The sequence below is a fragment of the Novosphingobium terrae genome (assembly GCF_017163935.1).
Classification (GTDB): Bacteria; Pseudomonadota; Alphaproteobacteria; order Sphingomonadales; family Sphingomonadaceae; genus Novosphingobium; species Novosphingobium terrae.
In genome coordinates, this window is the sequence record NZ_JABVZR010000003.1 from 115,343 (window position 1) to 172,026 (window position 56,684).

The 56,684-nt window shown below is 62.3% G+C and carries 52 protein-coding genes and 4 pseudogenes (2 of these 56 running past the window's edge); 37 read left to right on the forward strand and 19 right to left on the reverse strand.

The window, feature by feature from the left end; all coding sequences use genetic code 11:
• From HGK27_RS30120 to HGK27_RS30150, 7 genes are all read left to right on the forward strand, one after another.
• Positions 1 to 325, forward strand: the final stretch of a protein-coding gene (locus HGK27_RS30120; RefSeq protein WP_206245650.1) for an efflux transporter outer membrane subunit. The gene continues 1,166 nt to the left of window position 1, outside the view; only the last 325 of its 1,491 coding nucleotides appear in the window; the start codon falls outside the window, past its left edge; its stop codon occupies positions 323 to 325.
• Positions 322 to 1,860 (forward strand): MFS transporter, encoded by a 1,539-nt coding sequence (locus tag HGK27_RS30125; protein WP_206245651.1) that lies wholly within the window; start codon positions 322 to 324, stop codon positions 1,858 to 1,860. Before HGK27_RS30120 ends, HGK27_RS30125 begins: the two co-directional genes overlap by 4 nt.
• Positions 1,861 to 1,870: 10 nt before the next feature.
• The gene (locus tag HGK27_RS30130; RefSeq protein ID WP_206245652.1) at positions 1,871 to 2,905 is read left to right on the forward strand and encodes an HlyD family secretion protein; all 1,035 of its coding nucleotides are present in this window, start codon (positions 1,871 to 1,873) and stop codon (positions 2,903 to 2,905) included.
• A gap of 423 nt (positions 2,906 to 3,328) precedes the next feature.
• Positions 3,329 to 4,114, forward strand: coding sequence for a diaminopimelate epimerase (gene dapF, locus HGK27_RS30135; RefSeq protein WP_206245815.1), 786 nt, complete (start codon positions 3,329 to 3,331; stop codon positions 4,112 to 4,114).
• Positions 4,111 to 4,824, forward strand: a complete 714-nt coding sequence (locus tag HGK27_RS30140; protein WP_206245653.1) for a class I SAM-dependent methyltransferase — start codon at positions 4,111 to 4,113, stop codon at positions 4,822 to 4,824. Before dapF (HGK27_RS30135) ends, HGK27_RS30140 begins: the two co-directional genes overlap by 4 nt.
• 117 nt (positions 4,825 to 4,941) lie before the next feature.
• Positions 4,942 to 5,931: a PhzF family phenazine biosynthesis protein gene (locus tag HGK27_RS30145; RefSeq protein ID WP_206245654.1), complete on the forward strand. Its 990-nt coding sequence runs from the start codon at positions 4,942 to 4,944 to the stop codon at positions 5,929 to 5,931.
• Positions 5,932 to 5,954: 23 nt separating this feature from the next.
• Positions 5,955 to 6,419: a YbaK/EbsC family protein gene (locus tag HGK27_RS30150; RefSeq protein ID WP_206245655.1), complete on the forward strand. Its 465-nt coding sequence runs from the start codon at positions 5,955 to 5,957 to the stop codon at positions 6,417 to 6,419.
• 269 nt (positions 6,420 to 6,688) lie between these two features.
• Here HGK27_RS30150 and HGK27_RS30155 read toward each other — a convergent pair whose 3' ends face one another.
• Positions 6,689 to 7,594: a LysR family transcriptional regulator gene (locus tag HGK27_RS30155; RefSeq protein WP_206245656.1), complete on the reverse strand. Its 906-nt coding sequence runs from the start codon at positions 7,592 to 7,594 to the stop codon at positions 6,689 to 6,691.
• A 97-nt stretch (positions 7,595 to 7,691) separates the two neighbouring features.
• Here HGK27_RS30155 and HGK27_RS30160 point away from each other — a divergent pair, with 97 nt between their 5' ends.
• The 7 genes from HGK27_RS30160 (at position 7,692) to HGK27_RS30190 (ending at position 14,516) form a co-directional block, all read left to right on the forward strand.
• Entirely contained in the window at positions 7,692 to 8,882 is a 1,191-nt protein-coding gene (locus tag HGK27_RS30160; RefSeq protein ID WP_206245657.1) for an MFS transporter, read from the forward strand.
• Positions 8,872 to 10,122, forward strand: coding sequence for an SGNH/GDSL hydrolase family protein (locus tag HGK27_RS30165; RefSeq protein WP_206245658.1), 1,251 nt, complete (start codon positions 8,872 to 8,874; stop codon positions 10,120 to 10,122). Before HGK27_RS30160 ends, HGK27_RS30165 begins: the two co-directional genes overlap by 11 nt.
• Positions 10,123 to 10,152: 30 nt before the next feature.
• Positions 10,153 to 11,187 carry an aldo/keto reductase gene (locus HGK27_RS30170; RefSeq protein ID WP_206245659.1) on the forward strand — a complete coding sequence of 345 codons (1,035 nt, stop codon included), beginning with the start codon at positions 10,153 to 10,155 and terminating at the stop codon, positions 11,185 to 11,187.
• Positions 11,188 to 11,228: 41 nt separating this feature from the next.
• Positions 11,229 to 11,921: an alpha/beta fold hydrolase gene (locus HGK27_RS30175; RefSeq protein ID WP_206245660.1), complete on the forward strand. Its 693-nt coding sequence runs from the start codon at positions 11,229 to 11,231 to the stop codon at positions 11,919 to 11,921.
• Between the two features lie 184 nt (positions 11,922 to 12,105).
• Positions 12,106 to 12,660: a CGNR zinc finger domain-containing protein gene (locus HGK27_RS30180; protein ID WP_206245661.1), complete on the forward strand. Its 555-nt coding sequence runs from the start codon at positions 12,106 to 12,108 to the stop codon at positions 12,658 to 12,660.
• Positions 12,657 to 13,586 carry a cyclase family protein gene (locus tag HGK27_RS30185; RefSeq protein ID WP_206245662.1) on the forward strand — a complete coding sequence of 310 codons (930 nt, stop codon included), beginning with the start codon at positions 12,657 to 12,659 and terminating at the stop codon, positions 13,584 to 13,586. Before HGK27_RS30180 ends, HGK27_RS30185 begins: the two co-directional genes overlap by 4 nt.
• 45 nt (positions 13,587 to 13,631) lie before the next feature.
• Positions 13,632 to 14,516: an NAD(P)-dependent oxidoreductase gene (locus HGK27_RS30190; RefSeq protein WP_206245663.1), complete on the forward strand. Its 885-nt coding sequence runs from the start codon at positions 13,632 to 13,634 to the stop codon at positions 14,514 to 14,516.
• Here HGK27_RS30190 and HGK27_RS30195 read toward each other — a convergent pair whose 3' ends face one another.
• From HGK27_RS30195 to HGK27_RS30205, 3 genes are read right to left on the reverse strand one after another with little or no spacing between them, the layout of a single operon-like run.
• Positions 14,517 to 15,350, reverse strand: a complete 834-nt coding sequence (locus HGK27_RS30195; protein ID WP_206245664.1) for an EamA family transporter — start codon at positions 15,348 to 15,350, stop codon at positions 14,517 to 14,519. It lies immediately after the preceding gene.
• A 6-nt stretch (positions 15,351 to 15,356) separates the two neighbouring features.
• Complete coding sequence (locus HGK27_RS31385) at positions 15,357 to 16,175, reverse strand: GNAT family N-acetyltransferase (RefSeq protein WP_322099073.1); 819 nt, start codon at positions 16,173 to 16,175, stop codon at positions 15,357 to 15,359.
• Entirely contained in the window at positions 16,172 to 16,924 is a 753-nt protein-coding gene (locus HGK27_RS30205; protein WP_206245665.1) for an NAD-dependent epimerase/dehydratase family protein, read from the reverse strand. Before HGK27_RS30205 ends, HGK27_RS31385 begins: the two co-directional genes overlap by 4 nt.
• 206 nt (positions 16,925 to 17,130) lie before the next feature.
• Here HGK27_RS30205 and HGK27_RS30210 point away from each other — a divergent pair, with 206 nt between their 5' ends.
• Together HGK27_RS30210 and HGK27_RS30215 are read left to right on the forward strand one after the other, a co-directional pair.
• On the forward strand, positions 17,131 to 17,571 hold the full coding sequence (locus HGK27_RS30210; RefSeq protein ID WP_206245666.1) for a GFA family protein: 441 nt from the start codon (positions 17,131 to 17,133) through the stop codon (positions 17,569 to 17,571).
• A gap of 37 nt (positions 17,572 to 17,608) precedes the next feature.
• Positions 17,609 to 18,046: an NUDIX hydrolase gene (locus HGK27_RS30215; protein WP_206245667.1), complete on the forward strand. Its 438-nt coding sequence runs from the start codon at positions 17,609 to 17,611 to the stop codon at positions 18,044 to 18,046.
• 299 nt (positions 18,047 to 18,345) lie between these two features.
• Here HGK27_RS30215 and HGK27_RS30220 read toward each other — a convergent pair.
• The 3 genes and pseudogenes from HGK27_RS30220 to HGK27_RS30230 form a co-directional block, all read right to left on the reverse strand.
• Positions 18,346 to 19,110: pseudogene (locus HGK27_RS30220) on the reverse strand (type IV secretory system conjugative DNA transfer family protein); the annotation flags it as partial.
• Positions 19,111 to 19,187: 77 nt separating this feature from the next.
• Positions 19,188 to 19,909, reverse strand: a pseudogene (locus HGK27_RS30225) (SDR family oxidoreductase).
• A gap of 92 nt (positions 19,910 to 20,001) precedes the next feature.
• On the reverse strand, positions 20,002 to 20,610 hold the full coding sequence (locus HGK27_RS30230; RefSeq protein WP_206245668.1) for a LysE family translocator: 609 nt from the start codon (positions 20,608 to 20,610) through the stop codon (positions 20,002 to 20,004).
• A 131-nt stretch (positions 20,611 to 20,741) separates the two neighbouring features.
• On the opposite strand from HGK27_RS30230, the gene gcvA reads away from it, so the two are divergent.
• Positions 20,742 to 21,620 (forward strand): transcriptional regulator GcvA, encoded by an 879-nt coding sequence (gene gcvA, locus HGK27_RS30235; protein ID WP_206245669.1) that lies wholly within the window; start codon positions 20,742 to 20,744, stop codon positions 21,618 to 21,620.
• Positions 21,621 to 21,654: 34 nt separating this feature from the next.
• Here the strand turns inward: gcvA and HGK27_RS30240 are convergent.
• Positions 21,655 to 22,094, reverse strand: a pseudogene (locus HGK27_RS30240) (DUF3363 domain-containing protein); the annotation flags it as partial.
• A gap of 152 nt (positions 22,095 to 22,246) precedes the next feature.
• Between HGK27_RS30240 and HGK27_RS31245 the strand changes: the two are divergent.
• A pseudogene (locus HGK27_RS31245) lies at positions 22,247 to 22,432 on the forward strand (IS3 family transposase); the annotation flags it as partial.
• 356 nt (positions 22,433 to 22,788) lie between these two features.
• Here HGK27_RS31245 and HGK27_RS30250 read toward each other — a convergent pair.
• Entirely contained in the window at positions 22,789 to 23,688 is a 900-nt protein-coding gene (locus tag HGK27_RS30250; RefSeq protein WP_206245671.1) for an AraC family transcriptional regulator, read from the reverse strand.
• A gap of 115 nt (positions 23,689 to 23,803) precedes the next feature.
• Between HGK27_RS30250 and HGK27_RS30255 the strand changes: the two genes are divergently transcribed.
• The 3 genes from HGK27_RS30255 (at position 23,804) to HGK27_RS30265 (ending at position 26,149) form a co-directional block, all read left to right on the forward strand.
• The gene (locus HGK27_RS30255) at positions 23,804 to 24,769 is read left to right on the forward strand and encodes an SDR family NAD(P)-dependent oxidoreductase (protein ID WP_206245672.1); all 966 of its coding nucleotides are present in this window, start codon (positions 23,804 to 23,806) and stop codon (positions 24,767 to 24,769) included.
• 301 nt (positions 24,770 to 25,070) lie between these two features.
• A complete protein-coding gene (locus HGK27_RS30260) occupies positions 25,071 to 25,529 on the forward strand; it encodes a GNAT family N-acetyltransferase (RefSeq protein ID WP_206245673.1) in 459 nt (152 codons plus the stop codon).
• Positions 25,526 to 26,149 (forward strand): FMN-dependent NADH-azoreductase, encoded by a 624-nt coding sequence (locus HGK27_RS30265; protein ID WP_206245674.1) that lies wholly within the window; start codon positions 25,526 to 25,528, stop codon positions 26,147 to 26,149. The genes HGK27_RS30260 and HGK27_RS30265 overlap by 4 nt, the downstream gene beginning before the upstream one ends.
• A 29-nt stretch (positions 26,150 to 26,178) precedes the next feature.
• Here HGK27_RS30265 and pdxR read toward each other — a convergent pair whose 3' ends face one another.
• Both pdxR and HGK27_RS30275 read right to left on the reverse strand, forming a co-directional pair.
• A complete protein-coding gene (pdxR, locus tag HGK27_RS30270) occupies positions 26,179 to 27,621 on the reverse strand; it encodes a MocR-like pyridoxine biosynthesis transcription factor PdxR (protein ID WP_241127920.1) in 1,443 nt (480 codons plus the stop codon).
• A 75-nt stretch (positions 27,622 to 27,696) separates the two neighbouring features.
• Entirely contained in the window at positions 27,697 to 28,356 is a 660-nt protein-coding gene (locus tag HGK27_RS30275) for a CGNR zinc finger domain-containing protein (RefSeq protein WP_206245675.1), read from the reverse strand.
• A 70-nt stretch (positions 28,357 to 28,426) separates the two neighbouring features.
• On the opposite strand from HGK27_RS30275, the gene HGK27_RS30280 reads away from it, so the two are divergent.
• The 5 genes from HGK27_RS30280 (at position 28,427) to HGK27_RS30300 (ending at position 31,615) form a co-directional block, all read left to right on the forward strand.
• On the forward strand, positions 28,427 to 28,783 hold the full coding sequence (locus HGK27_RS30280; RefSeq protein ID WP_206245676.1) for a hypothetical protein: 357 nt from the start codon (positions 28,427 to 28,429) through the stop codon (positions 28,781 to 28,783).
• Positions 28,777 to 29,577 carry a diaminopimelate epimerase gene (gene dapF / locus HGK27_RS30285; RefSeq protein WP_206245818.1) on the forward strand — a complete coding sequence of 267 codons (801 nt, stop codon included), beginning with the start codon at positions 28,777 to 28,779 and terminating at the stop codon, positions 29,575 to 29,577. Before HGK27_RS30280 ends, dapF (HGK27_RS30285) begins: the two co-directional genes overlap by 7 nt.
• A 73-nt stretch (positions 29,578 to 29,650) precedes the next feature.
• Positions 29,651 to 30,271: a hypothetical protein gene (locus HGK27_RS30290; protein ID WP_241127923.1), complete on the forward strand. Its 621-nt coding sequence runs from the start codon at positions 29,651 to 29,653 to the stop codon at positions 30,269 to 30,271.
• 91 nt (positions 30,272 to 30,362) lie between these two features.
• On the forward strand, positions 30,363 to 31,370 hold the full coding sequence (locus tag HGK27_RS30295) for a hypothetical protein (protein ID WP_241127925.1): 1,008 nt from the start codon (positions 30,363 to 30,365) through the stop codon (positions 31,368 to 31,370).
• A gap of 65 nt (positions 31,371 to 31,435) precedes the next feature.
• Positions 31,436 to 31,615 (forward strand): type 2 periplasmic-binding domain-containing protein, encoded by a 180-nt coding sequence (locus HGK27_RS30300; RefSeq protein WP_206245677.1) that lies wholly within the window; start codon positions 31,436 to 31,438, stop codon positions 31,613 to 31,615.
• 22 nt (positions 31,616 to 31,637) lie between these two features.
• Here the strand turns inward: HGK27_RS30300 and HGK27_RS30305 are convergent, their stop codons facing one another.
• Together HGK27_RS30305 and HGK27_RS30310 are read right to left on the reverse strand one after the other, a co-directional pair.
• Positions 31,638 to 32,813 carry an MFS transporter gene (locus tag HGK27_RS30305; RefSeq protein ID WP_241127928.1) on the reverse strand — a complete coding sequence of 392 codons (1,176 nt, stop codon included), beginning with the start codon at positions 32,811 to 32,813 and terminating at the stop codon, positions 31,638 to 31,640.
• A gap of 26 nt (positions 32,814 to 32,839) precedes the next feature.
• Positions 32,840 to 33,694 (reverse strand): DMT family transporter, encoded by an 855-nt coding sequence (locus HGK27_RS30310; protein WP_241127984.1) that lies wholly within the window; start codon positions 33,692 to 33,694, stop codon positions 32,840 to 32,842.
• A 27-nt stretch (positions 33,695 to 33,721) separates the two neighbouring features.
• On the opposite strand from HGK27_RS30310, the gene ftrA reads away from it, so the two are divergent.
• Positions 33,722 to 34,843: a transcriptional regulator FtrA gene (gene ftrA, locus HGK27_RS30315; protein WP_322099074.1), complete on the forward strand. Its 1,122-nt coding sequence runs from the start codon at positions 33,722 to 33,724 to the stop codon at positions 34,841 to 34,843.
• A gap of 155 nt (positions 34,844 to 34,998) precedes the next feature.
• Entirely contained in the window at positions 34,999 to 35,640 is a 642-nt protein-coding gene (locus HGK27_RS30320; protein WP_241127930.1) for a MarR family winged helix-turn-helix transcriptional regulator, read from the forward strand.
• A 35-nt stretch (positions 35,641 to 35,675) separates the two neighbouring features.
• Here the strand turns inward: HGK27_RS30320 and HGK27_RS30325 are convergent, their stop codons facing one another.
• Positions 35,676 to 37,946, reverse strand: a complete 2,271-nt coding sequence (locus HGK27_RS30325; RefSeq protein ID WP_206245679.1) for a TonB-dependent receptor — start codon at positions 37,944 to 37,946, stop codon at positions 35,676 to 35,678.
• Positions 37,947 to 38,223: 277 nt separating this feature from the next.
• On the opposite strand from HGK27_RS30325, the gene HGK27_RS30330 reads away from it, so the two are divergent.
• From HGK27_RS30330 to HGK27_RS30365, 8 genes are read left to right on the forward strand one after another with little or no spacing between them, the layout of a single operon-like run.
• Entirely contained in the window at positions 38,224 to 38,676 is a 453-nt protein-coding gene (locus HGK27_RS30330) for a VOC family protein (RefSeq protein WP_206245680.1), read from the forward strand.
• A gap of 49 nt (positions 38,677 to 38,725) precedes the next feature.
• Positions 38,726 to 40,288 carry a 4-hydroxyphenylacetate 3-hydroxylase family protein gene (locus HGK27_RS30335; RefSeq protein WP_241127932.1) on the forward strand — a complete coding sequence of 521 codons (1,563 nt, stop codon included), beginning with the start codon at positions 38,726 to 38,728 and terminating at the stop codon, positions 40,286 to 40,288.
• Positions 40,269 to 40,802 carry a flavin reductase family protein gene (locus HGK27_RS30340; protein WP_206245681.1) on the forward strand — a complete coding sequence of 178 codons (534 nt, stop codon included), beginning with the start codon at positions 40,269 to 40,271 and terminating at the stop codon, positions 40,800 to 40,802. Before HGK27_RS30335 ends, HGK27_RS30340 begins: the two co-directional genes overlap by 20 nt.
• A 9-nt stretch (positions 40,803 to 40,811) precedes the next feature.
• Positions 40,812 to 41,699 carry an FAD synthetase family protein gene (locus tag HGK27_RS30345; protein ID WP_206245682.1) on the forward strand — a complete coding sequence of 296 codons (888 nt, stop codon included), beginning with the start codon at positions 40,812 to 40,814 and terminating at the stop codon, positions 41,697 to 41,699.
• Positions 41,696 to 42,361 carry a flavin reductase family protein gene (locus HGK27_RS30350; protein WP_241127935.1) on the forward strand — a complete coding sequence of 222 codons (666 nt, stop codon included), beginning with the start codon at positions 41,696 to 41,698 and terminating at the stop codon, positions 42,359 to 42,361. The genes HGK27_RS30345 and HGK27_RS30350 overlap by 4 nt, the downstream gene beginning before the upstream one ends.
• Before the next feature lie 41 nt (positions 42,362 to 42,402).
• Positions 42,403 to 43,848, forward strand: coding sequence for an NAD-dependent succinate-semialdehyde dehydrogenase (locus tag HGK27_RS30355; RefSeq protein ID WP_206245683.1), 1,446 nt, complete (start codon positions 42,403 to 42,405; stop codon positions 43,846 to 43,848).
• On the forward strand, positions 43,845 to 44,651 hold the full coding sequence (gene hpaH / locus HGK27_RS30360) for a 2-oxo-hept-4-ene-1,7-dioate hydratase (protein ID WP_206245684.1): 807 nt from the start codon (positions 43,845 to 43,847) through the stop codon (positions 44,649 to 44,651). The genes HGK27_RS30355 and hpaH overlap by 4 nt, the downstream gene beginning before the upstream one ends.
• On the forward strand, positions 44,651 to 45,454 hold the full coding sequence (locus HGK27_RS30365; RefSeq protein WP_206245685.1) for an HpcH/HpaI aldolase family protein: 804 nt from the start codon (positions 44,651 to 44,653) through the stop codon (positions 45,452 to 45,454). Before hpaH ends, HGK27_RS30365 begins: the two co-directional genes overlap by 1 nt.
• 25 nt (positions 45,455 to 45,479) lie before the next feature.
• Here HGK27_RS30365 and HGK27_RS30370 read toward each other — a convergent pair whose 3' ends face one another.
• On the reverse strand, positions 45,480 to 46,388 hold the full coding sequence (locus tag HGK27_RS30370; RefSeq protein ID WP_206245686.1) for a LysR family transcriptional regulator: 909 nt from the start codon (positions 46,386 to 46,388) through the stop codon (positions 45,480 to 45,482).
• A gap of 122 nt (positions 46,389 to 46,510) precedes the next feature.
• On the opposite strand from HGK27_RS30370, the gene HGK27_RS30375 reads away from it, so the two are divergent.
• A complete protein-coding gene (locus HGK27_RS30375; protein ID WP_407674721.1) occupies positions 46,511 to 47,938 on the forward strand; it encodes an MFS transporter in 1,428 nt (475 codons plus the stop codon).
• A 427-nt stretch (positions 47,939 to 48,365) separates the two neighbouring features.
• Here HGK27_RS30375 and HGK27_RS30380 read toward each other — a convergent pair whose 3' ends face one another.
• The 4 genes from HGK27_RS30380 to HGK27_RS30395 form a co-directional block, all read right to left on the reverse strand.
• Positions 48,366 to 49,199 carry an EamA family transporter gene (locus tag HGK27_RS30380; protein ID WP_206245687.1) on the reverse strand — a complete coding sequence of 278 codons (834 nt, stop codon included), beginning with the start codon at positions 49,197 to 49,199 and terminating at the stop codon, positions 48,366 to 48,368.
• A 75-nt stretch (positions 49,200 to 49,274) separates the two neighbouring features.
• Positions 49,275 to 50,777, reverse strand: a complete 1,503-nt coding sequence (locus tag HGK27_RS30385) for an MFS transporter (RefSeq protein ID WP_206245688.1) — start codon at positions 50,775 to 50,777, stop codon at positions 49,275 to 49,277.
• 905 nt (positions 50,778 to 51,682) lie between these two features.
• Complete coding sequence (gene mobF, locus HGK27_RS30390) at positions 51,683 to 54,784, reverse strand: MobF family relaxase (RefSeq protein ID WP_206245689.1); 3,102 nt, start codon at positions 54,782 to 54,784, stop codon at positions 51,683 to 51,685.
• 3 nt (positions 54,785 to 54,787) lie between these two features.
• Positions 54,788 to 56,684 carry the 3' portion of a type IV secretion system DNA-binding domain-containing protein gene (locus HGK27_RS30395; RefSeq protein ID WP_206245827.1) on the reverse strand. The gene runs 518 nt beyond the window's last position, so only the last 1,897 of its 2,415 coding nucleotides appear in the window; its start codon lies off the right edge, out of view; it ends in the stop codon at positions 54,788 to 54,790.

Here is a 56,684-nt window from a genome sequence, read left to right on the forward strand (position 1 = left end):
GTCAGAGCAGAAAATTGCCGCCTTGCGCTATCGTGAAACAGTGCTGCGCGCTTGGCACGAGATCGACGATGCGCTGGAGATACTCCGCACAGCCGACGCCAGATTGACCGCAACCACTGAAGGCGTGGCGCAAAGCCGCGCTGCCGCCCATGTCTCCGAACGCCGCTATGGCGCGGGCGCAACTGGCTATGTTGATGTTCTTGTCGCCGAAAGGGCGCGACTCGACCGGGAGGCGGAATGGATTGACGCCCGCGCCGAACGCGCCATTGCGATCACGGCGCTGTACAAGGCTCTGGGTGGCGGCTGGGCGCCTCCATCGGCATGACGGCGGCGGCATCTGTCGCCGGCGCGGCACGCGCTGCCGATGCGGGGCAAGCCGTTGCTGTGGCGCCAGTCTGGGACCTCCGTCTGGCGACAGGCCTTGCCGGCATTCTGATTGCCGCGATGATGTCGGGCCTCAACGACCGGGTGACCGGTGTGACCTTGACCGATGTCGCGGGAGCAAGAGGTCTCGCAGGCGACGATGCCCATTTGCTCGGCACCATCTACGCCGCCACCCAGCTTGGTGCCATGCCGATCGCATCATGGTTTGCCGCCACCTTTTCGCTGCGCCGCTTTCTGCTGGCGATCACGCTGGTCTTTCTGACCTCTGCCCTGCTGCTGCCGCTGGCCCCGAACTTCGGCTGGTTGCTGGCGCTGCGCGCCGTTCAGGGGGTGGCGGGCGGGGCAATGGTCCCGCTGCTGATGGGAGCAGCACTGCGCTTTCTTCCACCCGCGATCAAGCTGCAGGGGTTGGGCTTCTACTCGCTGACCGCCACCTTCTCGCCCAATCTGGCCCTGTGGTTCGCCGCAAGCTGGATGGATGGCTGGAACGACTGGCGACTGACCTATTGGCAGGTGATCCCGGTCGGGCTGATCGTGCTGGCCATGGTGGGCTGGGGCCTGCCGCAGGACCCGGTGAAGCCTGAAAGGCTGCGCGAGATCGATGGGCTGGGTCTGGCGAGCGGCCCGCTCGGCCTGATGCTGCTGGCCTTCGTGGCCGAAGAGGGCGAAAGGCTCGACTGGTTCCATTCACCCCTCATCCTCGGCGCTTTGCTCGCCAGTGCCGCGTTGATCGGAATCTTCATCCTCAGCGAATGGCATCACCCCCAGCCCTTCATGAAGCTTCAGATGTTGTCGCGCCGCAATTTCTGGCTGGGCCTGCCGCTTTTCATCGGCATCCTCATGGTGGTGGTCGCCAGTTCGCTGCTGCCCGCCGCCCATCTGGCCGAAGTCCAGCATTTCCGCCCGCTGCAGATCGCACCCATCGGCCTGATCATCAGCCTGCCGCAAATCCTGCTGGCGCCGCTCGTGTCCGCCCTGCTGTATCATCGCTGGGTCGATGCGCGCCATGTGATTGCCATGGGTCTGGCGCTGATCGCCACATCATGCTGGCTGGGCGCGCAGGTCACCGATGGCTGGATGGTTCGTGAGTTCTGGCTGGCCCAGGCCTGCCAGATGATCGGCCAACCGCTGGCCCTCGTGCCCTTTCTTTATGTCTCGGTCAGCACGCTGCTCTCACCGGCCGAGGGCGCGCTTTATGCTGGCCTCATCAACACGCTCAAGACGCTGGCCAGCGTGATCGGCGCGGCGCTTGTCGAGCGGCTGCTGGTCACCGGCACGGCGGCCCATCTCAGCATCCTTGCCGATCGCGCCGGGAGACTGGCTCAGCACGAGATTCCTGCGCTGTCCGAAACACAGGCCATCACCGGTGCCATCGCCGATGCCTATGGGCTCGCAGCCTGCCTCGCCGCGCTGCTGATCATCCCCACCCTTTCGCTCAAGCATGTTCCACCGCCGCCCCCGGCGAAGAAAGTCTAGGACAAAGATCATGCCCATGCCCCTTCCCGCCAAGATCGCCATCGGCGCTCTCGCCGCCGTTGCCCTGATGGGCGCCACCTGGTCGGCTGCCCATGATGAGGGCAGCGCAACCGCCCAGACCACCGATGACGCCTATGTGCTGGCTGATTCAAGCACAGTGGCCCCCCGCATCTCGGGCCAGATCGCCCGCGTGCTGGTGACCGACAATCAGACGGTCCGCCAAGGAGACCTGCTGGCCACGCTTGACGACCGCGATTACAAGGTCGCTCTGGCCTCAGCGCAAGCCGAACTGCATGCCGCGCAGGCCAGAGCCGAGAGCCTGCAGCGGCAGTTGGTCCGTCAGGATGATGTGATCGAACAGGCCCGCGCCGCCACCCAGGCCGATGCTGCGGCCGTCATGCTCTCGCAAGCCAATGCCGGGCGCTATCGCGACCTTGCCCGCGACGGATCGGCCAGCCGTCAGGAACAGCAGGAGGCCGACAGCCGCCTCGCCTCCGATCAGGCCGCCAGCCGGCGCGATCAGGCAGGCCATGGCGCCGCCCGCGCCCAGATGCCGGTGCTGCGCGCGCAATGGGAGGAGGCGCAGGCCGTCATCGCCCGGGCACAGGCCGCCGTCGATACGGCAGCCCTCAACCTCTCCTATACGCAGATCCATGCGCCGGTGGATGGGATCGTTGGCCAGCGCACGCTGCGGGTTGGCAATTATGTCCAGTCCGGCACGCCCCTGCTGGCCGTGGTGCCCGTGCGGCTGGCCTATGTCGAGGCGCGCTATCGGGAAACGCAATTGGTCCGCATGCATCCGGGCCAGCGCGTGACCTTCCGCCTCGATGCCGCACCCGATGTGACCTTTACCGGGCATGTTGAAAGCATTGCTCCAGCTTCAGGCGCCTCTTTTGCCGTGATCGCGCCCGAGAATGCCACGGGCAATTTCACCAAGATCACCCAGCGCCTTCCCGTGCGCATCGCGATCGACCCGGCGCAACCCGGGCTCGATCGCCTGCGGGTCGGCATGTCGGTCGTGCCGACCGTGTTGACAGACAGTTGAAGGACCTTTCGCCTGTCTGCATGCATAGAACTGCCTTTCGGGAAAGGAGCCAGACCCTTGCCAAGATCATCACCCTCCATTCTGCGCCGCTGGTCCTCACGCATCAGGACTGCGGATCGCGAAGCCTATGTCCACTATATCGCGCAGACCGGCATTCGGGATTACGCCGCAACGCACGGCAATCTGGGCTGTGAAATGCTGGCGCGCGATCTGGGCGATGGATCGACCGAGGTCACGACCCTGAGCTGGTGGCCCTCCATGGACGCGATCCGCGCCTTTGCCGGCGCGGAGGTAGCCAAAGCGCGCTATTATCCCGAGGATGAGCATTTCCTGCTCGAACGCCCTGATGAGGTGGAGCATCATCACATCGTCGCGCGGGCGGCTGGTGGTGATGGCGGCGGTCGCCCGCTCGCCTTTGAGAAGATGCATGCCAATGGCGATGATTTCGTGCTGATCGACCTGCGCGGCAGCGACATGGCGATCAATCCGGAGCTTGTCCGGCTGATGGGCGATCGCCAGCGCGGGATCGGCTTCAACCAGCTCGCCACGCTTGCCGATTGCACCGATGCAACGGCAAGTTTGTCCTTCTGGAACGCGGATGGCTCACCGCTGGACGCCTGCGGCAGTGCGACGCGGGGTGCCGCGCTGAAGCTGATGGAGGAAATCGGCTCAGATGTTGTGACCGTCAGAACCGCGCGCGGATTGCTGGCCTGTTCGCGGGACGGAGATGGCCTGATTGCCGTCGATATGGGCAAGCCCTCGCTCGACTGGGCCGATGTGCCGATGGCCAAAGCCATGGACACGCTGATCCTGCCGCTCGATGGCGCGCCTGCTGCCTGCAGCATGGGCAATCCGCATTGCACTTTCTTCGTCGAGGACGCCGAGGCGGTCGCTCTCGATATCTTCGGCGCGGCCATCGAGAACCACCCGTTGTTCCCGCAAGGGGTGAATGTGCATGTGGTACAGGTCATCGATCCTGCCCATATCCGTCTGCGGATCTGGGAGCGCGGCGCGGGCCTATCCCCCGGTTCGGGGTCCTGCGCCTGCGCGGCGGTCGTCAATGGCATTCGGCGCGGCTTGCTCGGCCCCCGCGTTGCGGTGCAATGCGATGGCGGCATGCTCCATGTCGCATGGCGTGGCGAAGGCGTGCTGCTGACCGGCCCGGTGGAGCGCAGCCATAGCGGCGTCTGCGCCGGGAGCCGGTCATGACTCAGCCATCAACCCCCGCGCAGAAATTCGACCCGCTTCGGGCCGGAGAATACCAGACACAGAGCAGGATCGCCCTTGCCGGATACGATGCCTGCCATGATCTGGCGGCCTGCATGATAGCGGCCTCGCTTGGCAATCCCGCGCAAGCGCATATGCTCATTGTGGGCGCAGGCGGGGGCGGTCAGGAAATCGTCGCGGCAAACCGGCTGGGGCCGGATTGGCACTTCACCGCCGTGGACCCGTCTCCGCCAATGATGGACCTTGCCGTGGAGCAATTGACTCAGGCGGGACTGGCGGCGCGAACCCATTTCCATCTCGGCTATGTCGATGACCTGCCGGAGGGGCAGCAGTTTGACGCCGCAACGCTGATCGGTGTTCTTCATCACCAGCCCGGAGACGAGGCCAAACGACGGTTGCTGGCCTCGATTGCCGATCGTCTGGCGCCCGGCGCACCGCTGATCGTGGCGGGAAATCGCCTGGCCTATGCCGAGCATCCGCTGTTGCTTTCGGCATGGGGCGAACGCTGGCGGATGCATGGTGCCACCGCCGAAGAGGTTCACGCCAAGCTGGGCAAGATTTTGGAAGGCGCCGACCCTCCCGCTTCGGAAGAGAAAGTGGCCCAACTGCTCAGGGATGCCGGCTTCGGCCAACCGACATGGTTCTTCTCCAGCCTTTTCTGGGGAGCGTGCCTTGCCAGACGTCAGGGTTAGATCGGATAGGCGAGAGAGCAGCACCATCATGTCATGCACCGATGGGGGCGAATGCCCCATGTTACGGCAACCGCGCTGGCGCCAGCTTCCACCTCACAAAACAGAGGGACGATACATATGCTGGCACAAAGGCGGGGCATTCTGGCTGCATCAGGCGCGGTCATTGGCGCCATGGCTGTAGGAACCGGCGCAAGCCCGGCCCCTGTCACAGGGCGGCCCTATGAGGTCTATGATGTGTTCACCGACAGGCCGCTCAGTGGCAATCCAGTAGCGGTGTTCACCGCTCCCGAGGGGCTGTCGCCGGATATGATGATGGCGATGACGCGTGAGATCAACTATTCGGAATGCACCTTTATATTCCCGGCGACCCTGCCCGGATGTGATATCCAGATCCGCTTTTTCGCGATGAACAGCGGTGCGGAAATCCCCATTGCGGGCCACCCCACCATCGGGACAGTGTTCTCTCTGGCAGAGCGCGGGCTGATCCCTGCCGGGCGTCCCTCGATCACGCTGCAACTGGGGGTCGGCCCCACCCGCGTCGATCTGGAGTGGCAAGGCGGGCGCCTGCGCTTTGCCTGGATGCAGCAGCAGAAACCCGGGCTGGATGCTTCCATCAGCGATCGGGCTGCGGCTGCCGCTGCCATGGGACTGACGATGGGTGATTTGGCCGATGCGCCAATCCAGCAAGTGTCCTGCGGGGCGGCCTTTCTGATGTTCCCGGTCAAAACCCGCGCCGCTGTGGACAGGGCCCAGCTCGATCGCGCCGCGATGGGTCGGCTGATCGACGCGGCAGGGCTGATCCGACGCGGGGTGATGATCTTCTCGCAACAGCCGGGCGGCGATGACGCCACCGTCTACAGCCGCATGCTGGGCTTCGGCGTGACCGAGGATGCCGCGACGGGCAATGCCAGCGGTCCGCTGGCAGCCTATCTCGTCACCCATGGGCTGGTGCCGCCCGGGCAGGCCGGGCACATGATCAGCCGTCAGGGTGTGCATATGCAGCGGCCCAGCCGCGTGCATATGGCGACGCGAAGGAATGGCGACAGCCTGTCGGTCATGATCGGCGGCAGCGCTGTCAAATCCGCTGAGGGACGAATGTTCGTCTGAGCTTGTAGAAAGAGAGGCAGAGTATGGACATGATCGCAAGGGTACGTGAAGCGCTGCTGGCCGCTGGTCACCCGGACAGCATCGCACAGTTCCCCGCTGGCACGCATAGCGCCGCTGACGCCGCAGCGGCGGTGGGCTGCTCGGTTGCGCAGATCGCCAAATCCATCGTCTTTCGCGCTGATGATGCCATCGTGTTGGTGGTCGCCTCGGGCGCTAACCGGATCGACCGGGGCAAGGTGGGGGCGGTGCTCGGCCTCAAGGTGAAGAACGCCGATCCCGTCTGGGTCGAGGAGAGGACCGGTTTTGCCGTGGGCGGCGTCTCCCCCATCGGCCATCCGTGCCCCGTCACCGTCGTGATGGACCGCGATCTGTTGCAGCACGATATGGTCTGGGCGGCGGCCGGATCGCCCACGCATACGTTCAGCACCACGGCGCCTCAACTGATCGCGCTGACATCAGGACTGGTGGCGGATGTCCGGCAGGACTGAACCGTTAGAGCCCAACCCTAGGATCGTTGGATGAGGACTAGAGCAGATCTCGATTGGGATGAATCGCACGGAGATCCTTTGAGCGATGTTCTGAACCTTGTGCCCTTCTGGCAAACTCACCCGGTGCCACGAGCCCGCCGGGTTCGAGGGAAGCCCGAAAGTCCAGCCTCAGGCGGTCCCACCTTGGGAGCAGTGCAATTGAAAGCGGAACGCGGTGGGCACGCGCAAGTATTGGTCGCCGTTGGACTCAAAGTGCGGATTCAGGTGTTTTATTCCACCCTTCCACGTTCGGCCAGAAAATCCAATACAGCGCGCACGCGCGAAGGAAGCGGGCCGCCCTGCCCTACATGGATCGCGTGGAACTCTTCACGATCGCCCGGGTTCAGATGATCGAGCACAGGAACCAGACGGCCTGCGGCGATATCGTCGCGGATCATGAAACCGGCAAGACGGGCAATGCCGGCCCCGCCGAGGGCGAGCTGGCGCAAGGCTTCGCCGTCACTCGCCTGAACCGGTCCGACAACAGGAACGACAACCGTCTGGCTATCCCTCTTCATCGGCCAGCCATCGACGGTACGTGAGTAGCTGAAGCCGATGCGAGCGTGATCATCAAGATCTTCGATCGTCCTGGGTTGGCCGGACCGGGCGAGATAGGCCGGCGCCGCCACGATCCTCATCGTCGTCGCGCCGAGCCTGCGCGCAATCAGACTGGAACTCTTGAGCGGCCCGGCGCGCACGGCCACGTCGATCCGCTCCGTCAGCAGGTCGACGACCGTGTCGGTTTGGATTAGGTCCAGCGTCACGCCTGGGTAGCGCTGCAGGAACTCCGGGAGGATGGGCGCGAGGATATGGGTGCCGTAGGACGCACTCGTGTTGAGGCGGATGCGGCCGATCGGCTGCTCGCCGGCACCCGCGCTGCGTTCTGCATCGGCGATATCGGCCAGAATGCGCTTCGTGCGCTCGTAGAAGGCGCAGCCTTCCGGCGTAAGTTGGAACGCCCGCGTTGAGCGGTTGACCAACCTCGTACCAAGGCGGGACTCCAGCCGGGCGACAAGCTTGCTGACCGCTGAAGGCGTCATGCGGCAGACGCGGGCAGCCGCGGAGAAGCCTCGGTGCTCCACGACAGAGGCGAACACCTCCATCTCCCCAGTGCGGTTGATATCAGATCGCGCCATTGGTCGTTCAATTCACAAATGATGTTACTTGCGGCATACTATATCACTCGAGAGAGGTGGTCTATCTCCATCAAGCTTGCAAACAGTGAGACAGATCATGCCGTTGGCGCTCTATGCCTTGACGGCCGGAGCCTTCGGCATCGGCGTCACCGAATTCGTCATCATGGGGTTGCTGCTCCAGGTCAGTGCCGACCTGCATGTGAGTATCGCGGCCGCGGGATTGCTGATCTCCGGCTATGCTCTGGGCGTCGTCGTCGGCGCGCCTGTGCTGACCGTGTTGACCGCGAAGTGGCCGCGAAAGACCATCCTGCTAGCGTTGATGGCAATCTTCATCGCCGGCAACGCGGCCTGTGCGCTGGCACCGACCTATGGTTTCCTGATGGCAGCCCGCGTGCTGACCGCGCTGGCGCACGGCACTTTTTTTGGCGTCGGCTCGGTGGTGGCTACCGGCCTCGTTGCTGATGACCGCAAAGCTTCGGCTATCGCCGTGATGTTCACCGGTTTGACCGTCGCCAACATCCTCGGCGTGCCGCTCAGAACCTGGATCGGTCAACATCTCGGCTGGCGCGCGACCTTCGTCGCTGTGACGCTGACCGGCCTTGCCGCCTTCGCGGTCATTGCAGCCCTGGTTCCCCGGGACGGCGCGGCGCCAGAGGCGAGCGACTGGCGGGCGGATCTGGCAGCCATCCTCCGTGTGCCTGTTCTGCTTGGTTTGCTGACCACCGTCCTCGGCTATGCCGGTGTCTTTGCGGTGTTCACCTACATCGCGCCGATGCTGACCCGGATCAGTGGGTTTCAGGAGCCGGCGGTCGCGCCGATCCTGCTGGTGTCCGGCGGGGGGCTCGTCGTGGGTAATCTGCTGGGTGGCCGGCTCGCCGATCGCGGCCTGCTCGCCACCGTGTTCGGGACGCTGGCCGTGCTGGCGCTGGTGCTGGCGGCCATGACGCCGGGCCTCCCTTCGCCGGCGGCGGCGGTCGTGCTGACGGGCATGCTGGGCGCCGCCGGCTTCGCGACTGTAGCGCCGCTTCAGATGTGGGTGCTATCACGAGTGCAAGGCACGAGCCGGAGCCTCGCGTCCTCCTTCAACATCGCAGCATTCAATCTGGGCAACGCGATCGGCGCCTGGGCGGGCGGCATGGTCATCGACCACGGTCCCGGACTGACCTTCGTTCCGATTGTTGCCGCAGCCTTTCCTTTGGCGGCGATCGGCGCCGCGGCGCTGGCGGCGGGATTGAACCGCAGCCGCCGTACCAACCCGATCACGGAGCTCAATTCCCATGTCCGTTAAGATGCCCCGGCGATTGTCCGCTCTCCTTGCCGTGACAGCGGCCTTCCTTTGCCCGGCTGTGGCACTGGCACAGAACCCGAGTTGGGTCGGGACCTGGATGGCAAGCCCGCAACCGGTCTGGAATGCGAACTTCGCCTTCCCGACCAAGATTCCTGCCAGTGTTAAGGACAAAACCTTCCGCCAGATCGTCCGGATCGGCCTCGGCGGTTCACAAGTTCGCCTCGTGTTTTCCAACACCTATGGCGATGCGCCGTTCCGGATCGGCGCGGCGAGTGTCGCGCTGACGGGTTCCGGCAGCGCTTCCGTCGAAGGCGTGCTGCATGCCGTCACGTTCGGCGGACAGACAGCAGCCGTCATTGCCCCCGGTACGCAACTAATCAGCGATCCGATCGCGATGCCGGTCGCCGATCAGGCGCGCCTTGCTGTCTCCGCCTGGCTTCCGGACGAAACGCCGCTCAGAACCTTCCACTGGGATGGTCGCCAGAGCGCCTGGTTCGCTGATGGCGATCTCACCCAATCATCGACCTTTCCGACGAACGAGCGGACCGACGCCCGCATCCTGCTGAGCGAGGTTTTGGTCGACGCTGCCAATACTGGAGCGGTGGTTGTGATCGGAGATTCAATCACCGATGGAAATGGCGCGACGGTCGACGCCGATACCCGCTGGCCCGACTTCCTCAGCCGGCGCATTGCGCCCCACCACGTCGCGATCCTCAATGCCGGCATTTCCGGCGCCCGTCTGCTCGAAGACAAAATGGGCGTGAACGCCCTCGCCCGCCTCGATCGTGACGTGTTCGCCCAGCCCGATGTGAAGGCGATCATTCTGCTGATCGGCATCAACGACATCGCCTGGCCCGGCACCGCTTTTGCGCGCAAGCAGGACCGGCCAACCGCCGACGCGATGATCGCCGGATACCGTCAGATCATCGAGCAGGCCCACACGCGTCATATCCGGGTGATCGGGTCGACATTGACACCCTTCGCAGGCGCGCTCTCCGGCACGCCGCTCGGCGACTATTTCAGCCCGGAGAAGGACCTGCTTCGCCAGGAGATCAACCGCTGGATTCGCACGAGCGGCGCATTCGACGCGGTGGTCGATTTCGACAAACTGCTGCGCGATCCGGCCCACCCCGAGCGGATCGCGCCCGCCTTCGATTCCGGCGATCATCTTCACCCCGGCGACAAGGGCAATGCAGCGATGGCGGACGCCATCGACCCGCGCACGCTGCTGGGTCGCTGAACACCTCCTCCCCGTCCTAAGGATCATGACATGAACTATCGCTTCCTCGGCCGTTCCGGCCTCAAGGTTCCGGTGCTGAGCTTTGGCACGGGCACGTTCGGCGGCACTGGGCCGCTGTTCGGCGCCTGGGGCAATACCGGGGCGACCGAGGCGCGCCGCCTCGTCGATATCTGCCTCGAAGCCGGCGTCAATCTGTTCGATACCGCCGATGTCTATTCCAACGGGGCGTCGGAGGAAGTGCTTGGCACGGCCCTCAAGGGACGGCGCTCCGATGCCTTGATCTCGACCAAGACGAGCCTGCCGATGGGTGACGGCCCGAACGACGCGGGCTCATCGCGTTTCCGACTGATCGGCGCCGTCGAAGCCGCCTTGAAGCGACTGGGCACCGACTATATCGATCTTCTGCAACTCCACGCCTTTGACGCGATGACCCCGATGGAGGAGGTGCTCTCGACGCTCGACACGCTCGTCCGTGACGGCAAGGTCCGATATGTCGGGGTTTCCAACTTCTCGGGCTGGCAGGTCATGAAGGCGCTGGCCATCGCGGACCGCTATGGCTGGCCGCGCTATGTCGCCAACCAGGTCTATTATTCGCTGGTCGGTCGCGATTACGAATGGGATCTGATGCCACTCGGCGCGGACCAGGGGTTGGGCGCAATGGTCTGGAGTCCGCTTGGCTGGGGGCGTCTGACCGGCAAGATCCGCCGCGGCGCGGCGCTTCCTGAGGCGAGCAGGCTTCACGACACTGCTAGCTACGGCCCACCGGTTGAGGATGAGCATCTGTTCAGAGTGATTGAAGCCCTGGAGGCGGTCGCGGCGGACGTCGGCAAGACTGTGCCGCAGGTGGCGCTCAACTGGCTGACCCAGCGCCCCACCGTCTCTTCCGTCATCATCGGTGCGCGCGACGAAGACCAGCTTCGCCAGAATCTTGGCGCCGTCGGCTGGACGCTGTCGGCGGAACAGATCGCCCAGCTTGACAAGGCCAGTGCTGTCACCGCACCCTACCCGCACTTCCCCTATCAGCGGCAGGAGGGCTTCGCGCGGATCAACCCGCCGCTTGCCTGATAAGCGCCGCCGCTACGCGAGCCAGAGGCATCCCGCGCCACATGGGCAGACAGGTAAAGCTGCTTCTCATTCCCGGCTTTATGCTGGACGCCGATCTTTGGACCGACCTGCGGCCGGAGCTGGATGCGATGGGAGAGGTCATCGATGTCGACACCACGCGCGACACATCGATTGCGGCGATCGCCCAGCGAGCACTTATCGCGACGGACGGGCCGGTCGTCGTCGTCGGCTTCTCGATGGGCGGCTATGTCGCCCGCGAGATCGCCTATCAGGCGCCTGAGCGTGTGAAGGGGCTTTTGCTTGTTGCCACCTCGGCGGCGGCCGATGCCCCCCACCTCTTGAAATCGCGACGCTCCGTGGGCGGTCAGGTGGCACCCTTTCGTCGCCTCAGTCAGCGCGCGATCGAGAAGTCCCTGTCGCCGCTCTGTCGCACAGATGCGATGATCGAGCGCGTCCAGCGCATGAGCGAAAGGCTAGGTCCCGAGGTCTTTGCTCGTCAATCCAGTATCCAAAGGGCTGGCGATGTAATGCGCCTTCGCCAAATCACCTGCCCCACCGCCATCATCTCAGCCGGCGCCGACGAACTGCGCAGCCTTGCGGAGAGCGAAGCACTACGGGACAGCATTTCCGGCTCGGTACTCATCGTGGTCGAGGGATCGGGCCATCTCCTTCCCTTGGAACAGCCCGCCGCCGTGATCACAGCCTTATCCGCCCTGATGACGCGTCTTCGGTGAGAGCTAACAGGTGCAATCGCAACGACACGGTACGCCCGGCAACCTGGGCCTGAATATTCACCTCGGCGAAACCGCAGGAAGCGGTCGTGCCCCAAACCGAGGGTGCGCTGGGACACTGTCCCCGCTTGAGCTCTCCTAATCCAATGATGTTGACGTAACCATATATTCAAGTTACATTTTGGTCATGTTTGAATTTTCCGCTGGCTCTCGTGCACTTTGCCTTGTCGACACCGTGGGAAACCGTGGTGGAGCTGACATCGAGCGCTTGGCGACGCCGCAGGATTTCACGAGCTGGCTGCGCCAAGCATCCTTACTCGATTCCGAAGGCAGAGACGTCCTTGAAGCCGATCTGATCGATGCCCGCGCGCTTCGGGACGCGCTCTATCGGGCCGCTCTCGCGATCGTGAATGGCGAAAAGCCGGCGCCGGCCGATATCGGTGGGATCAATGTTTTGGCGCAGGGAACTCCACCCCGTCCACAATGGGTGAATGGCGAAGTCGTTCACGTCGCCGAAGATGGCGTGCGTGCGGCCATTGCACTGCTCGCCGGTGATGCGGTCGGAACGCTCGCCGACGCGCAGATCGGCCGCGTTCGCCTTTGCCCGGAATGCCGGATGATGTTCGTGGACAAATCACCGGCCGGGAGGCGTCGCTGGTGCTCGTCGGCCAGCGGCTGCGGCAACCGCGCGAAGGTCCGTGAACACCGCGCCAGAAAATCCCAGGAAGGAAGCGCCAGATGAGTACAGAACATCGCGTCCAGTTCGACTTCGAGATCGAGTTCGCCAATGGCGGCACGCTTCAGGGGCAGGAATTCCGCCTCGACATTGCGCATGACGACATCACGGACGACGCTCTCGGCGCCTACCTCATCGCCGACCTGCGTTTGCTGATGGTCAGCCGCGTCGCTATTCTCAACAAGCGCATCATCCATGAAAGGCACAAAAGGGCGCATAAGGCGCCGGCCGTAGCGAATACCGAAACGCAGCGGATCGATCTCAGCCATGTGATCGAAGCAGGCATGATCACCTACAAGGGCCTGCCGGCACCGCTGATCTGCGACCATCTCTCACGCGATGCGTCGCGGCAGAGCTATGATCCCGGCACCGAGTTCCAGATCGATCGGATCGAGATGGTCGGTAACACCGGCACGTATCTCGATACGCCCTTCCATCGCTACGCCGACGGCTATGATCTATCGGCACTGAACCTCGAGACGGTCTCTGGCTGCCCGGGGGTGATGATCAACGTGACCGGGGCAACAGACCGCGCGATCGACTGGACCATGCTTGCCGCTATCGATGTGCGCGACAAGGCGGTCCTCGTCCATACGGGATGGGACGCACATTGGCGCACGGATCAATATTTCGAGAATCATGTCTACCTGACCGAACGGGCGGCGATCCATCTGCGCGACAGCGGCGCGCGGCTCGTCGGGATCGACTCATTCAACATTGACGATACGTCCGGTGGGACGCGGCCCGTCCATTCGGTCCTGCTCGCGGCTGGCATCCCGATCGTCGAGCACCTGACCAATCTCCAGTCGCTGCCTACGGAAGGCTTCCGCTTCTGGGCGGTGCCGCCCAAGTTCAAGAAAGTCGGCACTTTCCCGGTTCGTGCGCACGCGATCATCGATGGGCGTGAGGCCCGATCCAACCAGAGTGCCTAGTTCCGCCCGCGCCGCCTTTGCAGCGCGTAAGCCGAGGAGGTTTTGATGGCTGTCGCGTTTCTGGGTCTTGGCCATATGGGTGCACCGATGGCGGCCAATCTTCTGAAAACACAGCCGGATCTTACGGTGTGGAATCGGTCGCTGCCGGCGCTTGAACGTCTGGGCGAGTTCGGCGCAACGATCGCGCCCACAGCCAGGGATGCCATCCGGGGCGTTGCCACCGTGCTGCTCATGCTCGCCAACGAGGCGGCGATCGATGATGTGCTGGAACGCGGATCCCCGGCGTTCACTGACAATGTTCGCGGGCGCCTTATTGTCCATATGGGGACGACGTCGACTGACTTTTCGCGGGAACTGGCTGCCGCAGTCGAAGCGGCGGGCGGTCGCTACGTCGAGGCCCCAGTCTCGGGGTCGCGAGTGCCTGCCGAGCAGGGCACCCTGGTCGCCATGATTGCCGGCCGGGGGGCCGACGTCGCCACGGTGCGCGACCTGGTCCAGCCGATGTGCAGCAAGACCTTTGCCTGCGGCCGCGTGCCCGGTGGCCTGGGCATGAAGCTGGCCGTCAACCTCTTCCTGATCACCATGGTCACCGGGTTGATGGAAGCCGCGCACTTCGCCGGCGCCGCGGGGCTCGATATCGCGCTGTTCCGCGCCGTGATCGATGCCGGCCCCATGTCCAGCGACGTGTCACGCGTGAAGCTCGACAAGCTGGTAAACGGCGACTTTGCGCCCCAAGCCAGCCTCGCTGACGTTCTGATGAACAGTCGACTGGTCGCCGGTGCTGCCCGTTCCTCGGCGGTTGCCACGCCTTTGCTCGACCAGGCGAACGCGCTCTATGCAAAGGCCGACGAAATGGGATTGGGCGGCATCGATATGATCGGGGTGCTTCGCGCGCTGGAGGAGCTCACGCGCAACCAGCCGGCGGGGTGATCAACCGGCGCGGAGCAGAGCGGCGCCGGCGGCAATGAGCACCGCCGCGATGACGCGCCCGGGCCCGACCGGCTCCTTAAGAAAAGCAACCGATATCAGGACGCCGAACAGGATCGCTGTTTCCCGCAACGCCGCTACGATGGCGACGGGAACCAGCGTCATGGCCCACAGCGCGAGACCATAGGATGCGGCGGTGCTTGCACCGCCGAGAATGCCCAGGCGCCAGTTCCGCCCTAGACAGGCGCGGAACGCCTGGCCGCGCCGGATGATCGCCCAGCTTGTCAGCGGAATGCCGGTCAGCAGGAAGATCCACAAGGTGTAGGCCGCTGCGGATCCCGATTGCCGCACGCCAGCGCCATCGACCATCGTGTAGCCGGCAATGACAACCGCATTGAGCAACGCGAGGCCCGCACCCTTGTCCAGCGAGCGGAGCGGGTTTCCTGCCACACCGAGGATACCGGCACAGATGACGGCGACGCCGCACCAGGCTTGGCAGCGCAATGGTTCGTCCAGGATGGTCGTACTTGCGATCGCGACCAGCAAGGGCGCGGCGCCCCGCATCAGCGGGTAGGTGCGGCTCATCTCCGCGACCCGATATGTCCACGCGACCAGCCCATAATAGCTGATGGACAGGACCGCCGATCCGGCCAGGAAGGGCCAGCTTGGGCGTGCGGGCACCGGCAGGAACGGCAGGCCGACCACGGCGATTGCTGCCGCAGCCCCTGTAACCAGGGCGGTCATCAGCCCCCTGTCCGTCCCGCCCCGGATGATCGCGTTCCAGGTCGCGTGCAGAGCCGCTGCGACCAGGATGACAGGGAAGACGGCAGCGATCACGCGCAGTCAGGCAAGATCGAGGTGAAGAAAACGGCTGAAGCCGCCGTCTGTATAGTTCGAGAAAGCTGGCCCCTCCCTAAATCCCCGACTCCGATAGAGCGCGACGGCCGGGTCGAACGACGGCAGGCTTCCTGTTTCGAGGCTTAGCCGCCGAACGTCGCGAGCCTTGGCCACAGCAATGATCGTGTCGAGGATGGTCTGGGCCGCTCCCTGGCGGAGGAAGTCCGGGTGGGTGCGCATCGACTTCACCTCGGCGGTACCGTCAGGCAGCGTTTTGAGCGCGCCGACGGCAGCGACGCGCGGGCCGGCCCACGCCGTCCAAACCGTCACTTCAGGAATCGTAAGCCCGGTCAGATCAAGCGCGTGAACATTGTCCGGCGGGGAATCCGCCCGCATGCCTGCCAGGTGCAGCGCCAGCAGGGCGCGGGTCTCCTCACCGCTCAGATCATCTTCGCGAACTTCAAAAGCCGGGCCTTCTTCCGCTTTGAAGGGGGAAAGGGATCGCTGCCAGTCATAGGCACGGTCCACCGTCGCCACGATAACCTGATACCAGTCATACCAGACCGCCCGCCCCTGCTCGCGGATGCGCGAATGATCGGGATCGTCCCTCCACGCGAGCGCATCGGCATGGTTGCGCCACCAGCTGACGGTGATTCCCACGCCGGCAACATCACGTGATGAGACTATCCCCAGATAGCCGTCTCGCGCTGCCGTGGCTTTTGCCATGGCCTCGGCCGCGGCGGCATACCCCTCGGCATCTGCCTGTGTACGACCCGAGACGAAGATCACGGCGACCGCGCCGGGAGGAGGCGAACGATCCCTCATGCGGTGGGCGCCACCTGCTGTGCGGCCATACGGAAGTCCGGGTTCCAGCCGAGTGCCGAAATCGCCTTGTCGATGCGGACCTCGCCGCCCGGATTGGCGACGTTGTAGATGCCCGGCGCTCCGTGATCGATCGCGAGAAAAGCGGCGTAGGCTGCGGCGTCGACATGCAGCGGCGACGCGCCATCGGGCGTCTCGCTCCAGGTGCCGGGGCCGAAGAGCTGGCCGTAGCGCAGCACTACGCCTTCGATCCCCGGCGTCTCGAGCACTGCACGCTCAAGCGGGACGATCCCTTCGCGGATCGTCGTGCCCCGCGCGCCTTCCGCATCGACCTCCAGCAGGTCTTCCTCCGCATAGGGTGGCGAGCCCGGCGCATAGGCCCAGGCGATGCTCTGCGCGATAATCCGCTGGGCGCCGGCTGCCACTGCTGCCCGCACCAGGTTGGGCGTGCCTTCGCGGCGCAGCCGGGCATTGGCCCGCCGGGCCGCTTCCGGATCCGCAGCCATGTCGCCGGAAAGGTCGGTAAGCTGGTGGATGACCACCGTGGGCGCAGCACCTGCCACCGCGCGCGCCAGGGCTTCGGCATCGAACACGTCGACGATCACCGGCCGGACGCCCGCCGCCTCAAGGTCGGCCGCACGCTGCGCCGAGCGCGTTGTGCCGAAGACTGTATGCCCTTGCTGCAGCAACAATGGAACCAACCGCTGCCCGATAACGCCGGCGGCACCCGCCAGGAAGATAGTATGAGGCATTGCGCCCTCCTTGATGATCTGCGCATGAGGTGCAGCGCAACGCAGCGCCTGGGAAGCACCAAGACCGTCGGTTTTGCCTGTACCATCGTCGTGGTACCCGCCGCCCTCAAGCCAATGGTACAGTCGAAATCACAATTCTTGCGGCTGGCCGTCGGACGCCAAACCGCTACTCCTGTAATCTTGTATTGTCGCAGGGGAATGCGCCTATGACGGAAGCAGTCAACACCATCCTCGGCGGATGCCATTGCGGATCTGTGCGGTTCGAAGCCACGTTGAGCGACGGCTTAAACACGATCCGTCGCTGCACCTGCTCCTATTGTCGAATGCGCGGCGCAGTCGCCGTCTCGGCCGAACTGGGCGGCATCCGCCTGCTCCGGGGCGAAGACACGCTCACCAGTTACCGCTTCAACACCCAAACGGCGCAGCATTTTTTCTGCTCGCGCTGCGGGATCTACACCCACCATCAGCGCCGATCCAATCCGAACCAGTACGGCGTCAACGTCGCCTGTCTCGATGGGGTGAGCCCCTTTGACTTCGAGGAAGTGCCGGTCTTCGACGGCGTCCGTCACTCCCGCGATAATGGCGGGGTTATCCTGCGCACCGGTACCCTGCGCTACATCCCGATCGACCAGGGCGATCCGGCGTAAGTCTGTCGGACTATGAGAAGATGACGTACATTCAGACATGATCACCCCATCTCCCGTTCGCAGACCCGTGCCGGCCACGATTGCCGCCGTGATCCGGGATGGATCCGTCCTGCTGGTCCGTCGCGCCAATCCGCCGGACGTCGGCTTGTGGGGCTTTCCCGGTGGCAAGATCGAGTTTGGTGAGACGATCGCGCAAGCCGCCGTTCGCGAACTGTTCGAGGAAACCGGCATCCAGGCCGAGGCAGGCCAGGTCTTCAACTGCGTCGACGTCCTCGATAGAGCCGAGGATGGGACGATCCTTCACCATTATGTCCTGATCGCAGTGTTGTGCCGCTGGATCGCCGGATCGCCGGTGGCGGGCGACGATGCGCTGGAAGCCGCCTGGCACCCGCTGGCGGATCTGCGCGACACCGCGCTCGCAATGAGTTTCGGCGTTGCCGATATCGCGTTTCAGGCTGCGGCGCTGGGGGCCTAGGGGCGTGGAAAGCTGCCCCGACTGCGATGGCAGGCGGGCCGAGAACAACGAAGATGGGCACTATTCCTACGCCATAGCTACCTGATTCTACGCTACAGTTCTCCCATGTTTCCGAGCTGGCCACCATCCAGCCGAAAACGCAGACATCATGATGTGGCGCTGGGGCGATGCAGCCGATTTTTGTCCTGTCGGAGGTATCCCGCGAGAATATTTCAGCTGGACGCGAGGCAGGCAATGCGTTCCGCGATGCCGCCTATTTCGGGCGCCAGGGTCGCGCGAACCTCGTCGCAAAGTTCGAGTTCAAGACGATCGTTGGGATCGACCAGAATGTTGGCAATGTTCTGGACATCGCACACCTCCCATTCGCCGCGCCGCACTTCCAGCAGCGGGTTATAGGAGGCCGAGTTCGGATTGGTCGGGTCGAACAACAGCACGCGACCGTCCAGCGAGCGAAAACCGGCGGTGAGCTGCCAGTTCTCGCCCTTGATGTCATGCGCGATGGCGCGGCCCGGCCAAGTGAGCAACGAGGGGATCACGAGAGCGACACCCTTGCCGCTTCTTGTCGGCGCGAAACACAGCACATGCTCCGGCCCGTCGTGGCGCAGATAGGCCCGCTCCAGCTTGCCGAGCACCACGCCATCCGACCCGAGCAGGCCGGCGGCCTTCACCTCGTCAGGCTGTGCCCAGCGGGCAGAACCGTAAGTTTCGACGGTCTTCGCCTCACGCGCCCGCCACACCGACATGGCGATGGCGGCAGCGGCCGAGAGAAAACCGCCCGATGTCGCGATAGAGGCGCCGTGGACGAAGATCGATGGCGCATAGGCTTCGTAGAAATACTACCACCAGAAAAAGGCTGGCGGATAATAGACCCGCATCACGAGTAGTCGGAACCAGGGCATTCCTAGCTGCGACTCAAACCCGAGCTGCCAGCCCGCCCATTCCGTGGCGCCCCAGGTCGTGAACAGCACGATCAGCGAGACGACGATGATCGGACCCCAGAGGATTTTTGCGGGAACACTTACTCTTCTCCTTTCGGAAAGAGCTCGGCACCGAAATTCAGAAATGGCAAGTCTTTCAGAGAGAGGCTCTCATTCAGGCGTACCGTAGCGTATAAATACAGGCGATAGCGTAAGACCAGATTTCAGCGACCAACAAGACTACCGCCGCCATCGACGGCGAGAACCTGACCTGTAATGAAGCTGGCGTCAGATGACAGAAGAAAACATATGGCGGCTGCCACCTCAGCCGGAGTTCCAAGACGGTGCATTGGGATGGTCGATAGCACGCGCTTTTCCGCGTCGCTGTCGGCGGGCCGGGTTTTTCGGAACAACTCGGTCTCAATCGGGCAGGGGGCAACGCCGTTCGCCGTGATGCCATACTCGGCAAGCTCCAGCGCCCGGGTGCGTGTGCAACCGACCAACTCTCTCTTCGTCCCCGAATAGGCCGTGCGGTCAAGCGCCCCGTAAATGGCGCGGCTACAAACATTGACGATACGGCCGTAACGTCGGGCCTTCACTACTCCGGCGAGGGCCTGCGTGCCCTGAACAGCCGTGCGGAAGTTCAAATCAAGCACGTTCTGCAGCCTCGTCATTTCGATCTCGCCGAGAGGCTGTGGAGAAGCGACGCCGACGTTATTCACGAATCCGTCGATCTCGAAGTCTGCTGCGATACGCGCCAGGGTCGTCTCAGTTTGGTCGAGGTCGGCAAGGTCGCAGGCCAAGAACGTGCCGGGAAAGTTATCTCCGAAAGAACTGCGGGCAATGCCGACCACACGATGACCTTTGGCGGATAGTTATCGGATACAGCACGGCCGATACCCTTGCTTGCGCCCGTCACGAGGATTGTCGATCTTGGAGTGGACATTACTCGCGTGCTGTCGGATTGAGAAGTGGTCAAATCATCATCCTGTAAGGGAATATCGTCCGCCAGCTACCGCTGAAACCTCCAGTCAAACGTCAGGTCAGAGCAACATAGGCAGCGACCGCTAACATACATGTACCGAACGCCCATCCCTGGACACGCATCGCCCCTTCAGACCGGAATCTACCGAGAATCACCTTCCCCGCGTAGATCCAAGGAAAATGACAGACCACGCAGACGATCATAAAGGCGATCGTGAGTTGAACAACCTGACCCGACAACGATGCCGCTGGGTCGAGGAATTGCGAAAGCATGACCAAGATCATCGAATGGATTTTGGGATTCAGAGCGACGGAGAAAAATCCGTCGCGACAGCTCAATTGCGCCGGAGGCGTATCACCTTCAGCATTGGGCTTGGCCGAGGTATGAAAGAATCCCCAGGCGAGATAGAGCAAGTAGACCGTGCCAGCCCACTTCAGGATTCGATCGAACTCCGGATGGTCATGAAGCGCGCGCCCGAGGCCGAGACCGTAGATGAGACAGAGCAAGAGGTTGCCAACCTCGAAGCCAGCCCAGAACGGAACTGAGCCCCACACCCCGGATCGTCCTCCCGTGGTGGCAAGAAGAGTGTTGCCGGGGCCTGGGCTGATGACCATTGGAACAGCATAGCCCAGAAAAAGCCCCCATATTTGCCATGAGATCATCGTACGAAATCCTCCGAAGCAGGCCGATACCGGAGCCGCCGGGATCGCTTCCTTCCTCTAAAAGAACGCGACTTTCGCATTTCCGCAAAACGACTTATCTTCACGGCTTCGATAAGCTGGAGTAATCGAGAATGCGCCGCCTACCTCCGCTTGGCGCCATCCGCGCCTTCGAGGCCGGCGCACGGCACCTGAATTTCACCGCCGCCGCCACTGAGCTGTGCGTGACGCAGGCCGCCATCAGCCACCAGGTCCGTCTGCTGGAGGAATGGCTAGGCACGCGGCTGTTCGAGCGCAAAGGCCACGCCCTATGCCTGACAGCAAAAGGGGCCGCTTACCTGCCGGAGCTGACAGAAGCGCTCGATCGCATGTCGGCGGCAACGATGCGTTTGCGGGAGCGGGAGGATGGCCCGTTGCGTATCACCGCGCTGCCGTCCTTTGCGTCATGCTGGCTTGTGCCTAGGCTTGGAAGATTTCGTGCGCTCCACCCCGAAATCGACCTCCGTCTCACCAGTTCGGCCGAGTTGTGGGACTTCAGCAAGGATAGCTTTGACCTTGGTATCCGTTCCGGGCTTGGGCGATGGCCCGGACTGAAGGCGGACCTGATCGCGCGCGAGACGTTGAGCCCGGTCTGCGCGCCGGTAGTTGCGGCTGGTCCGCCCACACTTCTGGTGCCGTCCGACCTTCTGAACCTCAAGCTGCTGCAAGATACGCCGAGAGATGCATGGTCGCGCTGGTTTGAGCACGCGGGCATCAATGGAGCGCGCATTCGTTCGCCCCTCCTTTTCAACGACGCCGGGCTGGTGCTACAAGCGGCTCTCGACGGCCAAGGGGTGGCCCTTGGCCGACTGGTGCTTGCGAGGCAGGCTCTGAGCAGCGGCAACTTGGTCCAACCTTTTGCGATCGAACTTCCGAATGACTATAGCTACTGGCTGGTCTACACGCGTGCCGCGTTGGAGCGCCCGGACATCGCGGCGTTCCGCGCTTGGCTGCGATCCGAGGTGTCGGCGTAGCAAGTGATGCCGTAAGGCCCGCGCCATTCGGGTGCTAGAGACCCAACCCACGCTTGCGACCAAAGCTCCAATCGATGCCGCCGTCGTCCCTCGCGACGCCGAAGACGTGCTGCCCGAGCTGTTTTCGAGCGAGGGAGTCCAGTGCAAGAACTGGAAGCCGAGGCCGTCGTCGATCATGGCGAAACGACCGGAACTGAGCGCGAAGCGCCGCCTATATTCCCGCGCGACATATTCACCGGCAGCGGAGTGAGCAAAGGGGTGGTTCGTCTCGGCGGAGAGCTTAGCGCCCAAGGCTTCGATGTCGCGGCGGCGCAGCGTGTCGATCAGGTTGCGGCTGTGGAGCACGCTACGGCCCTGCCGTCCGGCAAAGCCTTTTTCGATCAGGCGCTCGGCGCGGCGCTTCATCGCGTAGCGCACTTCAACTCCGAAGCCCGTTTCTCTTAGCACGACGGGTTCGCGCGCGGGTGTTCGTCGGCGGCGGCATTGCGACGGTTGGCGCCGCCGTTTCGGCCGGGTTGGCGGTCGCCGCGCTCGGCCGCCGAATCGCCCCGCTGGGCACCGTAGACGTGGGACCGCGACTCAGCTTGACGTCGCTGCCTTCGCGCGACGTGATGATTTATTCGGCGGCGATCGTCGATCTGCCGACCTACGGCTATCGTCGCGTTCATGCGCTGCTCCGCCGTCAGGCCGAGCGCGATGGGCGACCGCCGCCGAACGCCAAGCGGGTCTACCGGGTCATGAAGCTTCACGGCCTGCTGCTGCAGCGGCACAGCGGGCGTGGCGCAGAACGTCGGCATGACGGCAGGGTTGCGCACGGCACCCCGCTCACGCGTCTTTTTTCCACGGTTCGTACGAGCTGTAGCGACCCGGTGTGGTAGAGTTTACCGACATATGCGGCGACGCCCTGAAACAGCAGACGTCGCGGAATCGATGATCGTGACGGCCTGGAACACTGCCATTGTTGGGGGCGGACTTATCGGTGGCATTCTGTTCGACACCCTGGGAGCGGCCTCTTCCCATGGTGTTCGCAGCCCTGCTGACCGCCACATCGGTGACCGCGCGATTAGCGCGCGAACACTGCTTGCCGGTCAACGCACGGCGGAAGCCATGCTGATCTGTCGGGGATTCATGAAACGGAGAGAGGTCGAATATTGGTGCCGACGGAGTGTTACTGCCGCTGATATTGCCTCGGCGAGCAGGCCATCGTTCGTTTGAAAGCCATGCTGAAAGCGCTTTCGGACTCATAACCAACGGAAAAAGCGATGGAGGCGACATTCTCGCGGGAATTGCGCAGCCGCTCGCCCGCAATCAGCATCCGCCAACGCTTGAGATATTCCATCGCCGTCATGCCGACACGCAGTTTGAACTTCTGAGCGAAGGTCGTGCGCGACATGCCGGAGAGATGCCCCAATTCTTCCAAAGTCCAGCGACGAGCGGGGTCAGCGTGCATGGCGCGCACGGCGGCGCCGATCTGGCGATCGGACAAAGCGAAGAACCAACCGACGCCGCCATTGTTCGAAGCCAGGTAACGCCTCAGCGCTTGCACCAGCATGATGTGCGCGAGATGCTCGGCGACGAGAGCGCCGCCCAATTCTCCCTCGCGCAACTCCTGGGCAAACTGATCCAGTGCCCAGCGAAAAACCGAGGCTTGGGTGGACGATTCCCGCACATGGACGATCGGAGGCAAGGCTCCGAACAGGATAGCCGCGTGGTCGCCCGCAAACGCGAACCGGCCGCCCACGAGAAAGAAGTCACCACCGCCATTGCATGTCGCGACCCCATGTTGGGCTGCGACGTAAATCGGACCAGAATCGACCGGATCGAGCGACGGGTCGGTAGTGAGCACGAAGGGGCGGCCGCGTGTCAGGAGAAAACAATCTCCTTGCTCAAGCCGTTGCGCCTCGGGATAGCCTTCGACAGACACCCAGCAGGCGCCCCGCATCACCGCGTTGAACTTGATTCCCTCGTGCGCAGGGAAAGCGAGGGACCAGTCTCCGCCGGCATCGAGGCCGGCGGAGACGGTGCTGCGCGGTTGCAGCAGCGAGAGCACGGCGGAAAGAGGATCCAAAATGAAAATCCGCACGATCTAAGAAGAAAGCCGTACTGTACAGCATGGATCGTACGAGGCCCAAGGCATATTTGTGACCAGCCAGATCAGCTACCCCCGATCCAGAAGGTCCAAAATGTTCGAAAACCAAGCACCCATCGGTTCCGGCTTCGGAGCGCGAACAACCGCCGAGCAAGTCTTGGCAGGCCGTGAGCTGACCGGGAAGACCGCGATCGTCACCGGAGGTCATTCCGGCCTAGGTTTGGAAACGACGCGGGCGCTCGCTCATGCCGGCGCACATGTTGTCGTCGCGGCGCGGCACCCCTCAATTGCCCATGAAGCCTTGCGAGGCTTGGAGGGTATAGAGGTCGGGACACTCGATCTTGGAAATCTCGACAGCGTTCGGGCATTTGCGGAGCGCTTCGTCGCAACCGGCCGCCATGCTGATATAGTCATCAACAATGCCGGCATCATGGCCTGTCCCGAAGCTCGCGTGGGGCTGGGATGGGAAGCCCAATTCGCGACCAACCATCTCGGCCACTACACCCTCGTCAACCTGCTATGGCCAGCCCTCGTCGGCGGGGCGCGGGTTGTCGCCGTATCGTCGGCCGGACATCATGCGTCCAGCATTCGCTGGGACGACATTCAATTCGAGCATGGCTATGACAAGTGGCTGGCCTATGGTCAGTCCAAGACGGCCAACGCTCTGTTCGCCGTGCAGCTCGACGCGCTCGGGCGCGATGCTGGCGTGCGCGCCTTCTCCCTTCATCCTGGCAAGATTTTCACGCCACTCCAGAGGCATTTGACGAAGGAGGAGATGATCGCTTCTGGCTGGCTGGACGCCGAGGGCAACCCGGCTGATCCAACATTCAAGACGCCGCCACAGGGCGCTGCGACACAGGTTTGGGCCGCGACATCGCCGCAATTGGAAGGCGTAGGCGGAGTTTACTGCGAAGATTGCGATATTGCTCCGCTCGACAGCGGTATCGAGCCGTCCTTCGTCGGGGTCCGTAGCTACGCCATTGATCCCGAGCAAGCCGTCCGGTTGTGGCAACTGTCCGCCGAGCTCACCGGCATCAATGCGCCGGCAGCAAGCGCATGAGGAAATTATAGCATCGCCTTTATTGCCACCAGCTTGGCATTTGGCGCAATCTGCTGATGGCGGGACGCTATGAAGGGCGCTATGGGCGACGTCCCCGCGCCGATCGATATGGCGGTCGGGATTTGCGGGCTTTCGTTCGGCGACGCGACGACGTTGTTACAGACTACGTCCGCCAGGATTGCAGGCGAGGGCTGACTGGGTCTGCCCGTCATGGGTCAGCGCGATTACGGTTTCTTGGTTCTTCCCCTAGCCTCCCCTGTCCGGAACAAAGAGCGCGACCACGCAAAGCCGGGAAGACCAAATGACACTGTCCTCTACCGAGGTGGCAGCGTTCCACCATGCCGAAACACCTGCCGATTTCTTCGCCTGTTTCGACGTGATCCGACAACTGAGGCCCAAGTTGCTTTCCGCGGACGACTGGCATGCGCAAGCAGAGTCGATGCGCTCCGAGGGGTACCGGGTTCTCGTCTGCCGCGACGGCGGGCGGGATGCCGCCGTCGCCGGCTACCGGATCTCGACCAATCTCGTCCATGGCCGCTTCCTGTTCGTCAACGATCTGGTGACCCTGGGCAGCGTGCGCGGAAAGGGTCTGGGGCGACTTTTGCTGCGCGAACTCGAACGGATCGCTGAAGCGGAGGGATGCGAGCGTCTCGTCCTCGATACGGCGATAGCCAATCTGGCGGCGCGGCGTTTCTACACGCGCGAAGGGATGGAAGAGCGGATCGCCGGCTTCATCAAGCCGATCGGCACCCCGGCATGAGCCAAATCCTGCATCTCACTTGCAGCCCGCGCGGTGCCGAGTCCCACAGCACGGCATTGAGCACCGCCATCGTGCAACGCATCATCGCGGCCCGACCAGATGCGAGCCACATCCGGTGCGATTTGGGCGCGGCGCCCCCTGAAGGGATCGACGGGCCCTATGCTTCTGCGCTTGTCGCGGGGCAGGCAGAAACCGGCTTTTCTTCGCCCGCGCTGGATCGCTCCGCCGCGGCGATCGCCGAATTGGCGGCAGCAGACATGCTGGTGATCGGCACCCCGATGCACAACTTCACCGTGCCCGCCGCGCTAAAAGCCTGGATCGACCTTGTTGTCCGCCCCTTCCACACCTTCGTACCGGGCGCGAACGGCAAGGTCCCATTGCTCCCCGGCAGGCCAGTCTTTGTCGCCATCGCGTCAGGTGGACATTTTCATGGCGAGGGCGCAGCGCAGCCGGACTTTTTGACGCCCCATCTCTTGGCGGTGCTAGGCTGCATTGGCCTGCGCTCCGTGCACTTCCTGCCCCTGCAGCGCACCGCCAGAGCCACAGCGAACGATCTGGAGCAGCAGACCCATGTGCTTCTCAATCGGGTCGACGACATCCTGCGTCACATGGGAGCGTAGCGGCGTTGCGCGTGCTACGCTCCCGGGCTTTACTGCGCGGGCCCGAGGTCGTTCCTGATCACGGACAGCAGGCGCGCGGCATCGCCCTTCAGTGTCTCGGGCGCCGCGTTGGTGATGCCGATGACCAGCCCTTTCTCAGGCGCCTGCGAGGCATACCATTGCGACAGCGCCGTTGGCGCGAAGCCTTCCTCCCGCAAGCGCCCGGCAAGCCCCACATCATCCACTCCGCACGCGAGCGGCACATGAACGGCCAGCCCCGCCGCCCGGACACTGCCAGCGGCCTGCAGGGCATCGAGCACCGCCTCGCGGCGCTTGCGGTAGAGGAGCTTCATGCGCCGCAGATGGCGCAGATAATGTCCATCAGCGAGGAATTCGGCCAAGGCGGCCTGCGCGGCATAATTGGGCGGCGGGGCGAGATAGGTCGCCACTCGCATCAACGGCGCGATCAAAGTTTCCGGGGCAACGAGGAAACCGATGCCAAGCGACGGGCTGATCGTCTTGCTGAAGGTTCCGATATGGATCACGCGGCCATCGGGATCGCTGGCCGCGAGCGCCGGAGCGGCCCGACCGTCGAGGTGAAGTTCGCTGAGATAATCATCCTCGATGATCCAGGCATCGCTTTCCCTTGCCCAGGCAAGCATTGCCTGCCTTCGTTCCGGGGACAGGGTATGGCCGAGCGGTGCCTGCTGCCCCGGCGTCACGACCGCCAGCCCGGCGTCCTGGGCGATCGCGATGCCGAGACCCACATCGATGCCTTGGCCGTCCACGGCGACGGGAACAGGAGAAAAGCCAGCCAGCTTCAGGCCCTGGCGCGAGACGGGATAGCCTGGGTCCTCCACCCAGGCGCGCCGCCGCGCGGAAGGGAGAGCTTGGAGCACCAGCCCGAGAGCACCTCGGAAACTGGTGGTGATGAAGACCTGCCCCGGCGTGCATTGCAGCCCGCGCGCCAGCGCAAGATGGGCGGCGATCTGGTGGCGCAACGCGTCCATCCCGCGCGGATCGAGATAGCGCGTGCGCAGCGCCCCGGCATCGGCCGCCCGGCGGTGCAGACGCGCCCACAGCTTTGCCGGGAAGGCGTCGTGGGCCGGCACGCCCATCTGAAAGATGCCAGGCGGCCCGGCGCCGAAGAGATCGAGCGAGGAACGAAGGTCGGCAAACCGGTCCGCCGCGGCGGGAGATGCTCGCATCGGCGAATCCGCGACATGGGTGCCGGCCGCCCCCGACGAGGCGATCAGTCCTTCGTCCGTGAGGCGATAATAGGCCGCGCGTACTGTCCCGCGTGCCACGCCGAGCTGCGCGGAGAGATCCTGCCAGGATGGAAGCCGCGCACCGGGGGCGAGTGCCCCTTGCCGGATCGCGGTCCGGATGGCGGCGCAGATCTGATCGGTGAGCGGGAGCGGCAGGGTTCGATTGATCTCAAATCGGAAGTCCGCTGGCGGCGAAATATCCTTGGAAGATGTGTCCAGCGTCACGTCAGTCACTTCATTATGGGAGTCGCTGGTCCCTCATATGATCGGATCATGTCCCGCGTCATGCGGGTGGCAATGTCAGCTTGCGGATATCCCCACCTTTCGGCGGTAATGTCGCGCTGCCTTGGCGCGATTGCCGCACACCGTCATATCGCACCAGACCCGGTTCTGACGCCGGCTTCGATCGAGGAAGGCCCAGTCGCAATCGTCGGACGCGCACAGGCGCAGACGGCTGCGTGCGTCGGGGTCGAGGAACAGCTGGATTGCCGCATCGGCGACGTGGAGGAGGATGCCATCCAACGCGGCGCCAACGTCAGCCTGCTGACACGCGAGGCCGCTTCCCCCCCACGAAAGGCAGCGGCTGGCCTGCACACGCTGGAGCCAATCATTCCAGCAATGGACTTGCTCGTGGCTCAACGCGTCGGAGGCGATCGTCGCCTTGACCGTCGCGAAGATCAACTCGCGCAATCCCAGCGCCTGGGCGTGCACAGCCGCCGCCGCAGCCGGCGCTTGCTGAGCCGCGGCCAACAGGGTCGCGCGCTCGCCTTCTGTGAGAAAGCCGCTCTGCACGGACCACAGGGCCAGCGCCGGATAGTCGGCAATCCTCTCGAGACCCCCGCGAGGGCGCTCATCGAGGGTGTTCGCGAAATCCAGAGCCACCGCGCCACCGCTCAGCTCGAACTGGAAGCCTCCAGGCGTTTCCTGGCCGCCAAATCTGATTGCGCGTGTATCGATCACATTCTAACCTGTAAAAGCATTCGAGTCGGTTATAACACATTTGGTTGATCGCGAGCTAGGGAGATGATCGATGTCGGTAATTGAGCCCCTGATCCTGCGACGCTGGTCCTCCCGCATCAGGACCGAGGACCGCGAGGCCTATGTCAGCTACATCCGCGGCACTGGCGTCCAGGACTATCTCGGCACGCCAGGCAATCTCGGTTGCGAGATGCTGCTGCGCGATTGCGGCGACGGATCGACCGAGGTCTCGACGCTGAGCTGGTGGCAATCGATGGAGTCCATCCGGGCATTTGCCGGCGATAATGTTGAGCGTGCGCGTTACTATCCCGAGGATGACCGCTTCCTTCTCGAGAAGCCGGACCACGTCGAGCATCACCACATCGTGGTCGAAGCCCTGGGGCTTCGGCGCGAGCTGGAACAATCATGATTGCCTTCGAGAAGATGCACGCGAACGGCGACGATTTCATCGTCGTGGATTTGCGGCATCGCGACGTGCCCCTGCCACCGGAACTCATCCGGCGCTTGGGCGACCGGGAGCGCGGCATTGGTTTTCGCCAACTCGCCGCCATCTCCCGATGCGACGATGCCGCTGCCCGGCTTCTCTTCTGGAACGCCGATGGGACGCCGCTTGATGCCTGCGGCAGCGCGACGCGCGGTGTCGCGCTCAAGTTGATGGAGGAAAGCGGCGCTTACGCCGTCACAATCCGGACCGGCCGAGGCCTTCTGCACTGCTCCCATCGCGGTGGGACGCAGATTGCCGTCGATATGGGCTCTCCCCTCCTCCATTGGTCAGAAATCCCGTTAGCGACACCGATGGAAACGGAAATCCTACCGCTCCCCGGCGATCCTGCGGCATGCAGCATGGGCAATCCCCATTGCACCTTCTTCGTTGAGGATGCCGAGCAGGTGGATGTCGAGGCGCGGGGTCGAGCGATCGAGACCGATCCGCTGTTTCCCGAGAAGACGAATGTCCATTTCGTGCAGATCCTGGCGCGTGATCGTATCCGGCTGCGCATCTGGGAGCGCGGCGCGGGCATTTCCTCGGGCTCGGGGTCCTGCTCCTGCGCCGCTGTCGTTAACGGCATCCGCCGCGGGCTCCTCGCGGAAACCGTCGAGGTTCAGTGTGACGGCGGCGTTCTCGGCGTATCGTGGAACGGAACCGACGGCGTCCACCTGATCGGCCCGGTCGAGTCTGTGTTCCGGGGCGAATGGATCAGTTGACGCACGGACCCCGATAACACTGCCGGGCGGTTTGCAGCCGCCCAAACGCGCAATTCCAAACTGCAAATTGCTCTTGAACCGTCAGCTTGCGAGCACTGAAACTATGACCATACGACTTTATATCGTCCGTTCGGCCGCTCTTGCCGCGGCCGTCCTTCTTCTTGGACCCGGCCCGGCTTCGGCACAGGCCGAGGTAGATATTTTTGGTGCAGCGCTCTGCGAGCCGCCCTATTCCTCAGACATTGCGACACGGGTGTCTGATGCCGTGGAAAAGTTCACCAAGCCGGACATGTCGATGATGGGTGCGGCCGTCTATCACCTTCCCAAGCCAATCGAGAGAGATGGTTTCGTGACGCAGGACGTTGTTTTTGCCGGAACGTCCATTGGCGTTCTGGTCGAAGGCCACGCCGCTGCTCAACTTGCCGCCAAGTATAACCTCCAGCGTGAGCCGAGTGATCTGCTGGGCGCGTCGACGCTCGGATTTTCCCGTCGGCTGCCGAACAAACTTCAGATCAGGAAAGAACTGGGACTCATCTCGTTGATCACCCGTGAAGGCCCGGGACTTGGTGAGAAGACGCTTCTTGCCTGCGAACTGGATTCCTATGAGGACCTCGAGAGATTGGAGGCCCTGAAGCGGTATTTGTCGTCACGCAAAGCCGCGCCCGGCAAGAATGAGGACGGTCCGAACCCATGATGACGCGCCGGCCTGAGCGCGTGTGCGGCCACCGGTTTGGAGGTACCAAGCCGGGATCGCTGTCCCGGCGAGCCATCGTGCGGTTCGCGATGTGACGTCCGCGCGGTCCGAACCATCGACTGGTGGCCGGCCCTCGATCACCGAGCGTCTGCTGTTCGCCGTGCCGGTGGCCCTGGTCTACGGCATCCTTCTCTATTGCCTGATCTGGCTGCCACGCGAGCCCACGCTTCCCTTCATCGCCGGGCTCGTCTTTCTTCCGATGGCAATCGCCAGTGTCGTCACGATCCTGATCGACCCGCGCGGGGAGGGAAGCATCCGGCGGCACATCAGGATCGGATGGATCTGCATCACGGCTCTCATCCTGCTGACCATGGTCCTGTTCCGAGAAGCCGGGATCTGCGTCGCGATGGCTTCTCCCTTTTTCTACGGCGGTTCAGCCTTGGGATCGTGGCTGTCTTGCCTGTCGCTTCGCAAACTGCGTTCGCGCTCCGTGGTCTCCTGCATCGCCATTCTGCCGCTCGCGGGGTTCCCGGTCGATGCGATCGCCCCTGCCCCTCAGCACGAGGCAGAAGTGAGGACAGTCATGGATATCGACGCCCCGCCCGCAGAGGTCTGGAAGAACACGGTTAAAATTCCGCGAATAATGGCCGCAGAGCGCAAGTGGACCTTCAGCCATAACATCCTGGGCGTTCCGCAGCCTGTCGACGCGCGCCTTCAGGGACAAGGCGTCGGCGCCGTGCGCCATCTTCGCTGGACGCGGGGCGTGACCTTCGAGGAAATTGTGACAGACTGGCAGAAGAACAGATCGCTGGCTTGGCGCTTCAGCTTTGGCCCGCGATCAATCCCGGACAGCGTCGAAGGCCATATCGAGGTCGATAGCGCTTATCTGAAGCTGCTGGGCGGCGATTACCGCCTCGTCCCTCTTGCGAAAGGCAAGACTCGGCTTACGCTCACCACTCGCTACAGGATCGCGACACCGATCAATGCTTATTGCGACGTCTGGGGTCATGTCTTTCTTATCGATTTCCACCGCGCCGTTCTGACCGTGATCAAGCAGCGTTCAGAGGCAACGTCACCTGATCATAAGGGCGAGCTTTAGTCGCAGTCCGCGCAGGGCAATTAAGAAGTTCGAGCCTGATCGCGCGGAAGCTAGGAGAGACAGCCATGATGATCGCCGCGGCCCGCCCATATCTACGCCGCTTCGGCGAGCCGAAAACGTTCGCTGATCTTGGCCGGCATCATCGCCTCAGCCTCGGCTACCTCGGGGCGGTCGATGGATGGCCGCTTCCCTCCCGCGTCCGGGCACTGCTCGACTTCCTCGCGCTGCGAGGAGGTGTCCAGTAGCGGGAGGCTGCGGGATAGCCCGTCATTCCGCTATCCGCAGCCGCATCGATGCCAACAGTGCAACGCCTGTCAAAACGAGAAAGGCATAAGGAAGCGCCGCAACGCCCATGCCTTGCAACAGCAAGCCGCCAAGCAGACCGCCTGCCGCCACTGCCGCATTCCATATCGTCACGAACATGGCCTGAGCGATATCGGTCGCATCGCCTGCGACACGCGCCTCCGCCGTTTGGAACAACACCGGGGCACCGCCCAGAACAAAGCCCCAAACACCGACTGCCGCAAAAACGAACGGTGCCGACGTGCTTTTGAGACAGAGCAGCAGCGCGGCCACAGCCAAAACCGTCAAGCCTCCAAACAGCATCGCACGAAGATGCCGATCGACCAGCCCCCCGACGCTCCACAGCCCCAGCACGCCCGCAAGACCGAAGGTGAGAAGGATACGGTCAACATGTCCTCCCAGCCCCGCCGGCGTGAGATAGGAAGCGATGTAGGGATAGAGGCTGTTATGCGCGAGGATGACGATGAACATCATGAAGAAAATCGCGGTCAGCCCGGGCATGCGCAAAACCTGACATGCTGAAACCGATTGCTGCCGCATCTGCCATTGGGGCTCTGGCAGTGTCAGTACAATCGCCGGAATGAGAAGCAGAGCGAGCAGGCTCATCAGACAGAACGGGAGGCGCCAGTCGTGGGTCGTTCCCAGAAACGTCCCCGCAGGCACGCCGACGCAAAGCGCCAGCGGCGCACCGCTGGCCGCCAGGGCAATCGCCCGTCCGGAAAGCTGTGGCGGGGCCATTCGCACAGCATAGCCGACCAGCAGCGCCCAGACGATACCGGCGAACACACCGGCCAGAAAGCGGATGACGAGCGTTAGCCCATAGAATGGAGAAATGACTGTCATCATGTTCACCACCACGAAGCCGCTGACGGCGGTGAGAAGCAGATGCCGCCGCGGCAGCTGCTGGCTAAACGTCATCAGCGGAATGGCCGTGATCGATGAGCCCAGCGCATAGGCCGTGACAAGCTGGCCTGCCACCGCTTGAGATATCCCCAGACTTCGGCTGATACCGGGCAACAGTCCAGCCGGCAAAACCTCGGTCATAAGTGTCATGAAGCCGCAAAGGGCCAGCACAATCAACCCCCTGATCGGCAAACGCGTCTCGGCGAAGATAGGCATCGTGTCACGGATGATTGTCACAGGGCCAGATCTCTCTTGTCTAAAATTCAGGTTCCGAGGTGCAGCAGAAGGGCGCCGCACAGCACGGTGATGGCGCCCACCCCTTGGGGCAGGGTCAGCCGCTCCCCACGCAGGCCAAGGCCAAGCAGCGCGGTAACAGCCGCTGCAAATGTGCTCGATACGGTCACCACGGTGACCGCGCCTGTCGCCATTCCGACGGCAAAGCCCGCATGGCCGACAAGATTGCTCAGGCTCAGCGCGATCAGCACAGGCAGGGCCGATCTGGGCGGGAACAGAGGCTCTCGCTTGATCAGAAGGATCGGCGCGATGACCACCAGTCCCGAGCCGAAGAGCAGCCAGAGCATCGGAAGGAAGCCAAGCATGGGGATGGCGAAGTGGCCCTGAATCCAGAAGCTCAAGCCGAGGCATAGGGCCGTCACCGCTGCATAGCCGATGCCGTCACGTCGCGATGAGAGTTCGTCATCCGCCCTGGCGGCAGCCAGCGGTGCCCCGACAAGGCATGCTCCGATCCCAAGCAGACCGATGCTGCCGAACGAGGCGCCACTGGCCAGATCGAGACACGCAGTCACAGCGGCATAGCTTGTGATCAGGGGAGCGATCACGGAGGCCCGGCCGAGCGAGAAGGCTCGCAACAGCGCCAGCGATGCGACAAGGTTCAGCGCCATGGCAAGCAGAGCCGAAGCCCAGCCCCACCCTCCGGCGTGAAGCGCGGCGGCGCGGGCCGTCGGCATCGACATCAGGACAAGGCTGAGCAGGATCCAGCATATGGTTTGCTGGAAAAGAGCTGTCCTGCGCACGCCTGCCAGGCTGACGGCGCTACCCGCCAGAAAATCGGCGAGTCCCCAGCCCATCGCCGCGATAAGCCCCATCAGGAGAGGCATTGCGGTCACGCCGGTTTCGCGGGAACGGTGAAAGCGCTGGTTGCGACGAAGCACCGGCTGTCTGGGCTGGCGTGCATGCAAAGCTCCTCGGATAAAGTCTTGGAATGCTTATGTGAGGACGGGCTTCGCCGCTGGAAATCGGCATCAATGCCATGTATCGTCAAGATGATGCCAAAATGCACACCCCCGGCCAATCGCTCGCTTGCCGTCCTTGCCTATGATGGCCTGTGCATGTTCGAATTCAGCACGGCGCTCGAAGCCTTCGGCCCCTGGGATCCGGACATCGACGAGCCCCTCTACGATCTGGTCGTTGCGGCCGTCGATGAGGGGCCTTTGCGCGCTTATGGCGGTATGCGCATCACGGTCGATGGTGGGCTGGAATGCCTCGATGAGGCCGGGACCATCGTGATACCCGGTTGGCGTGACATCGCCGCCGCCGTGCCCACATCCCTGATCGACGCCCTGCGGCGCGCCTCCGCGCGTGGTTGCCGCCTCGTCTCGATCTGCACGGGAAGCTTCGTGCTGGCGGCTGCCGGCCTGCTCTCCGGACGGCAGGCGACGACACATTGGCGGCACACCGAAAGCCTGTCTGCCGCCTTTCCCGATATTCGCGTGGCGCCGGGGGTTCTGTATGTCGATGAAGGGCATATCCTGACCTCGGCGGGGTCCGCGGCAGGGCTCGACCTGTGTCTGCATCTGATCAGACGGGATTATGGACCGGATGCGGCCAATCGGGCGGCGCGACGGCTGGTTATTCCACCTCATCGCCAGGGTGATCAGGCACAATTCGTCAGGCAGCCTATACCTGTCCGGGAAAAGGCGACATTATCCCCCCTGCTGGATCGGCTGAGAGGGCAGCTGCAGTGCGATATCAACATCGACAAGCTGGCTAAGGAGGCGCATATGAGCCGCCGTACCTTCCTGCGGCGCTTTCGGGATGCAACCGGCACCACCCCGGGTGAGTGGCTGCTGAATCTGCGGCTGGAGAGGGCACGCTCATTGCTCGAAACCACAGAGCTGCCGATGGATGCCATCGCGCAAAGCAGCGGTTTTGGCTCCGCGGAAACGATGCGCCACCATTTCCGAAAGCGGCTGGCAACCAATCCGACCACTTATCGCAGCCAGTTCGGACGTGGCCCGGCTGAATGATTTTGCGGTTGGATCGCCTGGAATGGATTAAATAGCTCCGGCTTTGCCCGCGGGTTGGAACGAGGCAACCATCCAAAGCAGAAACTTATCCTCTACGCTCCTGCCCCTTGCTCCGGCCGTCTTGCTGGATTCATGCAGATGACGGGATAATCTGATTGACTAAAGATACGATTGGCGAAGATATATTTCCGATGGCTACTAAAAAGACTCCCGGCGTGCGCCGCCACCGCGATCTCGAAGTTACCGGCCGTGCCCGGAGCGCAGAACAAACCATGAGCCCTGTGCTTCGGGTTCTGCGTGAGCGAATGCCCGCAGACACTGACCTTGAAACGAGCCGGCTCGGATTGCTGATGCTGTGGCTTGCCGATGATATCATCCGCTCGGTGAATGAAGAACTCGAAGAGTTCGAAATTTCCGAAAAGAAACTGGATGTTCTGCTGATTTTTGCCGCCCAGGCCGGCCTCTCGGCGGACTCGGCCACCGAACCGTCGCAAGCCATGCTCCAGACCCCGACCGGCATCGCCGACTATTTCGGGATCACCCGCGCAACCGCGACCAGCCTTCTCGATTGGCTTGAAAAGCGCGGTCTCGTGGAGCGCAAGAGGCATCCGACCGATCGTCGCAGCACGCCCATCGAAATCACGGAAGCAGGCACCGATCTGGTGGATCGCGCAATCCCCAGCTTCTGGCATGCCTGCCACAATCTCTCGTCCCATCTTTCGGCAAGGGACCAAAGCGATCTGAGCAGGATTCTCGGCAAAGTATGGCTCAATCTCAAAGATCGGCAGGAAGGGTGAACGGCATTCCCCGTTCACCCTCCACCACCGTCACATCAGAAGGTTGCCGTCATGCGGGCACCAAAGGTGCGCTGCGGTGCGGGATAGGCGATGTCGCTGAACAGGCTTGTCATATTGCGCGGCTCGAATGAGCTGTTGTAGCGCTCATTCAGAAGATTCTTGGACCAGAGCTGCAAGGACATCGCCGGATTGATCTTATACGTCACAGTGGCGTTCACCAGGGAGATGTTTTTCTCTTCATTCAAATTGTCGATCCACCAATATTGCTTTCCTGAAAGCGCATAGTCGATACGCGCGGTGATATCGCCCGAACCCAGGGTCCAGCGATATTGCGCATAGGCATTGACTGACCAATGGGCAAAGTTGGGCAAATGTTTGCCCAGCGCGGTCTGCGCCCCGGCCGCGATGGAGCTGGGAAAACCGGCAGCGACAGCATCGAATTGAGTGATTTTGGAATCCATCAATCCGCCCGCCACGCCGAGATGCAGGGCTGAGGACAGACGCAGATCGCTATCGGCTTCGATCCCCTTTATCCACGCCCGGGGAATGGTGTAAAGCGTCTGAGCGCCCAGCGAACCGTCGAATTCATACTCCTGAACGTTGTGATAATCTTCGTAAAAAGCAGCAGCACTGAAGCGCAGCTTGCGATCGAGGAAGCTGCCTTTGAAGCCTGCCTCATAATTCCAGAGCTGCTCGGCCTGATAGGTGCGACCATAGCTGGTCGAAGCCGGATTGAAACCACCGCTGCGAAAACCCTTCGAGACCGTGGCGTAAAGCAGGTGTTCCGCCGTGGGCTTCCAGGCGATTGAAAATTTGGGCTGAAGGGAATCGAAGGTCACATTGCGATGCTTGGGATCATTGCCGATGATCGCGGCCGGTCGATCGTCCGTCTGATGGCGATGTTCAACGTCATAACGCAGACCTGCGGTCAATTCGATGACCTTTGTCAGATCATAATTGGCATTGCCGAAGATCGCCTCGGCATCATTGTGCTGAGTGTTCTGGTTGAACGCGATCTGGACCGCTCCGGGATCTTCGGTGGAGGACAATCCATCATAAAGATGGGCAAGCGTGCGCGTGCCATTGCGGAATTGGGCGAGATTCTGTTGGAAAAGATTGAAATTTCCCGGTGCAATAAACACGGGAAAGTGATCCTGCGCGTTGGTCTTGAGGCCGAACGCCCCCACCACCCAGCGGAAAGGCTGGCCACTGCGCGAAGTGAGACGAATTTCCTGGCTAAAAATGTCCGATCTGTTGGTCGAATAGAAACTCCAGATGGGGTAAGGGCCCCAGGCAAGATCAGCAGCATTCTGAGTGCCGATGCCCGTACCAGGTTGACCGAGATTGTCCCGGATGCCGCTGTAGCCTGAAACACTTTGCAAGGTTGCAAATCCGAAATCATTGGCAAGTTTGAGCGACACAACGTTCAGCGTGCGATGATCAACCGCCAGTGTGTTCGACTGTGACTGGGCATCATTATCATTCTGCTCGAAATCATTGTAATGGGCGACCCAGTAATTCGCTCCAGCCTTAAGCAGGCTGTATGTGTAGCGCAAATCTGCCGAGAAGCTGCCACCCGGCTTCCACAACAAGCCAGCCTTGATCTCGCGCTGGTTGGCGAAATCAGTGTTTCTGTTGAGAAAAACATCACGGTTGGTGCCATCGAAATCGCTGAATGAGGCAGCCACGCGATAGAACAGCTTATCCATGACAATGGGACCGGACGCGACAGCCTGCGCTTCGATCAGGCCGGCGTTTCCAGCGCCAATCATAAATTTGTACTGCGGCTTGTCTGTCGGATCCTTGGTGGTGATGATCATCGCGCCGCCAATGGCATCTCGACCGTAAAGCGCCCCCTGCGGCCCTTTGAGCACCTCGATCTGCTTAAGATCGAAAAGCCCCTGCGAAAATTCCAGACCGCTGTTGGACTGCACGCCATCGACGATCACTGCCACGGAAGGATCACCATTCCGGTTGGCAATCACACCGCGGATGTTGAAGAATTCCGAACCAGGGCTCAAGGACTCCACAAAGGAGACATTGGGGATCTGGCTCGCCACATCGGAGAGGCCAGTGACATTTGTCTGCGCCAGCGTGGCTTCGGAGATCGCGGTGATCGCATCGGGAATGCGCTGCACCTGTTCGGCACGTTGGCGGGCCGTCACGACGATATCGGCGGCGTCCGGATGCGCCGAGTCGCGCCCGGCATCGTGTGGCTGAATCGCTGTTTGTGCCATGACGGCCTGGGCCGAAACACCGCTCAAGACGCTGGCGCACACCAACAGAAGTGCTTTCAATCTTTTCATTTTTCTCTCCCCCGAAGCGCGATCCGGCCCGCGATTTCACGTGGCCGGAGGTTTCAAAAACGATTCATGCTTCGTAATTCCGATATTACGAGAGCCATATAACCTGTCAATCAAATCACAATTCAGCCTGACACCCTCTTCCTGCGCCCATCCTGTTCAGCCCGCCCCCTTTCAGGCCACGCTACTGCTCACCGGCACAGGCACGACCTTTATTCGCTTGACTGATTATACGCCTGTCGTACATTATGCCCCACAAGCAAAATGAGAGGCTTCAGACATGGCTGTCCACGTATTGGAAATTCACCATATCGGCTTGGGCATGACGAACGCTCAGGCCGACCAGGCCCGTGACTACTACCGCGATGTGCTCGATCTGACTCAAGATGCGGGCCGGTGGCATATCCCCGGCATTCACGGCTATTTCCTCGATGTCCCCAGCGACAATCAGATCCACCTGCTGGGCAGCGACGGCCCCTCACCCTACAGCAAGGGACCGGGCAAGGATCCAGTTGAAAACCACGTCGCACTGGCTGTCGCGGACATCATCGAGGCGGAAGAGGAACTCAAGCGACTGGGCGTCGATTATTTCACGCTAGACAACGTGGCCTCTCCGAATCTCAAGCAATTGTTCCTGCGCGATCCCGCCAACAATCTGATCGAATTGCACCAGCTCGGCCTGTGCCGCTGCCGCAAGTCGCAACGCCAGGCACCCGCTGAAGCGACCGCCTGACACACGATCGACGGCGCTAATCAGCGCTGATCACAAACAGGAGAGAATTATGTCTGAATTGCGTATGGATGCGCCGGAATTGGTCGTGCCCGGAAAAAAGGGGCCGTACACCGGGCAGGAATATCTCGACAGTCTGGATGATGGCCGCGAGGTCTGGATCTATGGCGAACGGGTAAAGAACGTGGCGACCCACCCTGCCTTCCGCAATGCCGCGCGCATGACCGCCAGGATCTACGACGCGCTTCACGATCCGGCGAAGCGCGATCTGATGACGATCCCGATGGACAACGGTTCTGGCATTCGGACTCACCGCTTTTTCCAGGCGCCGAAATCTGTCGAGGAGCAGGTCGCAACCCGTGACGCCATCGCGGAATGGGCGCGCATGACCTATGGCTGGATGGGGCGCACCCCGGATTACAAGGCTGCCTGGGTCGGTACGCTGGCCTGCAACAGCGGACTTTACGGAGAATATCAGGCCAATGCTGATCGCTGGTACGATTATGCCCGTGAACGCGTGCCCTTCATCAACCATGCGATCGTGCATCCTCCGGTCGACCGAAATATCCCCAACGAGGACTCGGATGTCTTCGTCCGCGTGGAGAAGGAAACCGATGCAGGGCTGGTGATCAGCGGCGCCAAGGTCGTCGCAACCGGGGCCGCCCTCACTCACTATACCTTCGTGGCCCATTACGGCGTCGTGCACAATCTCAAGAAGTTCTCGCCGATCTTCATGGTTCCGACCAATGCGCCGGGGGTCAAGATCATCTGCCGCGGCTCCTATGAGTATATGTCAGGCGCCGTGGGCAGCCCCTTCGATCACCCGCTTTCGAGCCGCATGGATGAGAATGATTCCATTCTGATCTTCGACAATGTGCTGATCCCCTGGGAGGACGTGCTGATGTACGGGGTCGAGCAATCGAACCAGTTCATCAAGCAATCGGGCTTCCTCGGCCGCACGCTGCTGCATGGCTGCACGCGGCTGGCGGTGAAGCTAGACTTTATCTGCGGCCTGTTCCTCAAGGCAGTCGAGATCACAGGCACCAAGGACTTCAGGGGCGTGCAGGCCGCCGTGGGCGAAGCACTGGGTCTGCGCCACGCCATGTGGGGCCTTTCCGATGCGATGGCCAATTGCCCTGATCCCTGGGTGAACGGCTATGTTCTGCCCAATGTCGAGGCGGCCCTGGCCTATCGCACCCTGGCGGCGGATTCCTACTCGCGCATCAAGAGCCTCATCGGCAAGATCGTGGCGAGCGGGCTGGTCTATCTGCCCTCCACCGCCGCCGATTTCTCCAATCCGGAGCTGCGCCCCTATCTCGACAAATATGTGCGCGGATCGAACGGCATCGACTCGGTCGAGCGGGTCAAGACACTCAAGCTGCTGTGGGATGCAGTCGGCAGCGAATTCGCCACGCGGCACGAACTTTATGAGCTGAACTATTCGGGCAGCTATGAGCAGCAAAAGGTCGATCCACTCCTCGTCGCCAATGCGACCGGGCGGGCCGACAAGCTGAAGGCTTTCGCCGATCAATGCATGGCCGAATATGATCTGAGCGGATGGACCGCGAAAGATCTCATCAACCCGGGCGATTTCAATGTCTTCGCCCGTTGCTGAGAACAGCTCTCCATCCGTGGAAGGTGGCGCCGGCCTGTCCGGCGCCACCCAGACGCTGGACAAGGCCCTGTTCCGGCAGGCGCTGGGGCGCTTCGCCACCGGCGTCACCGTGATCACCACCATGGTGGGCGAAGATGTCCATGGCATGACGGCCAGCGCCTTCATGTCCGGCTCACTCGAACCGCCGCTGGTGGTGATCTCGATCGCCAGAAAGGCGCGCATCCATGCTCTGATCGAGGCGTCAGCTGTGTTCGGGGTGAGCATCCTTCATGCTGGGCAGGAACTGCATGGCCGCCATTTCGGCGGGCAGGCATCTGCGGAGTGCATCCCGGGCTTCACAGCGCATGAGGGTATCCCGATGCTCGATGATGCGCTGGCCAGCATCGCGGCGACCGTCGAGCATGCCTATGCCTGCGGCGACCACACACTTTTTCTAGGGCGCGTGCGCCATCTTCGGGTCACGGATGGCGAGCCTCTGCTCCACTTCACCGGCAATTTTCGCAAGATAGGCTGAGGCAAGGCAATGCGCATCTTTCGCGAGCTTTCCGATTTCGACGCGGATCTGGCCGGAGCCGCCGTTGCGCTCGGTAATTTCGACGGCGTTCATCTGGGGCACCGGCATATTTTCCGCGTGGCTCAGGAAACCGGTCTGGCGGTGGGGGCCGTGACATTCGCCCCCCACCCGCGCCGGTTCTTTGACCCTGATGGTGACCCGTTCGAAATCGGCTCGTCGGACGACAAGCTGGAACAGCTTGCCGCCATCGGATGCCATTTCGCTGTGGTGATCGATTTCGGGCGCGCAATCGCAGAGATGTCCGCAGGCCTCTTCATGCGTGACATTCTGTCCCGCGCCTTGCGTGTGCGCCATGTCGTGGTTGGGCGCGGGTTTGTCTTCGGTGCCGAGCGCGGCGGTGATGTCGATCTGCTTCGGCGCGAAGGCCCATCGCTGGGTTTCACCACCGACGCTATCACGCGGACGATGATCGGATCCCAGATCTGTTCATCGAGCATGATACGCAGCCATATTGGCGCCGGACGGATCGAGGAGGCCAATATGGCCCTGGGCCGGCCATGGCGTATCGAGGCGCGGTTGGGCGATGGATCGTCCCACAGCCTGTTTCGTGACGTCACAATTCGCGAAGGGCAATTGCTGCCTCCGGACGGCCAGTTCGTGGTCGATGTCGAGCGCCCCGACCGCTCTGTGACGAAGACCATCGCGATCCTTGCCACCGAAACCACTGGCCGGATGCTGGTCCTCAAGGAGCCGGCCGGCATGGCCTCCGGCTCGCGGATCTGGCTCCGTTTCCTTTGTGCGTATGCAGCCGCCGATCCTCTCGCCCGGCTCCACGCCGCACATATGCCGCAGATGCCCACCCGGCATCCTGTCAACATCACTGGAGAGAGCCTGTGAACTTTGATCTCGCAGCCATGGGTGCCAAGCCAAGATACAATCTGCTGACGGCGCTCGTCGTCCCCCGCCCCATCGCCTGGGTCACGTCACGCAATGCCTCGGGGCAGCTCAATGTCGCGCCTTTCTCCTTCTTCAACCTGATGTCGGGCAATCCGCCTGTCTTGTGTCTTGGCGTTGGCGCGCGCGATGGCATTCCCAAGGATACGGCGCGCAACATTCTTGAAACAAGCGACTTCGTGGTCAATCTGGTCAGCGAAGCATGCCTGCCCGCCATGAACGCCACCGCGATCGATTTTCCTCCGCAGGTCGACGAAGCGCAGGAAGCCGGTCTTGCGCTTGAGGATTGCATCCACATCGATGTGCCCCGTCTGGCGATCAGCCCTGTCGCGCTGGAATGCCGGTTGATGCAAGCCGTTCCCTTCGGTGTCGGACGCAACATCCTGATCGCGGACATCCTGAGTGCGCATGTCCGCAATGACGCTGTGCTCAACGCAGAACGCGGGCACATCGACGCTTTCGCTCTGGAAATGGTGGGGCGCATGCATGGCGGCGGATGGTACGCGCGCGCGCGTGACGGTTTCCGCCTGCCTCGGCTGAAGGAAGAGGACTGGCGATCGCAAGCATCCGTGCAATCGCCGGAACAGGGCACGCTGCCGGACTGATCGCCACCTTTTTGCACCTCTCACAATCTCAGGACAATCCCATGAACACGGCCTTTCAGAGCCCTCAAGATTCGCAGCTCGATGCCGATGTCCCGGCCTTTCCGGTGTTCGATCCCGCCAATGGCGAGGTCATCGGTTACGCCCCCGATCAGGATGCATCCGATGCGCTTGCCGCGCTCGACAGGGCCGAAATCGCCTATGCCCTGTGGCGAAGCGTGACGCCCACCGAGCGCGCCCGGCGCCTGCGGCTTTGGGCTCATAAGCTGCGTGAGCGGGAGGACGAGCTTGCCGCCCTGATTTCGCAGGAACAGGGCAAGCCGATCGCGGAAAGCCGGGCCGAAGTCGCCCAGGGCATCGGCCATGCCGAATGGTTCGCGGAAGAAGCCCGGCGAACCTATGGCGAGATCATTCCCGAGCAGGTCGAGGGACGGCGCATGATGGTGGTGCGCGAGCCGGTCGGCATCGTCGCGGCTGTTACGCCATGGAATTTCCCGATGGCCATGCCCATGCGCAAGGTGGCGCCCGCACTCGCCGCGGGCTGCGCGATCGTGCTGAAACCGGCCGCTGAAACGCCGCTCACCGCGCTTGCTCTGGCAAGAATGGCTGTGGAATCAGGTCTGCCCGAAGGATTGTTCACCGTGGTAACGGCACCCAAGGAACGGGCTGCGGAGGTCGTCGGCACATGGCTGGATGACAGTCGGGTCAGAAAGCTGACCTTCACGGGATCGACGCAAGTGGGCAGGCTGCTGGCCGCTCAGGCCGCGCCCGATCTCAAGCGCCTGTCGATGGAACTGGGCGGGAATGCCGCCTTCATCGTCTTCGCGGATGCGGATATCGACCGTGCCGTCGCCTGCCTGATCGCAGCGAAATTCCGCAATGCCGGGCAGACCTGCATTTCGCCCAATCGCGTTCTGGTCGATGAACTGATCCATGACCGCTTCGCAGCCGCGCTGTGCCGGGCCGTCGAGGCCCTGAAAGTCGGCCCGGCGAGCGATCCCGCAAGTACTGTCGGCCCCCTGATCAGCGAAGCCGCGGTGGAGAAGGTGGCGCGCCATATCGCTGATGCGCAGGCGCATGGGGCCAAAGTGATGCTCGGGGGCCGGGCCGACGGGTTGTTCTATCAACCGACCGTCCTCACCGGGGCAACACCGGCCATGGCGCTGGCTCAGGAAGAGACATTCGGGCCAGTCGCCGCCCTGTTCCGCTTCTCGGGCGAGGCTGACGGCATCGCGCAGGCCAATGCCACGCCCTTTGGCCTGGCTGCCTATTTCTTCACCACCGATATCGAACGCATCTGGCGGGTGAGCGCCGCGCTAGAGGCCGGCATGATCGGCATCAATGAGGCGGTGATTTCCACGGAAGTCGCGCCCTTCGGCGGCATCAAACAGTCCGGATACGGCCGCGAAGGGTCGCGTCACGGCCTCGATGACTATCAGCACCTCAAATATCTTTGCCAAGGGCAATCGCTTTCGGAGATCCCCGCATGACCCTCAATTCCTCCACCGTTCTGGACGCTGCCCGGCGCCTTCATGAAGCCGAAACCACGGGTTTGCAGATCCGGCACTTCTCTAGCGAATTTCCACAGATGGATATCGCCGATGCCTATGCCATCCAGTCGGCCTGGATCGATCTCAAGGTCGCGGAGGGGCGGCGGATCAAGGGGCACAAGATCGGGCTGACATCGAAGGCGATGCAATATTCCTCGCAGATCGACGAACCGGATTATGGCGTGCTGCTGGACGATATGTTCTTCGCCGAGGGCAGCAATATTCCCACCAACCGCTTTATCGCACCGCGCCTTGAGGTCGAGCTGGCCTTTGTTCTGAAGGAGCCCCTGTCAGGCCCCGATTGCACGATCTTCGACGTTCTGCGTGCGACAGACTATGTTGTTCCCGCCCTCGAAATCATCGATGCGCGGATCGAACAGAAAGACCGGGACAGCGGGATCATGCGCAAGGTCTTCGACACCATATCGGATAATGCCGCCAATGCCGGCGTCATTCTTGGCGGGCGCCCCGTGCGCCCGGATGCAGTCGATCTGCGATGGGTGTCCGCCCTTTGCTATCGCAACGGCGTGATCGAGGAATCTGGCGTGGCGGCAGCGGTCCTCAATCACCCGGCGACCGGCGTGGCATGGCTGGCGAACAAGCTGGCTGCTTATAATGTGCCTCTGGAAGCCGGCCATGTCGTGCTTGCCGGTTCCTTCACGCGCCCGGTCTTCGCCCAGGCGGGGGATACGTTCCATGTCGATTACGGCCCGCTGGGCGCTATTTCCTGCAGGTTCCAGTGATGTCCGGGGGCTCATCCAATCGCTTCAAGGCGGCTCTTGGTGACAGGCAGCGACAGATCGGGCTCTGGCTGGGGCTGGCGGTTCCCTATGTGGCGGAGCTTTGCGGCAATGCCGGTTTCGACTGGGTTCTGGTCGATGGCGAACACGGCCCCAACACTCTGCGGACGGTGCTGACGCAATTGCAGGCACTTCAGGCCGGTCCCGCCGAACCGGTGGTGCGTGCGCTCAGCGATGATCCCAACCTTATCAAACAGCTGCTCGATATTGGCGCGCACAACCTCCTGGTGCCCATGATCGAGACCGGAGCGCAAGCCTATCGCCTTGTTGCCGCGACCCGCTATCCGCCTTTGGGCACGCGGGGCGTGGGCAGCGCGCTGGCGCGGGCCTCCGATTGGGGGCGCTGCAAAGACTATCTGGCCACAGCGCACAATGACCTGTGCGTGATCGTTCAGATCGAAACCCCGCTTGGTGTGAAGAATGCCCGCCAGATCATCGAAACCGAAGGGATTGATGGTGTTTTCATCGGGCTTTCCGATCTGGCTGCGACCATGGGCTTACCGGGACAACCCGGCCACCCCGAGGTGCTCGGCGCCTTCCGTGAGGTTGCCGCTCTGGCGCAGGAACTGGGCAAACCTTTTGGCACGTTGGCCAGTTCATCCTCCCTGGCCAGCGAGGCGCTGCAGTCAGGTTGCACATTTCTGGCGGTCGGGTCGGACGTCGGCCTACTGGTTCAGGCAGCGGGCGAACTGCTCGGAAAATACCGCAGAGACGCGGCTGATCGGCCTGCTGCCGATGTCTATTAGGATTCGCCGGCCGCAGACACCGATCTCAGGAACGAGCCATTGAAAACTTGTCATGTGTGGAGGCGAGATGCTCGGCCAGGGCCCGGACCGCAGGGGTCATTCCGCTCTGGTCAAGCGTACAGATCGAAAACCGGCGGGTGGCCCAGTCATCGGCAAGGCGGACCGCTACAATCTTCATAAAGCCTCGGCAATTGCGTGCTGTCGTGGCCGGTACTATGCCGAAACCAACGCCCTCGGCCGCCATGCGGCAGATGCCCTCGAAGGTTCGTGTCCTGATGCGGGTCTTAAGGCGTGCTCCGGCGATCAGGGCTCGCCCATCGAGATTGTCCTGCAAGGCGCCCTCAGCCAGACCGATAAAATCCTCATGGACGATATCGGCAAACAGAACCGTCTTCCGAGCAGCCAATGGATGGCCGGAAGGGACCACAACCACCAGCTGATCGATTGCAAAAGGCCGCAACAGCAGACCTTCCGTGCTGACCGTATCGGAAATGATGCCGATCTGCGTCAACCCAGCCGTGAGTGCCCTGACGATCTGCGCGCTTTGCCGCTCTTGCAGATCGATATCGGTGTGAGGGTTGGCCGCCATCCAGGGCGCGAGCCGCCCGGGCAGGAATTCGGTGATCGCCGCAGTGGGCGCCATCAGGCGGATGATGGTCCTCAGCCCCTCGGCATGCTGATCGAGTTCACCGCGCATCTGGACCATCTGGCGCTGCACCAGTGCGGCATGGTGTGCCAGCGCCTCACCGGCATGGGTGGGCGCAACACCGCGCCTGCCACGCTCCAGAAGCCTGACCCCGCTCGCGGCTTCCATGGCGCGTAGCCGTTCGCTGGCAGCGGGCAAGGACAGGCCGATGGCCGTCGCGCCATGGGTGATGCTGCCCGCCTCCACCACGGCCAGAAACAGTCGAAGATCGGTGAAATCGAACCTCATGCCCCAACCTATACCCATGCCCTGCCTTCGGTCCAGCCGAAGTCTGGATACGGAACATGCGCATTGTGGCCGATCATATGGCTGATAGGCAAGCGACCGAACATGAAGGAGAAACCGGAGATATGTCTGGAAATTCCATGGCCCAGACGCTGCAACGAAACAGTCTTGTGCTTCCTTTCATCGTAGCGGCGACCTATTTCATGGAAAGCCTGGACACGACGATCATCGCCACGGCGCTGCCGCAAATGGCACGATCATTCCGCGCCGGCCCCAACGACGTCAGCCTGGGCATGACGGCCTATATGCTCACGCTGGCCACCCTCATCCCGATCAGCGGCTGGATCGCGGATCGATATGGCACGCGAAAGGTGTTCGGCAGCGCCGTCGCGCTGTTTACGATTGCGTCGGTTCTCTGCGGATCAGCCGACAGTGTGGCAGGCTTTACGGCGGCACGCGTAATGCAAGGGCTGGGCGGCGCCATGATGGTGCCGGTGGGGCGCATGATCGTGGCACGCAATACGGATCAAAGCCATATGCTGCGGGCGATCTCCACGATCACCTGGCCCGCAATCATCGCGCCGGTTATCGGACCTACCGTGGGGGGTTTCATCACGACCTATGCATCATGGCGCTGGGTGTTTTTCCTCAATGTACCCTTTGCCGTGGCGGCTTTTGCAGCCATCGCCGTCTTTGTGCCCGATCACGTCGGTACGCGGATCAGAAAGCTCGACCTGCAAGGCTTCGTCTTGAGCAGCAGCGCCCTTATCTTGCTGCTGTACGGGATGGAACTGGCAAGCCGTCAGGATGCAAGCCTTGTCTTTGCCGGCGCGATCATCGGGGCGGGCCTTGTCGTCGGCCTGCTTGCCATTACCTATCTCCATAGGGCCGCTCAGCCTATCCTCGATCTGGCGGTGTTTCGCGTGCGGACCTATGCTATCTCTGTCCTGTGGGGCGGCTTCGCCAGAGCCGGGATCGAGGCCGTCCCTTATCTGTCTCCCTTGCTGTTTCAGATCGGCTTTGGCCTCTCGGCCTTTCATTCAGGCTTGCTGCTTGTGGTGAGCGCGGTTGGCAATCTGGGCATGAAGGCCCTTGTTACCCCCATCGTGAGGCGGTTTGGCTTCCGCCGGGTCACGATCGCCAATGGCACGATCCTCTCTTTCACCATTCTGGCATTTGCCGGGCTGGAGCCCTTCACGGGCAAACCCGTGCTGTTTCTCGTGCTTTTTTCTTACGGCGTGTCTCGGTCACTGCAGCTCTCGACACTGACCACGCTGAGCTACGCAGACATCCCCGAAGATCTGAAAAGTGCCGCCAGCACAGTGTGGAGCACAATGCAGCAAATGACGACCGGTTTGGGCATCGCCTTTGGCGCCGTCTGCCTGCGCCTTGGAGCGTTCATGCCCGCAGGCGGGGCATTAGCCGGTGGCCATCATAATGAAATCGTCGCCTTTCAAATGGCTTTTGTCGCCACCGCCACTCTCACGCTTATGCCCACTATCGCCTATTGGCGACTTCCGCATGATGCAGGGGCTAGCTTCGTTATGCGATGAAATAACCGTTGTCTCAACGTAACGGAGGCTGCCGCGCGTGCCAGCCGGTCGCCTGCTGATAGGCGTGATCCACTCGGCGGCGTGACGACAGGAGCGTTTGTCTGCAAACGCAATACGCATCGATTTGGTGATCCGTCGCCGCGCTCGGGGATCGGCAAAGATAGCGTCGCCAACGCCGCGCCACTGACGGACAGCGGCACATAACACGATGCCGAAGCCAGCCGCGACGAGCCATAAAGGGTGACGGATCAGAAAGCCCCACACCTCCTCCTTGATCGCGATGCGAACCTCGACAGCGACCAGGTGATAGCTTGCATCAACAGTTCTGCACCAAATTTCGATGATAGGTCAGTTCCCGGCTGGACGTAAAAACCGGATGCTGATCATGTCCCGAGATGACCATTGCCATGCAGCGGCAATGGTTATCTTAAGAACCTCGAAGGATGATCGCTCCAACCGCGATCGTCAGTGCCGCGACAAGCCGGGCACGGTCGATGCGCTCCTTCAGGGCGAAGGCTGCTATCAGCGTGCCGAATATAATCGCGGTTTCGCGCAAGGCGGCGACCACGGCCACTGACGTTGCCGTCATGGCCCATAGTGCCAGACCGTATGAGGCAACCGTGCCCGCTCCACCGATGACAGCCAGACGCCAGTTTCGGCCCACATAAGATCCGAACTCCCCACTCCGGCGAGCCAAAGTCCAGGCCACGAGCGGCGCACCGGTCAGGAGGAATATCCAGAGTGTGTAGCTTGCTGCACTACCCGACCGGCGAACCCCAACCCCATCGACCAGAGTGTAGCTTGCGATGACGCAGGCATTGAGGAGAGCAAGCCTTGTTCCCGCCGCCGGAGCCAGCCCCCGGTTGCTTGTCATGGCAAGGACTCCGGCACAGATCACGATCACCCCGCACCATGCCCACACCGTCAGGCGATCGCCGAGGAGCATCGTGCTTGCAAGAGCCACCAGAAGGGGCGCCGCACCACGCATGAGCGGATAAGTTCGACTCATATCGGCGATCTTGTAAGTCCGCCCGACCAGAACATAGTAACAGACAGAAAGGATGGCCGAAGCCGCGATAAGCGGCCAGCTTGGCCGATGCGGGGGCGGCAGGAAGGGGAGCGTCGCTGCGGCGATGAGGGCCGCCGCACCGGTAACGGTGATCGCCATCATGGAGCTGTCGTCGCCCCCCTTCACAATCGCGTTCCACGCTGCATGAAGGGCTGCTGCCAGCAATATGATCAGGAAAACACTCAGGTTCATGGACTATCCAGACGTCGGCGAGACAATGGCGGAAGAGAAAGCAAGATCCCGCTGGCGGGTTCGGGTAATCGGATTTTATTGAGTTTGACCGACCGTTCGCTTCGAGGTTTCACAACGAAAGGCGATGAAGCTCGACATCGCGAAGAAGAGCGCCGCGAGCCCTGCATAAACGGTCAATGTCTCGAAGCCTCGTTTGAGAGCAAGTTGGCGACCAAGCTGCTGCGCGACCGTGATCTTGTCATTGCCGATGCCATCGGTGAGCAAGCGCTCCGCCGTCGCGCTGGCATGGGCGGCGTCAAGACCTCCGCTATCATGCGCAAGAGACGAGCGCACTCCGATCAACAGGATGAGCCCCATCAAAGCAATGTTGACCGACAGCGCCACGTATCTGATGGTCGTCTCGATCCCGGATGCCATGCCCGCTCGGTCGGCTTCCACCGCATAGGTAGCCGCGTTGGAGGAAGGTGTATTGGCAAGGCCGAGACCCATCCCTGTGAGGATGCAGCCTGGAATCAAGGATATCCAGCCGGGCGCGGCCAGCACCAACCCCAGGGTGATCGCCCAACATCCCAGAGCGATCAGCATGAGGCCGCAAGGTATGACGTTACGCGGCGAATAGCGCAGCGCAAGCTGCTCCCCTAGTGGCGGCAGCAGCAAGGCCGGTAAAGTGTAGGCCAATAATATCAAGCCGGTCGTTGCCCGATCATAGCCGATCCCGTTCTCGAAATAGAGGGGGAGGTAGATCAGCAACGGCCAGAAGCTGAAATTGACGCCTGCCGAACCCATGATGGCACCCGTGAAATTCGGGATGCGGAACACGGAGAAATCGACCATCGGATGCGCACTGAGCCACTCCACCGTAACGAAGATCGTGGCACTGACCAGAGCGGCGGCAGCCATTGACAGCATCACAGAACTACCGAACCCGTATTGCGGCCCCTCGATGATAAAGAAGGTTAAGCCCAGCACGCTGAACGATAAGGAGAGCATGCCAGCAAGGTCCAATTGGTGGGCACCGGCGGCTCGCGATTCGCGTATTGTCGCGAATACCAGCGCGATCGTCAGGATGGTCAACGGGCCGTGGATGAGAAAGACCCAGCGCCATCCGATGAGGGAAGCGATCAGGCCACCGAAGAGCGGGCCGATGCCCAGCCCCATCCCGAACACGATGCCCCAGACTGCGAAGGCGCGGCCTCGCTCGGCGCCGTCGCGGTAGGCGTTGGAGAGAATCGCGATCAGACAGATCAGCATCGCCCCGCCGCCAGCCCCCTGCAAGACACGGTAGACTATCAGCATGGATATGGTTCGAGCCATGCCACACCCCAGCGATGCGGCACCAAAGAGGATCATCGACGCGGTAAATACCCGGCGCCGCCCCAATCGATCGGCCAGCGTGCCGGCGACCATCAAGATACTCGTGCAAGCGATGGTGTAAGCATTCATGACCCACTGGGCACTATCAAAATCGGCTCTCAAATCCTGGCCAATCGACGGCAGGATCACCGGAACGCTGGAGACCTCAAGCCCGGTCATCAAGGCAGCCAGGCAAGTGGCCATCAGAGCGATTAAGTTTTTCATGTTGTCTCTAGCCACATTCGAGCAATGAACCGTTCGAGCAAGCGGATACTGTAAAGCTCACTAGCCACTCTCTCCAGAACGCGGAATCCTATTGCGCTTTCCGCGATGCAAAGGCGATTTGCTAATATGCCAACGCAATGCATCCGAATATCCAGCACTTTCTTTCGCGCTTGTGATACAGTCACCCCGCTTCGTTCGATGGTGTCACCTCGGACAACCTGAACGATGGGCAGTTAAGCCCGTCTATTTCCGACGCTGGCCCTTCCGATTCCGACGCCCCAGAGGTCATCTCGGCTCAGGCGAGCCCCTACCCACAGATTTCCTGAATATAACATCTGTGCTCGGCGCTTTGAAAAGCGAACCTTGCAGCCCATTCTTCGGCAGTTAATTTCCCTTCACAATGGCTTCTTTACCCCCTTAATGTTCTACATGGAGCCCGTCATCAACAGGTTCGACGAACTGAGATTGGACGCGTTAAACCTGCACGTCGGATGTACCAATTGTGGCCATCGTAGCGTTTTCGACGGCCCCGTAACCCGGCGTTGGTTTGCCCTGAACCATTGGACGGAACTATCGCTCGGGTCGGGAGCCATCTGAGATGTGGTCACTGCCGGGGTCGCCCGAGTTGATTTGTTCCAACCAGTGTCCCGCCGACCGTAGCCTTTGGCTCCAGAGACGGAGTTGAGTGGACGCGAGCTGTGCCACGGCTATGCCGTTGATTAGCAGCGAAATCCTTTGCGGGTCATGCCTGTGCAAAGGGTTATCTTTATTACCTTTCCATCCACCAATTTCCTGAACACCACCTGATCCGCGGCGTCGATAGCGATCGAAATCGTAAATACCGACGTAGCAATGGTTGTCTCACAATCGCTCATCACTCGAACTGAAGTGATTAGTGTCGGCGCTCACAGGGATAGACCGATGTCCTTCTCGGGCAGCTTGGTCACCTGAGCGGCCTTCGAACCCTCACGCGGTTCGCCGATCTCCAGATCAAACCGCACATCGACCTTGGCGAAGGGGTCCGGGCCGCTTGGGTTCAAGCCCGATTGCGGCCTGGATGGCGCGCCCGGCGGACCCGAATTGCGGGTGCTTTTGACCCCCACCGTCTCCAGCGCGCTTGCCTTGTCGCCGGGATTTGCCTCGATGGATCGCAGCAGCTGCGCCTTGTCGTCGGTGTAGATGGCGATGTCGAACCTCACGCGCGTCAGCATCACATGCGTGAGCCGCTGGTTCGACAACTGCCGCTCATTGGCGCTCATGACGCCGATGCCCCGGTCGGTGGTCATGCCCTGAGCCTGATGCATGTTGATCGCATAGGCCAGGTTCATCCGCTCCAGCATCTTGTCGCCCATCGCCAGAAGGAGCGTGTCAGCACCCTCCCCCAGCTTCACCTCGACACCCTGGGGGGTTATCGCGAGGATCCGCGCCTGCGCCGAATTGAAGATACCGCGCTCCCGGTCATTGGCCGTCCAGACGATCTTGTCGCCGGCATGGACCGTGATCGGATCGCGCGCCGACAGCGCCAACGTATCGCGGGTATCGAGCGGATCGATCCTCGATGGATGAAAGCTGTGCTTGCGCCCTTGCTCATCGACCAGATTGACCTTGCCGCGCTTGGTGACACCCACCACCATGTAAGCGCCGCGCGCCAGGCCGTCGGGCCGCGCGTTGTTGGTCACATCGAGCTGAAGCCCAGCCTTGTAATGGCGGGCGTAGCGCAATTCCTCGCGCGTGAGATTGAGGCTTTCGAGGCGCGCGATCTCCAGCCCCTTCCCGCTGATCGTCCCGTCTGCGCGCAAGCCCTGCTGGACCACCTCGTTGAGATAGGCCCGTGTTTCGCGCCCGGAGGCGTAGAGCGCGGTTCTCTCCCGGTCGTCGGCCGAAAGCTCCAGCCATTTCTTGGCAGCCGTATCGCGGTATTCCTTTCCCGCAGAAACCACGCGATCCCCCAGCACACTAAAGGTTGCGCGGTAGTTTCCCTGCCGCGACAATGTGGCGACCGCCTTCATATGCTCGGTCTTCTGGCGCTGGCTGGTCTTGAGCTCCGAGATCTGCACCTGCGAATGGGTCTGGGCGAGCGAATAGGGCTTGCCGGCATCAACCGCCTGCAGCTGCGAGCGATCCCCCATCATGATAAGGCGGTCGATCTTGAGCCGATTGGCGATCGTCACCATGTCGTTCATCGACTGGTTGGCGACCAGAGACGCCTCGTCGAACATCAGCACCGTATCCGCCAGCGCCGCCCGGGACTCCTCGAATTTTGGCCCCTTCCCATCCAGGGCTGGCTTGAGGTGCGCACGCACAAAGGAAGCCACGGTCTGGGCCTCGATCTGCCCGTCCTCGCGCAGCATGTTCACCATCTTGTTCGCCATGGCGAGGCCCAGCACCTTCTTGCCCTGATCCTCGGCCACGCGCGACAAGGCGTAGACAATGGTGCTCTTGCCCGCGCCCGCGACGCCCTGGATCACCACGGTGCGGTCCTGACTGGTCAGCGCCAGCGTCGCGGCTGCAAGCTGCTCGCCATTGAGAACCATAGGCTCAGCATCGGGTGTCTTGAGCTGCCCTGCCTTTTCCTGCAGACGGTCGATCACCTGATCGGAGGCAATGAGGGCAACACCCTGCCCTTTGCCGGCATCGACGCCGGCCAGGAGCCTCTTCTCATCCTGCACCAATTGCGGGGTGGTGACATGGGTGACCCGCTCGTCCCGTCGCCCGGAAACCCCCTCGATCAGTTGCCCCTGCGCGGAGAGTTCAGCGATGCGCTTATCGACCTTTTCAGGCGTCACTCCCGATAGCCCCAGATCGAGGGCAACCTTCGAAACCTGATTTAACGGGAAAGCCGCGTCCCGCTGCCCCAGAATGCGAATTGCCGAAGCCACAGCCATCTGGGCTCGCAGATCACTGGGCGCCAATGTGAGCCGGGCAAGGCCTCCCGTGACCAGCGGATCTTGTCCCTTGAGATGCTCCTCAAACGCATTGAGCGCACCCAACGCAAACTCGGCCAGCCCTGAGGATGAGGCCTCCAGACGCCCCCGGACCTTGCCCAGAACCTCGCTCGACATCCGGGCTGCCTGGCTGAGCGAAGTGATCTTTTCCTCGCCGCCGCGCGAAGCCTCCGACCGGGCGCGCGCCGCCTCCACAACCTGCTTGCCATCGAAGCCCAGCGCCGCGGCCCGTTCTCGCCACTCGGCGCGCAGCGCCTCTCGATCCTCCAGATCGATCTTATTGTCCCGCGTGCCGAGGGTGACGGCATCGCGACCCTGCGGCGTGATGATCCCCAGCTGATTGATCTTGTCGAGGATCTCGATCCGCCGCTGACTGAAGTTGTCGAGAACCGCCTTTGGGACGACACCCACAGCATCGAACTGACCGTGCTTACCGGTCACCTGCGTGTCATACCCCAGCTTCTCGACCCGGTTGCGGAAATCTGCCGACTGCCGACTGCCGATCACAGTGTTGTTCGCCCAGAGAGGGTCATTGCGCAGCGCCCGCCACTGGCCATCCACACGCGTTGCATTGAGCACCACGACATGGATATGGCCCTGCGGATCGAGCTTGCGGCTCGTGTCATGCTGGAACATGGCATAGGTCAGATGGCTGGTGCCGATCGCCTCGCCGTTCTTCGCGTCGCGGTCATAGATCCGCCCTTGCGCGAAATTCTTTTCCACCCAGGCCATGGTGGCGCGGACGGACTCGCGATAGGCCTCCAGAATGCGCTCATCACCTGCCACATAGGCAAGGATGCTGAGCGATTTGGGCATCGAAAAGGTGAGGTCCATGCCGGGCCGGTGGCGCGCATTGCCACTGATGCTGCTGCCATCTGGCAGGCGACCGTTGAGCAGGCCTTCGAACGCCTCTTTGCCCACTTCGCCGGCCAGGCCCAGATCCGCTGCGCCCGCCCCGCCCCACTCACTCATCTCGCTGGAATGCTCGCCGGTATAGTAGTCGTCCTTGGTGAAATAGTTGGCGGCGCCGCCCGCCGAGCGAATGGAGGAAACCGAGAGCACCGGTCAGAAATCCATGTCCATACCGCCATCCCGCGAGGCGGCGGGCGCGCCATGATCATGGGTGTGCCCATGCCGATCGGCAGGATCGAACATGCCCTGACCCATGCGCGTTTCGGTGATGATCTGCTGCTCACGCAATCGCCCCGGGCGGTTGCTTTGCCCCTTCTCATCAGCAAGCCCACGCAGGCCTGCTTCCCCCTTCTGGTCCCCGGAACGATCCGAGTTGTCCTCGCCATCGGCTTTGATCCGACCGAAGGCGCCCAGATCTGCGGACCCGTCCTCCTCCGCCTTTTCAAGCGCAGCAGACATATCGCCCGGCGGCGCGGGCTCGGCGTCGGCCGAGGTCATGGCGCGCGCATCGAAGAGAGGCAGGCCGCTCAAGGCCAGTGCGGTTTCGTCGGGGGTTTCGCCCCCCTCGCCCGGCTCCTCTCCCTCGCGCTCATGATGCGCGCCGGCATTCTCGCGCCCGCCCTCGCCGGTTTCGCCGTCATCCTCCACCGGCTTGGGCACATAGGCCGCCGCCAACATCTTGGTCTTGCGCAGAAAGCCGGGCGCAATGACGGGGTAATCGACATACTCCAGCTCGATGCGGGTAGCTGGAAACCCTTCGGGAAACTTCACATAGCCGTGAAGCGAAGGGAGGTTCATGAGATCGTCGGGAATGACCAGCGGCTTGACCTCGGTGCGCGGGGTGATGGTCGCAGCGTCGCGCGACTGGCTGGCGCCGATCGAGTAGGCCTCGTCCGTTTCGCGCACCTCGCGGTCGCCGATATATTCCGAGCATTTCTGCGCGGTATTCTTGTCCGCCGTTGCCAGAATGAGCTTGGTTCGCGCGAGCGATCCCAGATTGATCGCCCCCTCCTCACCATAGGTTTCGGCCAGCTTGTCGAAGCTGTGCATCCCCAGCACGAAGGCGCCGCCAAAGCTGCGCGCGGTCTGCAAGCCGTTCTCGATGGCGGGCAGCCTGTGGAGCGCATGGACCTCGTCAAAGAAGTACCATGTGCGCAGCTGGCGGGTGCGCGGCAACGCCATGATGGCGTTGACCGCGATCTCCATCCAAAGGGTGAGCAGCGCACGGCACAGCACCAGATCGTTATGGGTCGAAGTGATGAAGAGGATCGAGCCTGCAGGCCCCTCGCGCATCCATTTCGTGATCGAGAAGGGCGGCGGGCCGCCCGGCACCGGATCGGGCAGGAAGCGGATCGCCTGGGCATTGGTGTTGAACACGGCGCGGATGGATTCTGCCATGCGCGCGGCCTCGACAGCGGTGAGTGGGCTGGCGATGGTGCCCTCCAGCTTGGCGTTCACCGATTTAAGGTCCGCCTGCATCAAATGGTGCGCGATTGCGCCATTGCTGGTTTCGCCCATCTCGACCAGCTTCATGCACATTTCCACGAAGAGCGTGCGCGCCGCCATGGCCCAGAAGGGCTCGGCATTACCCCCGTCACTCGGGATCAGGGCAGCAGCTGCGGTGAGGTAATCGGCGTAATTGATGCAGTCGTTGAAGATGGTCCAGGGCGGGCAGCGCTCGTCCATGGGGTTGAGGATATGATCGCGCTCGGGGTCGTAGAAACTCTCGACGAAGGCCCCGGTGAGATCGAAGATCACGCAGCGCTGACCGCGCGCGCGGGCCTGCGTCACCATATCGCGCAGCTGGGTGGTTTTGCCCGTGCCGGTGGTGCCGATCAGCATGGCGTGGCCCTGCTCAAGATGCCAGGGATAGGGCACGCCCGCCATGGTGTAGGGGACATGGACGCCCATGGCGGAGCGCTCCTCGATGCCCAGGGCGATGATGCGATCAGGGTCATCCTGAGGAAACATCGCCCCGATTTCCTTGCGCATCTCGATCAGATTATGGGCATCGATGTCCGAGATCAGCACATCGAGTTTGACCAGCGTG

Bases quoted from the DNA above. Each gene is read 5' to 3' on its own strand.
- HGK27_RS30355 (WP_206245683.1), top strand. From the start codon at position 42,403: ATGAACACGGCCTTTCAGAGCCCTCAAGATTCGCAGCTCGATGCCGAT.
- HGK27_RS30335 (WP_241127932.1), top strand. From the start codon at position 38,726: ATGTCTGAATTGCGTATGGATGCGCCGGAATTGGTCGTGCCCGGAAAA.
- HGK27_RS30140 (WP_206245653.1), top strand. From the start codon at position 4,111: ATGACTCAGCCATCAACCCCCGCGCAGAAATTCGACCCGCTTCGGGCC.
- HGK27_RS30375 (WP_407674721.1), top strand. From the start codon at position 46,511: ATGTCTGGAAATTCCATGGCCCAGACGCTGCAACGAAACAGTCTTGTG.
- HGK27_RS30215 (WP_206245667.1), top strand. From the start codon at position 17,609: ATGATCACCCCATCTCCCGTTCGCAGACCCGTGCCGGCCACGATTGCC.
- hpaH (WP_206245684.1), top strand. From the start codon at position 43,845: ATGACCCTCAATTCCTCCACCGTTCTGGACGCTGCCCGGCGCCTTCAT.
- HGK27_RS30265 (WP_206245674.1), top strand. From the start codon at position 25,526: ATGAGCCAAATCCTGCATCTCACTTGCAGCCCGCGCGGTGCCGAGTCC.
- HGK27_RS30205 (WP_206245665.1), bottom strand. From the start codon at position 16,924: ATGCCTCATACTATCTTCCTGGCGGGTGCCGCCGGCGTTATCGGGCAG.
- HGK27_RS30345 (WP_206245682.1), top strand. From the start codon at position 40,812: ATGCGCATCTTTCGCGAGCTTTCCGATTTCGACGCGGATCTGGCCGGA.
- HGK27_RS30210 (WP_206245666.1), top strand. From the start codon at position 17,131: ATGACGGAAGCAGTCAACACCATCCTCGGCGGATGCCATTGCGGATCT.
- HGK27_RS30340 (WP_206245681.1), top strand. From the start codon at position 40,269: ATGTCTTCGCCCGTTGCTGAGAACAGCTCTCCATCCGTGGAAGGTGGC.
- HGK27_RS30260 (WP_206245673.1), top strand. From the start codon at position 25,071: ATGACACTGTCCTCTACCGAGGTGGCAGCGTTCCACCATGCCGAAACA.
- HGK27_RS30380 (WP_206245687.1), bottom strand. From the start codon at position 49,199: ATGAACCTGAGTGTTTTCCTGATCATATTGCTGGCAGCAGCCCTTCAT.
- HGK27_RS30365 (WP_206245685.1), top strand. From the start codon at position 44,651: ATGTCCGGGGGCTCATCCAATCGCTTCAAGGCGGCTCTTGGTGACAGG.
- HGK27_RS30160 (WP_206245657.1), top strand. From the start codon at position 7,692: ATGCCGTTGGCGCTCTATGCCTTGACGGCCGGAGCCTTCGGCATCGGC.
- HGK27_RS30230 (WP_206245668.1), bottom strand. From the start codon at position 20,610: ATGATCTCATGGCAAATATGGGGGCTTTTTCTGGGCTATGCTGTTCCA.
- HGK27_RS30125 (WP_206245651.1), top strand. From the start codon at position 322: ATGACGGCGGCGGCATCTGTCGCCGGCGCGGCACGCGCTGCCGATGCG.
- HGK27_RS30185 (WP_206245662.1), top strand. From the start codon at position 12,657: ATGAGTACAGAACATCGCGTCCAGTTCGACTTCGAGATCGAGTTCGCC.
- HGK27_RS30325 (WP_206245679.1), bottom strand. From the start codon at position 37,946: ATGAAAAGATTGAAAGCACTTCTGTTGGTGTGCGCCAGCGTCTTGAGC.
- HGK27_RS30145 (WP_206245654.1), top strand. From the start codon at position 4,942: ATGCTGGCACAAAGGCGGGGCATTCTGGCTGCATCAGGCGCGGTCATT.
- HGK27_RS30330 (WP_206245680.1), top strand. From the start codon at position 38,224: ATGGCTGTCCACGTATTGGAAATTCACCATATCGGCTTGGGCATGACG.
- gcvA (WP_206245669.1), top strand. From the start codon at position 20,742: ATGCGCCGCCTACCTCCGCTTGGCGCCATCCGCGCCTTCGAGGCCGGC.
- dapF (WP_206245815.1), top strand. From the start codon at position 3,329: ATGCATGCCAATGGCGATGATTTCGTGCTGATCGACCTGCGCGGCAGC.
- HGK27_RS31385 (WP_322099073.1), bottom strand. From the start codon at position 16,175: ATGAGGGATCGTTCGCCTCCTCCCGGCGCGGTCGCCGTGATCTTCGTC.
- HGK27_RS30150 (WP_206245655.1), top strand. From the start codon at position 5,955: ATGGACATGATCGCAAGGGTACGTGAAGCGCTGCTGGCCGCTGGTCAC.
- HGK27_RS30280 (WP_206245676.1), top strand. From the start codon at position 28,427: ATGTCGGTAATTGAGCCCCTGATCCTGCGACGCTGGTCCTCCCGCATC.
- HGK27_RS30385 (WP_206245688.1), bottom strand. From the start codon at position 50,777: ATGAAAAACTTAATCGCTCTGATGGCCACTTGCCTGGCTGCCTTGATG.
- HGK27_RS30310 (WP_241127984.1), bottom strand. From the start codon at position 33,694: ATGCCTCTCCTGATGGGGCTTATCGCGGCGATGGGCTGGGGACTCGCC.
- HGK27_RS30165 (WP_206245658.1), top strand. From the start codon at position 8,872: ATGTCCGTTAAGATGCCCCGGCGATTGTCCGCTCTCCTTGCCGTGACA.
- HGK27_RS30180 (WP_206245661.1), top strand. From the start codon at position 12,106: ATGTTTGAATTTTCCGCTGGCTCTCGTGCACTTTGCCTTGTCGACACC.
- HGK27_RS30155 (WP_206245656.1), bottom strand. From the start codon at position 7,594: ATGGCGCGATCTGATATCAACCGCACTGGGGAGATGGAGGTGTTCGCC.
- HGK27_RS30300 (WP_206245677.1), top strand. From the start codon at position 31,436: ATGATGATCGCCGCGGCCCGCCCATATCTACGCCGCTTCGGCGAGCCG.
- HGK27_RS30170 (WP_206245659.1), top strand. From the start codon at position 10,153: ATGAACTATCGCTTCCTCGGCCGTTCCGGCCTCAAGGTTCCGGTGCTG.
- HGK27_RS30255 (WP_206245672.1), top strand. From the start codon at position 23,804: ATGTTCGAAAACCAAGCACCCATCGGTTCCGGCTTCGGAGCGCGAACA.
- HGK27_RS30130 (WP_206245652.1), top strand. From the start codon at position 1,871: ATGCCCATGCCCCTTCCCGCCAAGATCGCCATCGGCGCTCTCGCCGCC.
- HGK27_RS30190 (WP_206245663.1), top strand. From the start codon at position 13,632: ATGGCTGTCGCGTTTCTGGGTCTTGGCCATATGGGTGCACCGATGGCG.
- HGK27_RS30175 (WP_206245660.1), top strand. From the start codon at position 11,229: ATGGGCAGACAGGTAAAGCTGCTTCTCATTCCCGGCTTTATGCTGGAC.
- HGK27_RS30370 (WP_206245686.1), bottom strand. From the start codon at position 46,388: ATGAGGTTCGATTTCACCGATCTTCGACTGTTTCTGGCCGTGGTGGAG.